This is a genomic window from Thermococcus sp. (genome assembly GCF_027011145.1).
Taxonomy (GTDB): Archaea; Methanobacteriota_B; Thermococci; order Thermococcales; family Thermococcaceae; genus Thermococcus.
Genome location: NZ_JALVAO010000032.1, coordinates 1 through 57,671 on the forward strand (window position 1 = coordinate 1; position 57,671 = coordinate 57,671).

A 57,671-nucleotide genomic window follows, 5' to 3' on the forward strand; every position below is an offset into this window, starting at 1 on the left:
TGTTTCAGAGGCGTGCCTGATAATCTTTATTCCGTCGCGGAGCCACTGGACGGCGGCACCAGTTACGAATATGCTCCCTTCCAGCGCGTAGGTGACCTTCCCCTTCAGTCCCCACGCTATCGTTGTGAGCAGGTTGTTTGAGTAGCGGACTGTCTTTCCAGTGTTTGCCAGTATGAAGCTCCCGGTTCCGTAGGTGGCCTTCACCATTCCCGTTTCAAAGCCCGCCTGACCGAATAGAGCGGCCTGCTGGTCACCGGCGTCTCCACTTACCGGAATTTCCGTACCGAGGAGGTCTCTCCTTGTATAGCCGTAGACCTCGCTCGACTCCCTTACCTCGGGCAGAATGTCCCTGGGAATCCCGAATATCTCGAGGAGCTCGTCGTCCCAGTCAAGCCTCTTGATGTTGAAGAGCATCGTTCTTGAGGCGTTCGAGTAGTCCGTCACGTGCTCCCCGGTCAGGCGGTAGATGAGGAAGGTATCCACCGTTCCGAAGAGAACCTCGCCTTTCTCGGCCTTCTCTCTCAGCCCGGGCACGTTGTCGAGGAGCCACTTGAGCTTGCTCGCGGAGAAGTAGGCATCGGGCACGAGACCGGTCTTCTGCCTTATCATATCGCCGTATTCCCTCTTTATTTCCTCGACCATTTCTGCAGTCCTTCTGCACTGCCACACTATCGCGTTGTAAAGCGATTTCCCGTTTCTGTCCCAGACTATTGTCGTCTCGCGCTGGTTGGTAACTCCGATAGCGGCTATCTGGTTCGGTTCTATTTTGGCCCTCTCAAGGGCGGTCTTTATGGCCCTGAACTGCGCCTCCCAGATTTCCTCGGGATTATGCTCCACCCAGCCGGGCTTGGGATAATGCTGGGGGAACTCATACTGGCCGATTCCAAGGATGTTGCTTTCTCTGTCGAATATTATCGCCCTGGCAGATGTCGTCCCCTCGTCGAGTGAGAGTATGAACTTCTCCATCTTTACTCACCACTTTCTTTCTAAATACCAGCTTGGGTATGGTTCTAAATTCTTATTAACGTTGCCAAAATCAAAAAGAAGAAAAGGTTCATCTTAAACCAAGTGAGCTTAAGTATTCAATCATTCTCTCCACATCGTTTGCAATCACAACTTCGAAGAGGCCCTTCAGCTTTGCAAGGCTGTCGTTGAGGTAGAAGAGTTCGTCGTTTTCCGTCCACAGGACGACTTTTAGTCCGAGGGAGCGGGCCCACTTTATGGCCTGGAGGGTCTTTTCAAGGCCGAGAAGCGGGATAGCCTCCATTGGAATGTTTATCGACCAGAGGTTCAGCTCCTCCTTAAGCTTTGGAATGAGCGGAACAACGTCTTCCCTGTTAATCAGAAGACCCATTCTGGTTTCCCCATCAAACTTCCGATATTCCCTCAGGGCATCAACGTTGAAGGAAGAAATCAGGACTCTCTCGGGGTTGTTTTTCTTGACGATTCTGGCAACTTCCCCGACGGCATCTTTATCCTTGAGCTCGACGTTGATTAGAGCACTTTCCGGGAGGGCTTCAAAGACTTCCTCAAGAGTCGGAATCCTTTCACCCATACCTATGTTGGCTTTTTTGATTTCTTCAAGGGTCATTTCTTTTTGTTTTCCCTTCATGTTGCTCGTTCTGTCTATGGTCTCGTCGTGCATTACAATTACTTTTTCATCTTTTGTTGACCACACATCGAGCTCTACCCCATCAGCACCTGCTTCGATAGCCTTTTTGAAAGCAAGCAAGCTGTTCTCGGGGAATTTACCCATGTATCCTCTATGCCCCAGAACTATAACTTTTTCTCGTTCCCACATGATGGATCGCCTCATTGGTTGTGGGTTCAAGGGATATAAACCTTTTCAGTCTGGCAGGATCGTCTGAGATTATTGCATATGCATATGGAAGTAGTTTTGGAATCCATTCAATTTCGTTCATTTGGTAATTCCAGAGCCAGATCTTGGTTTTCTTTCCATAGAAGCGGAGAAGTGTTCGAAAAACTCTGAACCCTGTGTATTTTATGAGGTCGAGAGGTACATGAAGATAACCCTCTCTAAACTTAAAGCTTCTAAAAAAGGTTCTTGGGGTTGTTATGGAAAGTCCAACTCGGCAGTATGGACACTCTCTGCGAATAATTTTCAACCATCCTAAGCTATCAACGGATATAACTGTTCTATCGAGAAGTCCTGTAGATTCAAGTTTATTCAAAAGGGGATTGAGTGCCTCAATATCTTTAAGATCTGCGTTGATTAGTCTGGGTTTTAAAACTAAAGCGTCCTTTAAAAGGGGAACAAGTTTTCCTTTTGGGTGAAGTCTCGTTAGTTCCCTGTATGTCAGGGCTTTTACTGAATATTCTTGACCATCGCTTTTAAACGTCCCATCATGAAGTAAAACAAGTTTTTTATCGTGAGTTATCCTGACGTCGAACTCTATTCCATCTGCATATTTGAGAGCTCTCTTGAATGCAGGTATCGTGTTTTCAAGTTTACCTCTGAACCCTCTATGGCCCAATATGAAAATTTTATCACTGTCTTTAAATGTCATCTTCATTACCGCCCAAAAATGAACTCAAAATACTTAAAAGTTCCTCGCTATACATCATCGTATCACTATAGTCTATATAGGAACTCGTTAGCGGGAGCTATAAAATGGAGGGGATAGAAATGAAACGGGAATTTAGCTGGGGAACCGTTTTGGGACTGGCCCTCCTGGGTTTTAGCATGAGCACTGGCTGGGCCTTAAACAAAGGACTCTCCTTTAAGTTACTTCAGAATGAGTACACTAATTCTGCCTTTGTAATTGGCGCCGTGCTTTCACTTCAGGGACTAATGGGAATCTTTGTTCCAATTCTGATGGGCTATTACAGTGATAAAAGCCATTTTGGCAGGGGTCGAAGGACACCATTCATTCTTGCTGGAGGTATCTTTGCAGGCTTTGTGACCCTCGGTGTTTACTTCAGCTACATAGCAAAGGTTCCTTTGCTGGCTTTTGCGACGATGCTTGCGCTGTTTTACTTTGCTCTGTACTTCTACGTTGCCCAGTACCGCTCACTGATGCCGGACGTTATTCCAAGTGGCGAGCGCGGAAGGGCAAGCGGTATAATAACACTCTTCGAGTGGGCGGGCAACCTCTTCCTGTTCGGAAGCTTGGCATTTTTAATAATTGAGGCAACTAAGAAAACGGGCATCAAGAACGAAATAAACGCCCTGATACAGGCGGGATATATGTGGATTCCCTTTGCCGTTGTCTCTGGGTTCCTGATGCTCTCGGCACTCATTGTCTATATGAAGGTTAGAGAACCCCCCTTACCTGAAGAAATGCCGGAAGAGAGTCTTACAACGTATCTCCGCTCAATAGTTTCCGACAAAGACTTCTTGAAGTTCTATTCTGCCCAGATACTCTGGTGGATGAGCTTCGAGTTCGTGGCTGTCTTCCTCTTTGGAATCCTTGAGTCGGTCCTTGGAACAAAGGATGTCACCGCCCTCGGAAACGCAATAATGGCTCTCTTTAATGTCCTCGTGCTGGTGGGTGCCGTTATTGGGGGAGTACTCTACGACAGGACGGGCAGGAGGAAGTCCATCGTCCTTGGTGGAATAATATTCCTCATACCCTTCCTCGCGGGCTGGTTTGTTTACACCAAAGTCCAGATAACGGCTTTAATTGGAATAGCAGGAATAGGCTGGGGAATGCTAATGGCCACATCATGGCCCGTCATTGGCGACCTCCTAACCAAGTACGAGCGTGAAGCATTTAACGGCCGTTATTACGGCTTCTTTGAGGCAACAAAATCCTTCCCGATACTGATAGCAGGTCTGGTCGGTGGTGCAATAGTCCAGCTTGCAGGAGGTAATTATAGAGTCCTTTTCCCCGTTGGTGCAATATTTGTCATAATTGCCCTGCCCCTTATCTGGGGAATGAAGAACCTTGACGTTGTCTCTGAAGACAAGCCGGGCATAGAAGACATTGAAGAAACGGAAGTGGGGGTATGACCCGGTGTTGGCTGAAGTTTTGATTTTTCTATTTCTGCTCTTCATAGCTTTTTCTGCCTTCGTCGCCTACAAAATGGTCAAACCACCGCGCTTTATCGGAGATTGGACGCCGAGGGACTTTGGCTATGAATACGAAGACGTTACCATCGAGACAAGGGACGGGCTGAAGCTCAGCGCCTGGTGGATTCCCAATGAGAAGGACTCGACGGTTATTCCTTTGCACGGCTACACGAGGAGCAGGTGGGATGAAGTCTACATGAAACAGACCACTGAGTTCCTCCTTAAGGAAGGCTACAGCGTTCTCGTCTTTGATTTCCGCGCCCACGGGAAGAGCGAGGGCAACTACACCACAGTTGGAGAGAGAGAACTCATTGACGTTGTCTCTGCAGTGGACTGGCTGGAAAAGAACCACCCCGAGAAGGCCAAGAAAATAGGTTTGGTTGGCTTTTCAATGGGTGCTGTGGTCACGATAAGGGCCCTCGCGGAGGACGAGCGAGTTACCTGCGGTGTCGCGGATTCACCTCCGATTTACCTTGACAAAACAGGGGCGCGTGGTTTGAAGTACTTTGCCAACCTCCCGGAGTGGCTCTACGCCTTTGTCAAGCCCTTTACAAAACTCTTCAGCGGTGCGAAGGAACTCAACATGCTCGACTACGCCGAAAAAATCAGAAAACCTCTCCTCCTCATAGCGGGCAAAAAGGATCCCCTCGTGAAGGTTGATGAGGTTAAGGAGTTCTACGAGAGGAACAGGAAGGTGAACCCGAACGTGGAGCTCTGGGTCACAGATTCACCCCACGTCAGAACGCTGAAGTTCCACCCCGAGGAGTGGAAGACAAAGGTCGGTGACTTCCTGAGGAGGCACCTCTAGAAAGGTTTTTACGCCCTTTTCCCATCTTTCCCCGATGAAGAGACTGCTCGTGTTCGCTATATTTCTCCTGGTTTTCCTGTCCTCAAGTTCCCTGTCGAGTCCTGCCTATATTCAACCCTTTGGGCGCTTTGCCATACTCGTCCATGACGTCAGTCCCGCCTATCTTCCTCAGCTATGGAACATAACGGCGGTTATAGACGAGTACGGCCTCCAGAACAGGACTTATCTCTTCGTTATCCCAGACCACGGCGGAATGATGCCGATGTGGAAGTATAAATCTTTTATGGACTTTCTCAAGGAGTTAAAGCGCGAGGGTTACCATATTGAGCTACACGGATACACCCATATCGGGGACGAGTTCAACAGCAACGCAAGTGTCGCCGAGAGGAAGCTCGAACTGGGCTTAAGGGCCCTTTCCTATCTCAACGTCACGCCAAAGTACTTCATAGCCCCGAGATATTCCCTTTCAAGGCCCGCTCTGGAGGTTCTCCTCGAGCACAACATCACCGTCATCGGGGAGGATTTCATCTACTTCTCAAACGGAACTGCCGAGCCCATCTACAACCGCGAATACACCTGGTATATCCCCACATTGCTTCTCCCCTACGAGCTAGAAAGTGCCGAAAGCTCCTATGAGAACATGAACGGGACGTTTTTCCTCTCAATCCACCCCAAGGCCGTTAACAACAAAGCCGGAATGGAGTTTTTGAAGAGGTTTCTGGGATTCGTTTCAAAAAGTGGCCTCGGCTAACCCTCTTTTCATCATCATCAGCGTGGCTAACGCTCGTCATCGGCCGTCTCTTCTTCGTCGGTGGGTTTAAAAAGGCATGGGAAAACTTGAAGGGGGATGACGAGCGTTTACCGGTCTGACTTGTGATGAGACTGGCACTGGCCGACCCGACCGAAAGACGTAAATACTTTCTTTTGCAAGAGTTAAACCGGTGGTGAAAGTGGACTTCGCGCTGTTCATGGAGCGCTATGGATATAAGATTCTTCTAGTTGGTCTCGTTGGTGGGACTTTTGTGTTCATTTTTGGGTATCTTGGATACGCCCTTCACTTTCTGGGGAGATACAGCTGGGGAGAAGTTGGGTTTATTCTTGGTCTCCTCATAGTTGCATCGTTTATAGGGGCTTTTGCTGGGAAGTTTATGAACACAGCTACCTCTCTCTTTTCAAGAATAAGCTACCATTACAAGGCAAAGTTCATGGAAGATGAGAAGAAACTCGAGAAGGAGAGAGAAAAACTAAGGGAGGAAGGAGGGAGGCTCTATTGAGCCTTAATAGGTGCCCCAAAGGCCCTGTCGCCGGCGTCACCTAAGCCGGGGAGTATGTAACCTTTGTCGTTCAGCTCCCTGTCAACCTTTACCACGAATATTTCAACTTCAGGGTGTTTCGTCTTTATCCTCTCTATTCCCTCCGGGGCCGCGAGAACGCCGAGGACAACGAGTCTCTTTGGCTTCCCGTAGCGTTTGACCTCATCGAGAACCTTAATCAGAGTTGAACCGGTCGCTATCATGGGGTCGGCGACGATGACTGTGTCTTCCGGTTTTATCTCTGGGATTTTGACGTAGTTCATCTCAATCTCAAACTTTGGTGCTTTTCCGCGAGATGCGGAGACGATGCCAACGCGCGCGTGCTCGAGGACCTTGATGAGACCCTCCATCAGCGGTATGGCCGCGCGGAGAACCGTTATTATGACGACGTTCCTCCTGTCCTTTACGAGAACTCCCTCCGTTTCTTCAAGGGGCGTCTTCACGGGAACCCTCTCGACTTCCATAGTCTTCGTCAGCTCGTAGGCCATGTAACGGCCGAGCTTTACAAGGCCCTTTCTGAATGCTATCGGCCCCGTTCTCTCGTCCCTCAGCTCGGTCAGTATTTCCATCAAAAAGGGGCTGTCCTCAAAGGAGTAAACTCCCTCCCATCTTTCGGCCTTCATGTTCTCACCGTTGGCCCTTGGACGGGGGGTTTATTAGCCTTCCGAATGTTTAACTCCACCCGGCTTTCCCGGTTCTTTGGACTTCTTCTCGATTATCGCACTCATCCAGCTCCCGCGGAGGAACCAGGCGAGCGCTATCAACGCCCCGAGGAAGTTACTAAGACCCATTCCGAAGAAGACGCCCCTGCTCGTGAAGTCGAAGAGGCTCGCGAGGGGTATCGTCAGCCCGAGAATCGTTACGGCCCCAATGTAGCCGAAGGCGTAGCTCAGCGGGATTCTCAGGCCCCAGAGACGGATTATGCCGAGGGCCATGCTCTTTTTGGTATGCCCTGCCGAGAGAAAGGTCCTGTTGACGACGATGAAGATTCCGTTGAAGAATGGAACCGAGATGAGGAAGTACTCAAGGACAATTTTGCTCTCGGCTATGACCTTGGGGTCGTCGAGGAAGACCTTGAAGATTGGAACGCGGAAGATTCCAATGATTAGAACCGCAAGACTAGCTATGGTGAAGTTGATGAGCATCGTCCTCTCGGCTATTCTTTTGGCTCTCTCGAACTTGCCGGCGCCGACGTTCTGGGCTATCATGGTTCCCATGGCCATGCTTATGCCCCTAGAAATGCTCGTCAGGAAGTTCACCAGCCTCGTGGTTATGACGTAGGCCGCGTATGTGACGTCACCGAAGCCCATTATAATCCTCGTAAGGACTACGAAACCGAAGCTGTTTGCAGATTGGCCGATGCCTGAGGGAAGCCCAACGCGGAAGAGCCTTCTGTAGAACTCGAAGTCCGGTCTGAGGCTTGAGGGAGTGAGTTTTAACGCCACCCTTCCCGAGAACATGAGGTAGAGCCCGATTGCTGAGCCGGTTGCGTTCGCTATAACCGTAGCTACCGCCGCTCCGGCAACGCCGAGCTTTGGGAAGGGGCCGAGGCCGAAGATGAAGAGCGGGTCGAGGACTATGTTGAGGAAAACGGTAATCAGGGTTATCCTCATCGGGGTCTTCGTGTCGCCGGAAGCCCTCATCAGGGCTGAGAAGGCCATGTATGTGAAGGCGAAGGGAACGCCGAGGAAGACTATCGTCGCGTAGGTCTTCGCGTAGGGGTAAAGCGCTGGCGTTACCTTCATGAAGCGGAGCGCGTAGGGGAGGATTAGGACGCTTATGATTGCCGTCACCACTGAGAAGAAGACCATGAGGGAGTAGAGGGCTCCCGCGGAGCGACCGGCCTTTTTAAACTCTCCGGCCCCTATGTACTGCCCCACGAAGGCGAAGCCGGCCGTGGCAAACCCCATTCCCAGCGCCATCAGAGTCCCGATAATCGGCCACGTTACTCCCGGGGCTGAAAGTGCTTCCCTCCCGAGTTTACCGAGCCAGAAAGTGTCGGTTATGTTGTAGACGACCTGGACGAGGTTGTTGACTATCAGCGGGCCCGCTAGCTTGAGGAGTGTTCTCTCTATCGGCCCGTTGATGATTTCTTCACGCATCTCGCTGAGCTTCATGGGCTATCAGATCGCCATCGAAATGTTCCTATTTAAAGCTAATGCCCACACCAAGTAGTTGTTTAAAGAAGAAATCAAGATCACGGAATAAACCATTAAGAAAGGGAAGAAAATCAGAACTCGAGCTCGTCCTTATCCTCGAAGAGTCTCTTTCTGGCAGCTTCAAGCATGAGCTTCTGCTCCTCTTGGGCGACGGTCTTCCTGATGAGCTCGACGGCATCTGGGTTCGCTGAGATACTGTCAATTCCGAGCCTGACGAGGATTCTAGCCATCTTCGGGTCACTACCAGCCTGTCCGCATATGCTGGTTTCTACTCCATACTTCTTACAGACCTTTATGACGTGCTTGATGAGCTTAAGTACTGCCGGGTGCTTCTCATCGTAGAGCTTGAAGACGCGCTCGTTGTCCCTGTCGATGGCAAGGGTATACTGGGTGAGGTCGTTGGTTCCGAAGCTGACGAAGTCAAGGCCTTCTTTGATGAGGTCTTCAATGATGAGAGCTGAAGCTGGAGTCTCGATCATGACACCCCACTCGACGTCTTTGTGGGGTTCGAGGCCAACTGAGCGAGCTATCTCTTTAGCTTTCCTTATCTGCTCAGGGTGGCTGACGAGCGGGAGCATTACTCCAATGTTGTCGTATCCCTCATCAACGAGCCTCTTTATTGCTTTGAACTCGGCCCTGAGAAGCTCTGGCTGGTCGAGACCGCGCCTGATTCCACGCCAGCCAAGCATCGGGTTCCTTTCGATAGGTTCGTCTTCACCGCCTGGAAGCTCACGGAACTCGTTGGTTGGAGCGTCGAGGGTCCTATACCAGACGCGCCTTGGATAGAACGCTTCAACGACTTTTCTTATTCCCTCTACGAGCTTCTCAACAAGCTCTTCTTCTTTACCCTCCTTGATAAACTTGACCGGGTGCTGGCCGATGCTGAGTATCATGTGCTCAGCCCTGAGGAGACCAACGCCATCTGCACCGGTTGCAGCTGCGCGCTCAGCAACTTCAGGCATAGAGACATTGACTTTGATCTCTGTTGCTGTAATGAGGGGAGCTCCAGCTACGACAACTTTGCTCTCGGCTTTTTCCGCTTCTTTCTTCTTTACAAGGCTCTTGACTATGCCCTTGTAAACGACACCTCTGGTTCCGTCGACGGTAACTAGCATGCCGTCCTTGAGCTTCTTGGTTGCTTCTTTGGTTCCAACAACAGTTGGGATTCCGAGTTCTCTACCAACTATTGCGGCATGGCACGTTCTTCCACCTTCATCTGTAACGATGGCGCTAGCTCTCTTCATGGCTGGAACCATGTCGGGGTTAGTCATTGTGGTTACGAGAACGTCTCCCTCTTTGACTTTGTCTATTTCGCTGGCGTCAAAGATTATCACGACCCTACCGGCACCAATTCCAGGTGATGCTCCAAGGCCCTTAAGAATTACTTCCATCTCTTCAGTTTCTTCTACCTCTTCGCTCTCACTCGGTGCCTCCTTGAGGGTGGTTATAGGCCTGGACTGAACTATGTAGAGTTTTCCATCGTCCTTGTCATAGGCCCACTCGATGTCCTGGGGATACTGGTAGTGTTCCTCAATCTTGGCTCCCATCTTGGCAACTTCGATTATCTGCTCGTCTGTAAGAACTTGCTTTTCAACGTATTCTGGCCCGAGGTAGTCGGCAACTTTAACGAGAACGGTACCCTTACCTGTTTCGGGATTGCGGATGTACATGACTTCTTTCTTGGCAATATACTTCTCCTTTATCTTCCAGGTGCCCTTCTCGACGATGTATTCATCTGGAGTAACGGCACCGCTTACGACAGCCTCGCCTAGTCCCCAAGCGGCGTTAATCATTATCTCGTTCCTGTTGTTGGTAACAGGGTTGGCGGTAAACATAACACCGCTGGTCTCGCTGTTGACCATCTTCTGTACAACCGCTGAGAGGTAAACCTTCCTGTGGTCAAATCCCTGCTTGGCCCTGTAGAAGGTAGCTCTGGCAGTCCAAAGTGAGGCCCAACACTTCTTGACCTTGTCTATAACGTCGTCATCACCGTAAACATCTAAGTAGGTTTCCTGTTGGCCGGCAAAACTCGCTTCCGGAAGGTCTTCAGCGGTAGCAGAAGAGCGAACGGCGACGTAAACAGCATCCTTTCCGAATCTCTGGCTAAGTTTGTGGTATGCATCTAGAACTTCGGTTTTTATCTCTTCGGGCATTGGAATGCTTTCTATTAGCTCCCTAATAACGGCAGTGTTGTCAAGGAGTTCTCTGCTGTCGTCAACGTTAGTTCTGCTGACTATGTCCATAATCCAATCCTGAAGTGGTCTCGGTTCATCAGGCGCTTCCGCGAGAACTTCCGCGAGAACACCGCTTTTAGCTTTTTCTCCCATTATCTTTTCGATATCACTTTTGCTGAGCTTAACGTTCTCCACAAAGTACTTGTATGCCTCAGCGGTGACACAGAATCCGGGCGGAACAGGTATTCCTGCCCTTGTGAGCTCACCGAGGTTTGCACCCTTTCCTCCAACAAGGGGGACATCTTCCTTGCTGAGCTCCTCGAACCACCTTATAAACTTGTATTCGCTCATGACGTTTCCCTCCGTTTAATTACTGCGAGTGATATATCGAAAGGTCGCTTTTAAAATTAACTATCCAGACCTGTTCCTCAGTGTATAGGGTTGAAAAAGAAAGGAGATGTGTTCATTTGGAGATAGGGCGCCCTAATTAGTCCCAAGGCTATTCCTTATAAATATTTTGAGCTTTCCATTGCAGAACTCTTTAACAAGTTTGTAATTTTCACTTTCAAGAATATTTGAATATGTAATTGGCTCTTTGCAAATGATTATATCGTAGTATTTCTCCCGGAGTTTCCTTTCAACATTTTTATTTGCCAACATTATCTCGACCCTTGCTCCGGGATAATAGAACCCTGCCATAGTGTAGATGGGTGGTGAAACTAGCAATTTTCTTGCCGAATAGTGCTTACTCGCATACCTCAGCGCATGGGATTCACATTTTCCAGTCATATTCCACCTCTCCTTTAGAACAAACGCGCTTCCACCCACAGGAATGAGGAGGAGAAGAGCGAGACCTATTGTGATGGCCTTTTTCCACGGCTTTATCTGCCTTCCTGCGAGCTCAAGGGCTTTCTCAATCCCGTCCGCGATTAGCGAAACCCCCTCAACGGCCAGTATTCCCATGACCGGCGCCAAGAACGTTATGAAGCGCGTCTCCTTGTGGGTCACCGTCATTATCATGGCGAACCCTATGAGGGCCCAGCTTATCAAAAGCCAGCCCTTTTCGTCCTGCCTCTGCCTTATGAGTCCCAGAACCACCAGCGCGGGGAGGACGTGCCCTATGTCCTTGAAGAGCCACTTCATGAATGTTGAGACCGAGACCGGCCTGTCGGCTGTAACGGCCCTGCTCGCTATCTCAAAGGGTTTCAGGGCTCCGCCGTAGTGTAGATGGCCCAAATAGAGCCATGGACTCAGGGTCAGGAGGAGCAGGGCGAAGCCAATCCAGTATTCCTTCCTTTTGGCCCAGTCCCAGTACTCCGTGAACCAGAGGTAGGCGATGAAAACCGCTATTATAGAGAGCCCGGTGTAGCGCGTTAGTATTGCGAGGCCGGCCGAGACGAAGGCCAGATAAACCCTCGTGGGATTTTTTCTCTTCCTTCCGGTGTGGAGGAGATAGATGGCCAGGGCGTAGAAGAAGGTAAATTCGCTGTGAACAAGTTCCCTCGTCCCCATGGTGAATGCTAGAGCGTTGAAGATGAAGAAGGCCGAGCTGAGGATTCCCTTGACGGGTCTCTCAAAGAGCTCCATAGTCAGGAGATAAACCAAAACCGCCGTCATGGCAAAAAAGACGGCAGAAACAAGTCTCGCAACAGTAAGCTGGCTCAGGGGTTCATGGATGAAGTGGTAAAACATCGAGAGAGTGTACGGGTAGAGGGGTGGGCGGTACATCATGTAGACTCCCTGGTAGGTGAAATTCGCGGGACTAACGGCCAGATTCCTGGCGATGTCAATGTAAAGCGCCCCGTCGTAGCTCAGCGTGTCCCAGGGCGGAAAAGTTATGAGCTCAATTCCCAGAGCGAAGAGGAAGATTATTCCCGGCAGGACTTTCCGGGCTAGTTTTTTCCTGTCCATGTCTTCACCTCCGATAGGTAGGCCATCAGGAGGATTGCAACGAGGAACTGTCCCTCGATTCCAATGTCGAGGGCAAGGACTGCAACGGTTAGCGCGAAGGTCCCCGTGAATGGGTTTGTGGAGGCCTTTCCAAGGGCCAAACCTAGGATTAGTGCCTCAAGGAGTCCAAAAATTCCAAAATCATAGGCCGGCTGTCCGAAGATTGTGTATGTGTATCCGATGTGTTTTCCAAAGAGTCCGCCAACGTAGCCCGTTGGGTCCGGATTGAAGAGAAGTTCCCCCCTTCCAAAGGGCATTCCCAGACTAAAAAGTTTCTCGTATACAGTGTAGGAGGAGGCAGGCCTGTAGAGGATGCTTCCCAAAAAGCCCAGCTTCCACACTGGATATTCCCTCACCGTTACATAGTATCTGGCTAAGAAAACTCCAAGGAGCAGGATTATACCAATCAAAACGACTTTTTTATGGCTTTTTATTTCTTCAAACGTTAGCCTGTTTTCGTAAGCTATCCTGAGGGCGTACGCAACGGCCACGCCAAGGCCAACAGTCCTTGACGCACTTATGATTGCAATCATCTCGCCTATTACGAGGAGTCGAACGTCAGGAAGAACGGCTATTGCCCCTATGACTATGTCCCCTGCAACCAGAAAGGGGACGCTTGCCTCCGTGTATCTGAGTTCCGGCTTTAGAACCGGAAGGCCCCACCTCAGGCAGGCAAACGCCGTTAGGCCTGTGGCCACCAGGAGGGCCGGCAAAACGGCCCTTCTCAGAAGGTTTTTCCTCATTAGGAGATAGAGAATGGAAAAGCTCAACGCTCCACCCACCAGATAGCCCGGTCCAAGGGGAACAAGTAGGAGAAACGCAGAAAGGAATAAACGTCCATTCAAATTTGCCCCCTTCTGTAATCCAACTAGAAGGATGGCCAGAAAAAGAACAGCGTAGATGGCCGGCCCCGTCTCGGGCCCGTTGAAATAGATGGCCTTTCCCAGCCACGCCATCAGTAGGTATGCAACGGCAGTTAACCCGAAGAGTTCATCGGGCTTCACGCTTCCTCATCACCTTCCATCCGCTGTAAACTGTATAGGCCCCAAGGAGGAACAGGGCGTAAACGGGCAGGTCAAGTATTCCGGTTTCTACACCAACTATCCCGTAGGCCAGCGTGGAGTAGTAGAGGGCCCGGGTTAGTGGATGGGTCGCCTTTGAGATTGAACCGTAATAGAACCCGAGGAGAAAGCCCTCCACTATGGCGAATACCCCGAAGTCGAGGTACATTCCGCCTAAGAGGGTCGCGGTTATGGTTGCCCCTGTGTGGACGTAGAGGAACTTCGCTATGAGCCCCCTCGGGGAGTAGCCTCCCCATATGTACGAGGTCACTCCGGTCCACTGGAGGTAGCCTTTGTACGTTCCGCTCCAGTCTCCCCGCCATATTATGGCATCAAGAGCAGAGACCGTGCTCTGAAAGCGAACCCAGAGGCTTGAGAGGCCGTTTCCGCGGAGAAACGTTACCAGAAGGAACAGGATAGCGCCTCCTCCAAGGATTCCGGCGAGTTTTTTGACGTTAAACTTTCCTTCTTTTCTTGAAGTCTCGTAATAGGCCGAGCCTATTGCTATGACCGAAACGAGAACCGGGGTTCTGTATGCATAGAGGGAAACCGCGATTGGGTATAGGAGTGAATATTTCTTTCCCCTGAGGAATAGATAGACACTCGAAGGGACGCCGAGGAAGTAGGTCAACGCCGTCAGCCTTGGGCTGAGGCTCGTTCTTATTGCCGGATGAAGGAGGGGTATTCCTCCAAGTCTTATGATTTGGAGTGCTATTATTCCGATGGCCAACCAGAACGCGTAGACGATATACTCCTCCCTGATTTTAAGGCCGTTATCGTGCCATTCCAACTCCTCTCCCCGTTTAATCCCCAGGACTATTGCCAGTGCAAAGGCCAGACTAACGGCGATGGTCTTTGGCTCGGCAAGTCCTATGGCGACGTAGGCCATGAAGAGAATCGGCACGAGGGCCGGGAACTTCATGGATTTCTCACCTCAAGGAGCTTCAGGGGGAGATTTCTTTCGTTGGAGTTAACGTAGAGAAGGCCGTAGGTATACACAGTGTAGTTGCCAAGGTATTCGATTAGATACTGAACCGGAACCATGTTGGCAGTTATTATGGCCCCATTCGGGCCCAAATGGTTTATGGTTATTGAGCCGTAGGTTCTGTAATCTGCTTGGTACTTCAACTTGCCTATCTCTATAGGAGTTATTCCTCCCTCGATGTAGATTTTTCCGGAGTAGCGAACCGAGTAGTATTGGTTGGGAAGCAATTTTGAGAAGACCTCCGAGCCTTTTCCTTCCATTGGGGCAACTTCGTAGAGGTATACTTTGCCGTAGTATATAACCTTGATTAGTTTTGCCTTTATATCCTCCCTTGTTGCTTCCGGTCCTCCAACGGTGTATGTAGTCCCGTTCACAACTATTGAGATTGTAGACCCCCTGACGCTCAGGAGGGTTCCCTTGATGGTTTCTCCATTAACGGTCTTAATGATAACTGTAACGTTGAAACCTTTAACAAGAAGACCATAAGCTTGATTTGCTGCCTCGTATATCTCTCCTCCTTGATAATGTTGAACGGTGGAATTAAGGACAAGGCCGATAATTGCAATTATAACCATTACAACCACAGTCCTTTTGACGTCCATGTTATCACCACTTGGTTTGATTCTTTACTGGTGATAATAAAAATCTTTGTCTTAATTCCATCTTGGACAAAAGTGTCCATTTTAGCTTCTAATGGGGCCTTGGAATTTCACAAGGTTCCCTGTAGTCGAAATGTTTATATCTGGGGGCTCATTATCTACTAATGCCATATCAAAATCCAAACAAGGAGGTGTCTTAATGAACCGAAAGGCTTTAAGCTTAATAATTGCCGTGGTTATGGTGCTATCCCTGATACCAGTAGTACTTCCGCCGGTGGCAGCAGCGGAGCCAGTAACACAAAACAATCAACCCCACGCCTCGATTTCAATAGAAAAAGTGGGCTCTCAGGGGTCTTCAGAATCCTTTGGAGTCGTTAGCGAGGATCTTAAGGAACTCCTTAAACTGATATTCGAGAAGTATCCAAACCAGGAGATATGGATTCCTGCTAAGGTCGTATCTAGTATTCCAATCGAACTTCATTATCCCGGACTTAAAGTCGTTGGCCGTTCTGAGATAGCAGGAAATTACGTTTACCTTGTAATGATTAAATCCTCGCCACACGCTGTAGGACTAGTGGAAAAAATAGCTCAGATTAATGGAGTCCTTGAAGTTTCCCCTCTTAGCGATGTTAAACCCCTCATTGCAACACTCAGCAAGGAAGGTACCCCAACCCTTGAGGACTACCTTAAGGTTCTGTCGACCTCATTCAAGGGTAAAAAGCTTCCGGGAATGAACTTTGTATACAGGACTGAACTGAAGAAGCCAGAGTTTATTGATGGATTTAAAGTGCTATCCTTTAGGGACCTGGCTCCGGCTCTCACAAAAACAAATCCGGAGGTACTGGCCAGTTATCTTCAGGCAAAGGAGAAGGCTAGAAAGCTAATTGGGGACAACTATCCAATTCTAGAGCCAAAGGATATATTCTCGACGATAAACATTGGAGCACTTGGCGCTTGGAAGACCTATGGAATAACGGGTCAGGGGATAAACGTTGCCGTCATAGACAGCGGAATTGACTTCGGAAACCCTGACCTGAGTGACACCTATGCTGTTGAGAAGAACCCGAATTCTCCGTACTATGGATGGCCTATAGCCTTCGACAGCGCTTCAATGCTCGAGTACCTTCTCTTCGGTGAGGCGTTTCCCAACCTGTTCATGTATCCATTCTTCTGGCCATGGTACTCAAACACCAGCCTGTTCACTGGCGTGCCCTTTCTCTTCAAGTTCCCGTACGTCGTCGGGTATCGCGGAACCAACTTTACGGTAGCCTTTTCGGGAATGAGCCTTGCGAACATACCCAACACAACCGCCAGAGCCGAGCTTATAAACGAGGTTCTCCAGTACCTTTTTAACGGGACACCGACTGGTCAGATACTCCTCGTAGATGACGATAACGGTCCTGACAACAACGGTACGATGTGGTATGATTTCGACTCGTATTACACCTCCGCACTTGACCTACTCGGTTACAACTACACCATCTACCGCGTGGTTGACAACGAGAGGCCCAACTACACTGTTCTCAAGAACTACTCCGCGGTTATATGGTTCACGGGGATGAACAACGAGACCTTTACCACTGAACAGCTTGGGAACATAAGCGAGTATCTCGACAACGGCGGAAAACTATTCTTGATAAGTACCGGCTTCCTTGACACAAACGGTTTCTACGTTCCCGCAAACTACACCTGGCTCCTCAACCAGACCAACGTAACAGCTCCCGCAACGAACAACTTCACCGTCTATCCAGTAACTATAAACACAACCGTTGACAAGTTTGTTGTTAACACGACTGCCTCCAACGGGTCTCTGGACATAGATCTCCTGGTCCTCTACAACGGAAGCATAGTTGGTACTTCGGAGAACTGGGGACCCAACGAAAGTGTCGTTATCAATAACCCGGCCCCGGGTAACTATCTCGTGGTTGTTTACAGCTACGATAACCCAGCCCCAGGAAACCTGACCTACAACATAGTCGCATACACGATAAAGTACGGTGCTCCCCAGCAGAGTGATTTCAACAAGAACTACCTCCACATCTCAAACTCCTCCTATTACCTGCTCAACCTTGGCATACCAAGTGTCGGCATTGACAACGCTGGAACCTTTAGGGTCGAGGCCGTCAACAGGGGAGCTGTTAACGTAACCGAAGGCTACATAGGAATCCCGTATTACTACCTTGACCCATCCACAACTGATTTTGAGGCAGACCCAACGATACCGGGAGCGAACGCCACGATAATAAGTCTCGGTTATATGGCCCTGCCGGTTAACTTCACCTACGGCGTTCTTCCGTTCAGGCTTCCACTCAACCTCAACCTTACGTTACCCTTCAAAGGACAGGTCCACATAGGAATGCACCCAGACCTTGCTCTGGCAATCATAAACACGCCGCCTGACTCATACTACATCAATCCGGCAATGGTTCTTGTTGTGGATTCAAACGGTGATGGAAAATACGACAAGGTCTACGTTGACCTGACAACCGACTGGGGTCAGTTCGTTGACTTCAATGAAGACACTGGTCACACGAAAGACAACCCCGTTGTTGCTTGGGATCTGTTCAAGACCGAGTTCGTCCCAGGAAGGGGTGCTGTAGACGTTCCAGGAAAGGACGGCTACGCCGACATCTCCGGTGGACTGGTATATTTCATAGCCGACGGCAAGACGCCAATACCGTACTCAGATGTCGTCGCCAAGCGCTGGGGACTGCCCCTTAGAATACCAAGCAACGGTGGACTGGTTGCGTTCATGATAGGAAGCGTCTTTGCCGGAGGACTTGAGCACGGAACGCTCTGTGCAGCGGCTATAGCTGCCCAGGGTAGGACAATAGGGCCAGAAGGTCTCGCAGAGCTTACCAACACGACCCCACAGTTCTTCTATCCTGTCGTTGGAGACGCAATCAACGCCAAGATAATAGCCGAGGGCGACCTCTACACGCTTATGTCCAACTGGATTGACCTTATGTACTTCGCAACAGAGGGTTACGATGGTGTTCCCGGAACGGGTGATGAAGCCCAGATAACCAGCAACAGCTACGGGATGAGCTTATTCTACCTCTACGACAGGGGTTACACCTTTGAGGACAGATTCCTCAAGTTCCTAAGCCTTGCAAGACCATTCACGGTGCACTTCTTCGCAGCAGGAAACGAGGGACCGGGCTATGGAACGGACTCAAGCAACGGTGCATCACCGGGAGTCATAACTGTTGGTGCGGCTACCGAATTTGGCTACCGCGTTGCCCTTGGCTGGAATGCTCTGGACGAATACGGTGATGTTGCAGATTTCTCAAGCAGGGGTCCGAACGCCCTCGGACAGGTCAAGCCGGACATCCTGGCAACGGGCGAGTTTGCCCTGGGTAGCACTACGCTCAACATGCAGGCCTGGAGGAGCACCCCAATACTGGGAGGGATCTTCGCCAACGAGATATGGGCAGGAACGAGCCTTGCAACTCCAACGGCAGCCGGAGTCGGAGCGCTGGTTGCAGAGGCATTCTACATTGCCCACGGGAGGTATCCCACCCTCGATGAGATGAGAGACATACTCATGTCGGCCGCAGAGAACACTTACAACGACGTCTTCGAGCAGGGTGCAGGTTATATCAACGCCACCAAGGCAGTTGAGATAGCCCTTGGTATCGGTGGAATAAAAGCTTCTCCAAGCAAGTGGCAGGCCGGTGCGGAGTACGACACGTTTCCGGGCGTCCTTGAGCCGGGTCAAAGCGCTGAGGGTGTCTTCACGCTCACCAACTACTACAACACTACAGTGACAGTGAACATAACTCCGGGCGTAGTTGAGAGCATAGGCAAGGTGGAGATTCCGATATACAACGTAAACTCCAGCGCCACCACCTGGCCATTCATAAACATAACGGGCCTCATACCTGCTGGAACCCAGCTCATGAAGGTAACGGTCTATCCGACGGCTTCCAATGGTAGTGTCGCATTCCTCGCAAGAGTGTACGGTGACTACGGTCTCATACAGCAGGCTGGAGTGGGTGAGACAGTCTGGGCCACGGTAAAAGAGCCCTTGGAGAGGTCACCGGATGTGTATCTGCAGGTAAGACAATACGGCTCTGGAACCGTTAACGGAACCATCGTTCTCCAGTTCTACAGGATAGCCCCATGGAAGTGGGTCAACATTACACCTGAAGTCATTCAGATACCTGCCAAGTCATCCGTTCAGTTCAGGGCTATTGTCAGCGTTCCCGAAAACGCTTCCTATGGAATATACGAGGGGGCAATATACGCGAACTACCCGAACGGCACATTAACAATACCGGTAAGCGTTGTGGTCGGCTCCCCGAAGGCCGAGTTCACATTCGGCGGAGCAAGCAACGCCAGCGGTCTCTATGACAACGCCAACTTCTACAGTGGACAGGGCTCTGGGGACTGGAGGGTGTTCTACTTCAACGTCTCCAGTGAAAACGCCACCAACGGATTCATAGTCAGCAGGGTAACTTGGAACGGAGGGGTTCCAGTATACCAGACAATACTACAGCCCTACGTTGAAGGATTCAGCATGAATCTACCGAGCATATTCGGACCATACACCCTCAGGGCAACTAAGGAGAAAGGAGACATAACGTTCTCAGGAACGGGCCTTGAGAACATACTCGTAGCGAAGGCCATTCCTGGACTGAATGCCCTCTGGGTCTTTACACCCTACGGTGGAGCAAACCCAACGATAAACTTCACAGGTCACGTTGGAATATTGAAGCTCTCTCCACAGCAATGGACCGAAGTAAGGAGCGCCGAGTCCAGCAAGGACTTCACCCTCTACCTGCCTGAATGGCTTGGAGCCCCTGTGGTTCATGCGTACGGGTTCACAGCCCCAATAGAGTACAGTGACCAGTTTGCTCCAAAAACGGGAGACTCGAAATTCTACACTGTGAACGTTCCAAACAACACCTATGCTTTGGAAGTCTCAACCGAGAGCATCTGGGACACCATAGCCGGTCTGGACATTGACCTCTACGTCTACTACAACAACAGTGGAACACTAGAGCTTGTAGGTTCATCAACAAGTCCAACGGCCGATGAAAAAGTTACCCTGTACGATCCACAGCCGGGTCAGTACGTGATTAAAGTTTACTCATGGAGTAACCCCGCCCCAGGAGAGGCAACTTACAACTTGAAAGTACTCACCATAGGTGGGGAAGAGCTTAAAGCTACAGTCGTTTCCCAAGGAGATGGTCACTACAAGATAGTCGCCAGCTATGAACTTAGCGAGAGCCAGCTCAAGGGTACTAAGCCGCTCTACGGTGTTATAACGGTTGGAATTCCAGAGGCACAGGAACTCCTGACGATTCCTGTGAAACTTCTTCCGGCTTCGCCAATACCGATGAAGGCCGATGTAAAAGTCGTTAAGACAACCATAAACGGAACCTTTGACTTGGGCGGTGCTCTGACATTCACCTCCTACGTTGTTGACGATGGACCTTACAATGCCTCGAACGTGAACATAACTCTCTACATCAACGGAATGCCCACGGACGTTAGCGCTCTAATCCCAGTGATGAAGCCCTTCGAAGTCTACAAGATAACAGTTACAGTACCCCTGCTTACCCCGGGACCCAAGAACTTTACTCTGGAAGCCAAGACTCTAGATGACATCAACGTTGAAAACAATAAAGTCACTGTGTTCGCCAAGCCTATAGTACCAGAAAAATTCAACGCCACCTACGATTTGATATCAGGTATTGCCGGTGTTAACATTGAAAAATTCATTGGTCTGAAGGAAAGATACATTGTGACCATTAACGGACCGCACGGTGCGGAGGCAGTTGCAGTATTCAAGCTACCGTCCTCGACCACTCACTACTGGGTGATTCCAGTAACTGATGTGGACATACTCAACGTCTGGTCCAAGAACACCACGGATGGAATACTTGTTTACGTCAAGGTCAGGCTTCACTCTCCAGGAGTGTTCAGGGTAGATTACGTTACTCCCTCGACGCTCTCGACCACGATGATTCTACTTAGCTACATGTACTACCACAACTACATCAGGTACAACCAGACCTTCAACGAGCTCTATGCCAACGCATCAGCAATGGGTATCAGCAACGAGACGCTTGCCCTTGCAAAGGCACTCTATGAGAACGCGACGCTGGAGTTCCGGAAAGTTATGGAAATTACTGGAGGGAACATCTGGGGAAGGCTCGGAGACTTCAGAGTGTTCATATACCTCAGGAAGTCCTACGCAGACCTCAAGAAAGCCATAGCAATTCTCCAGCAGGCCCTTGAGGAACAGGGTAGCTAAACCCTTTTAACTTCTTTTCTTCCTTTTCTCCAGGTGGTGAAATGATATACGTCAAGGTTTATCGCGTTCAGGGAGAGGTTCTTCTCGCGGCATGTGATGAAGAACTGCTCGGAAAGACCTTCCGCGAGGGCGAGCTGAAGCTTGAGGTGAAGGAGCGCTTTTACAAGGGCGAACTCGTTGAGGAGGAAAAGCTCGAAGAACTTCTGGAGGAAGCGACGATAGCCAACCTAACGGGCGAAAGGTGCGTTTCAAAGGCCATCGAGCTTGGCTACGTGAATCCTGAGAGGGTTCTTAGAATTGAGGGCGTCCCCCACGCCCAGATGGCGAAGATGTTCTTCTGAAGATTTTTAAGCTCTCTTCGGGTTCTTTCTCTGGTGAGAGCATGAGCGAGAGGTTCTGTTACAGGTGTGGAATAAGCGAGAGTGAAGGAGGTCCTCTTATCGAGGGGCTCTGTCAGGTCTGCTACCGCAAGGAAAATCCCGTTCTGCTGATTGGTGACGAAATTAACACCGAGCTCTGTCAGAACTGTGGGAGCTACAGGAAGAGAGGCATCTGGGTTGATCCCAAAAGCTACGAACTCGAGGAGCTCATCTTTGAGGTAGCGGAAAACGCCCTGCTGGAAGAGCTTGAGGATTCCTTCAGCGACAAAATACGGGAGTACGAGGTTCTAACTCCAGATGAGCTTGAGGAAATAGACGACCTTCCTGTTGGCAGGGCAGTTGTTTCCTTTGAGCCGGTTGACTTTCACATCGAGCACTTCCCTGCGATAATCGTCTACGAAGTCCGGGTCAAGGCAAGGACCCACGAGCTCCAGAGGGAACTCCACGACGAGAGCAAGCGCGTTACCGTCTACGTCCGTCAGACAGTTTGTCCTCGCTGTCAAAAGTTCCTCGGTGGCTACTTTGAGGCAATTCTCCAGGTCCGCGCTGAGGGCAGGCCCCTGAGCGATGAGGAGAGAAAGGCAATAGGAAAACTCGTGGAGGAGAAGGTTGACGAGATAATGAGGAAGGACAGGATGGGATTCATACAGGACACGATAGAGAAGGAGGAGGGCCTTGACTTCTACATGGGCTCGACCTCAAGTGCCAGGAAGATAGCCCAGGCCATAAAGGAGCGCTTTGGCGGGACGATAAGCGAGGCCTACGAGCTCGTTGGTATGGACAGGCAGACGAGCAGGGAAGTTTACAGGACGAGCGTGAGCGTGAGGATTCCAAAGTTCAGGAAGGGCGACATAGTCTCCGACAGGAAGGGGAACGTCTACGAGGTGGAGAAGGTTGATGGAAAGGGGTTAACGCTTAGGAACCTTGAGAACTGGGAGAACGAGCACCTCGACTGGAAGACAGCTAGGAGGGAGCAGGTTGATACCGTGGAGCACGAGGAGAGCGAGGCGATGGTAACTAGCGTAACCCCCGGCGAGGTTCAGCTCATGGATATGGGTAACTACGAGACATACGAGCTCAACAGACCTCCCTTCGAGGTTAGCGAGGGAGAAGTTTACAGGATGGTCCGCGTCGGAAAGAGGAGGTACTTCAGGAGCAGGAAGTGACGCCTTTGCCCACCAACCTTTTTAACCGAAGGTTTTGAACCCTTCTCGGTGATGGGAATGAAGAGGGTCGTTATCATCGGTGGCGGAGCCGCGGGAATGAGCACTGCCTCGCGCGTCAAGAGGCTCAGGCCCGAGTGGGATGTCAAGGTTTTTGAGGCAACAGAATGGGTCAGCCACGCGCCCTGTGGTATTCCATACGTGGTCGAGGGAATTTCACCGACCGAGAAGCTGATGCACTATCCACCTGAGGTCTTCATAAAGAAGCGCGGTATAGACCTGCACCTAAAGGCCGAGGTCATTGAAGTTGAGCAGGGCCACGTTCGCGTTAGGGAGGAAGATGGCGAGCACACCTACGAGTGGGACTACCTGGTTTTCGCAAACGGAGCTTCTCCAAGGGTTCCAGCGGTTGAGGGAATTGACCTCCCGGGTGTCTTTAAGGCGGACCTTCCTCCAGATGCAGTCGCCATAAAGGAATACATGGAGAAAAACCGCGTTGAGAACGTCGTCATCATAGGCGGTGGCTACATAGGCGTCGAGATGGCCGAAGCTTTCTCAGCTCAGGGAAAGAACGTCACGCTCATCGAGCGCGGTGAGAGAGTGATGAAGAAGGCCTTCGACAAGGAAATCACCGATATTCTAGAGGAGGGGATGAGGAAGAGGATAAACCTCCGCACCGAGGAAATCCTGATGCGCATCGAGGGCAAGGAGAGAGTTGAGAAGGTAATCACAGATGCAGGTGAATACCAAGCCGACCTTGTAATTCTCGCCACTGGAATCAAGCCCAACATCGAGCTGGCCAAGCAGATTGGAGTCAGGATAGGCGAGACTGGAGCGATATGGACGAACGAAAGGATGGAAACGAGCGTGGAGAACGTTTATGCCGCTGGAGACGTTGCCGAAACAAAGCACCTCATAACCGGGAGGCGCGTTTGGATTCCGCTGGCTCCGGCAGGAAACAAGATGGGTTACGTAGCTGGGAGCAACATAGCTGGCAAAGAGCTCCACTTCCCCGGTGTCCTCGGAACGAGCGTGACGAAGTTCTTCGAGGTGGAGATAGGAAAGACTGGCCTTACCGAGGCCGAGGCCATAAAGGAGGGCTACGACGTCAGGACTGCTTTCATAAAGGCAAGCACCAGGCCCCACTATTATCCGGGGGCAAAACCGATATGGCTGAAGGGCGTTGTTGACAACGAGACCAACAGGCTCCTCGGCGTTCAGGCAGTTGGCGCTGAAATCCTTCCGAGGATAGACACCGCCGCGGCAATGCTTACCGCTGGTTTCACAACGAAGGACGCCTTCTTTACGGACTTAGCTTACGCACCGCCCTTCGCTCCCGTCTGGGACCCGCTCATAGTCCTCGCCAGGGTCCTCAAGTTCTGACCTTTCTTTTTTGGGCAAACTTTATACGCTTTTAGGGTAACCTAACTGCGGTGATGTTATGTTAGCCTTTGGGCCTGTTCCATCGAGGAGGCTCGGCAGGAGCCTTGGGGTCAACAACATCCCCGACAAGGTCTGCAGTTACGCCTGCGTTTACTGCCAGATTGGCAGAACCCTGAAAATGGAAATCGAGAGGAGGCCCTTCTATGAGCCCGAGTTTCTCTTTGAAGAGGTCTCCAGGAAAGTCGAGGAAGCGAAAGCGAGGGGCGAGGGAATTGACTACATAACATTCGTTCCGGACGGTGAGCCCACTTTGGATGTAAACCTCGGCCGTGAAGTTGAACTGTTGAGGGAACTGGGAATTCCGCTCGCAATACTGACGAACTCCTCTCTAATCTGGAGGGATGAGGTAAGGGAAGACCTTTTGGCGTTCGATTACGTTTCGCTGAAGCTCGATGCCGTCAGCGAGTCCCTGTGGAAGAGGATTGACCGGCCCCACAAGAGCCTGAGCCTTGAGAAAATCCTCGACGGAATGCTCGCCTTTAGGGATGACTTCGATGGGACGCTCGTTACTGAAACGATGCTTATCAACGTTGACTACGGGAACGAGCTTGAGAGGATAGCCGACTTTCTGGGGGAACTGAAGCCAGATAGGGCATACATAGCGATTCCGACAAGGCCTCCGGCCGAAAAGTGGGTGGAACCAGCCGATGAAGAGACCATAAACCTTGCCTATCAGCTCTTCAACGAGCGCCTCGGTGAAAGGGTCGAATACCTAATCGGCTACGAGGGCAACGCCTTCTCCTCAACTGGGAACGTTGTGGAGGACATACTGTCGATTACTGCAGTTCACCCGATGCGCGAGGACGCTCTGCGGGAGCTCCTGAGGAAGAACAACGCGGACTGGAGTGTTGTCGAGGGGCTTTTGAGGGAAGGCAAACTCATACGCCTCAACTACCGCGGGAAGACGTTTTACATGAGGGCATTGAAGAGCAGAAAACCTTAATAGACTCCCTCTCAAGTGAAAAACGATGTGCGAGTACACCTATGAAAACGGCAAAAAGTGCCGGCTTAAGCCTGTTGAGGGCTCCAAGTACTGTCCCCTCCATATTCCCTACGATGAGGGTGAGGCCTTACTCGGGGATAAAATCAGGGAACTCAAGGCGGAGACATTCCAGCGCCGTTTAAAGATTGGTCAAAGTTACTTTGAGGGTGTTTACCTCTATGACGTGACGATTAAAGATTACCGAAGTGAGAGGATTCTCGTCCTCAAGAATTCCCAGATTAAAAGCCTCGTGATAGAGGATTCCAACTTCAAGGGGCTTATACTCCTCAACTCGAGTGTAGATAGGCTCATCCTGTTTCAGTCCAGGGTTGAGGTTATCCTCGTCAAGGGCTCCACGGTCTTTGGCCTCAACATTCTGCGCGTTGATTTCTCAAGCAACGTCTCGATTAGGGACTCGAGCGTGAAGTACCTCATGATAAACTCAACCCAGTACGTTGGTGAGAGGGAGGAGGAGACCTACGGCGGAAAGAGCGCTAAGGGTCTAATCGAGCTCTCCAACCTCAGAGATATAAGGAGGATTGGAATCAACGCCCGCTATCCCCTGTTGAGGAAGATACTCGAGGAGCATGGGGTTAATGTTTCAGAGGCGGGTAAAAGAGCTGTAAAGGTCCGTTCGCTCGTAATTCGCGACGTATCCTTTGACACCGCCCCGAGGTTCAAGAGACAGGTGAGGCTGTCAATAGCGGGTTTTTCTGGGAACTTAATCCTCGAAAACCTTGACGTCTTCGGCCACGTTGAGGTCAAATGGAGCCACCTGAAGAACCCCGAGTTCGTCCACGTTCTGATTCACAGCAACCTGATTATGAGGAAGTCTCAGATAGTCGTTGACTCCACGTGGACGATGACGGTTCTTCCAAGCCTCCCCTTGGAGATGATACTCAGCGGTTTCATGATAATCGAGGACTGTCGCTTCAATAACCCCTACGCTGAGGAAGTCTTCTACCGCCTTGCCAGAACGAGCTGGGAGCGTAGCGGAGATTTTGAAAGGGCCGACAGCTATTACTACCTTGAGATGGTTGCAAGGCGGAAAGCTAGACTTAAAGCCAGGTATGGAGGAATTAAGAAGCTTTTGAACAGATTTGAGGTCGCCTTTGAGTGGTTGTTTGCTGACCTGACCTGCAAATATGGAACGGACTGGAAAAGGCCCATTCTAATTTGGCTCTTTGCAGTTAACGTGATTTTCCCAGTCATGTTTTTCTTGACTCAAAGCGTTCAGGGCCTCTCCAACCATCTAACGTTCCTCGACTACGAGTACTTCAGCATAGTTACCGCAACAACCCTCGGTTACGGCGACTACCACCCGATAGGCGTCGGAAGGGTCATAGCTTCAATCGAAGCCCTCTTCGGAATGTTCATGTGGGCGGTCTTCCTTACGGTCTTCGCGCGGAAGTACATGAGGTGAGGTTATGATTGGCCTTATAGTCAACCCTATAGCAGGTATGGGCGGTAGAGTGGCCCTCAAGGGCACAGACGGTGTCGTCGATGAGGCAATCAGGCGGGGGGCCAGACCTGTTTCGCCCGAGCTGGTCAGGCTGTTCCTAAGGGAACTTTCCCACTACGGGGAGGCAAAATCGATAACATTCCTCACAGGGCCGGGCCCACTCGGGGAGGACTATCTGAGGGAGTTCGGTTTTAACTTTGAGGTAATTCCCCTGGAGATTCGCTATCGCGATGTTGAGGGCGTTAAAATTCCCGACACAACGGCCGAGCACACGAAAAAACTTGCCCGCGAGATGCTTGGGAGGGTGGAACTCATAGTCTTCGCCGGTGGGGACGGAACGGCTAGGGATTTGTTGGAAATCGTTGATAGGAAGGTTCCAATACTTGGAATCCCGACGGGGGTTAAGATGTACTCAGGGGTTTTTGCAGTATCTCCTGAAAAGGCCGCGGAGGTTCTCGTTAAGTTCCTCCACGGTGAGGCCAAGATTGAGGAGCGGGAGGTAAGGGACATAGACGAGGAATCCTTCAGGCGGGACGAGGTAAGGGCCAGAACCTATGGGCGAGCACTTGTTCCTGTCGTTGAGGGGCTCGTTCAGGGTAATAAGGAGGCCGTTAGAATCGACGAAGCCGAGGAACTTGAGGCTTTGGCTGAAGCAGTTGCTGAAGAAATCCTTGAGAGCGATGGAATTTATTTCCTTGGTTCCGGTTCAACACTCAAGAGGATTAAAGAGAGGCTCGGCATAGAGGGAACGCTCCTTGGAGTTGATATCGTGGAAGTTCAGGATGGAGAGGCAAGGCTCCTCGTGAAGGATGCAACCGAGAGGGATTTGCTGAAGTTCGTAGATAAGAACCCCAGAGTTGTTGTGACGGTTGTTGGAGGTTTGAACTTCCTCTTCGGTAGGGGCAACCAGCAGTTCTCGGCCGAGGTTCTCAGGAGGATTCCCAAGGAGAACATCCTCGTCGTAGCGACCCCCGACAAGATTAAGGGACCTGTTAGAGTCTACACCGGCGATAGGGAAGTTGATGGAAGGTTAAGGGGATACATAAGGGTTCGTGTAAGTCCGTGGATGGAGAAACTTGTGAAGGTAATCTGAGCGGAAGCCGTTTATACCACTCCGCCCTATTCTCTACCGGTGATTTCTATGAGACACAGCAGGATAGCTGTTAAAGTTCTTGAGGGAGAGGAGCCTATATTCTACGACCCAGTTTATCATGGCAGAACTCTGAAGGTTTTTGGAATGGACGACTATCCGGTGCGCTTTCTTTCGTATCTCATGCGCCAGTACAGGGAGATAGGTTACTCCACTGTGGTTTTCGACACAACAGGGGATTTCGAGGGCGAGTTTGATACCGTAATCGAGGTTCGCGATGGCTTCAGCCTTGGTCTCGACCCGATAAAGCTCTACAAAGCAGGTTATTTCGACCCCTACACGGCAGTCACGATTGTTCAGACCCTCTACGGCCTCGACAGGTCGCTAACCGACAGGCTGTACGTTGACGTTCTTCTGGGCAAAGTTTCAAGCGTTCCGGAGGCTGTTAAGAGAAACGAAAAATACTCCGAGGTTATCTTGGAGAGCTACACTCCCCTTGATGAGGCTTTTTACACCGGTGAACCTCCGAAGCTTGAAGGCAGTATCCTGGTGGACATGGGGGAAACGCACAGCATAACCCTGGTTGGTATGGCATTCCTCATCCTTGCGGCGGTATTTGAGAAAAGACGAAACACCGCTATAGGCCTCGTTGACGGTGCCGTCCTTGGCTATACAACCGCAGGAGGTGCTTCCATACCCCTCCTCACGAGGCCCCTGAAACACAGGGTTACTGCCATTGCCAGCCAGTACGCTTTGGATTCCCTCCTGAACATAGCCGGTCCGACGCTTCTCCTATATCATGACCCCGACGTTCAGTCCCTTGTTTATGAGGCGAACGGTGTTCCACCGGGGCCGACAAGGAAGTTCGTCGGCAAAAGGGCTGGAACCCTGATAGTAAGAAGTCCCGAGAGCGTTGACGTCCATCACGGGGAGTTACCAGAGGGGGTTCTTTGATAGCAACCCTTCTTCAAAACATTTTTAATTTCTATGAGTACTTTTACTGGTGAGTAAAAATGGTGTACTACGAGCATACGACAACACCAGTCATTTTTGGATTCTTCTTCGTACTCTACTACCTTGCCATACCCTCCGCGCTTGTTCTGTGGTACGCCAGGAGTTACAACTACATCCGTAAGCGCAACTTTATGCTAAAGAGACTCTCCACATACCTCTTGGTTGCCTTCTTCATCACCTCTCTCTCAGCTTACAAACTCACCTCTATCTACCTCTACCTTCATTCTCCTTCTCCGGGAGCTCTCTGCTTGACCTCCTCATGTGTGGTCTCTTCTGACCCCGTTGTGAGATATAACCTAAGCATTAATGACCTTGAGCGGGCTGGGGTTCCCTCTATTGGCCCTATGACGGTCTACAGAATTTACGACACTGCGAGTAGCAAGGAACTTGGTTTGCCAACTAGGATGAACTATTTAGTGGTAGTAAGAGCCCTTCTGGTTGTTCCTGCCGTCGAAGTCATCTCGTATAACGTCTCTGGTACCAGAGTTGTTGGGAAGAAGAGCTTTTACGTTGTATGGCCCTTTTCTCCGGGCAAGGTTCTTGAAGACAACTTTGGAGTTAGATTTACTGTTCTGGTGTTCTCTGGAAGGGGAGGAGTTGGGGCTTAGCCCCTGAGTTCCTTTACCAAATTCTCAAGAACCCCGAGGAAAGTCTCGACCTCCTCAACGCTGTTGTAGACGTGGAAGGAAGCCCTGACGGTGCCGTTTATTCCGAGCTTCTTCATCACCGGTAGAGCGCAGTGGTGACCGGAGCGAACCATTATGTTGTTCTCGTCGAGTATCGCCGCAACGTCGTGGGGATGGAGGGGCGGAACGTTGAAGCTCACAACTCCCGCGTGCTTCTTCAGGTTCTTCGGCCCGTACCACGGGATTTCAAGTTCATCGAGACCCTCAACGGTTCTTTTCACAAGCTTCTTCTCCTGCCTCTCAATCTTATCGAGGCCTATCCTCTCGATGTATTTTATACCTGCGGCAAGGCCTATTGCCCCGCCTATGTTCGGCGTTCCCGCCTCGAAGCGCTCAGGGGGCTCGGCAAGCCTGTAACCGTCGAGGTCAACGTCTTCAATAGTCCCGCCCCCGATGAGCGGCGGCTCAAAGACGTCGAAGAACTCCTCGTTTATGTAAAGGACCCCTATTCCCGTCGGCCCCATCGGTCCCTTGTGCCCTGAAAAAGCCAAGAAGTCTGCGTGGAGCTTCTTAACGTCAACTTCCATGTGGCCGGCGCTTTGGGCCGCGTCAACGACGAAGATTGCCCCCTCTTCCTTTGCGAGTTTTCCGAGCTCTTCGACCTCGTGAATAACACCAAGGGCGTTGGAGACGTGCTGAACCGCCACCAATTTTGCCCCTCTTATCTTCCTCTCAGCGTCGCTTAAATCGAGGTTGCCCTCGTTGTCCCCTTCAATAAACTCCAGTCTCAGGCCCTTTTTCTTTGCCAGCCTCTGCCATGGGAGCAAATCCGAGTGGTGCTCGTAGGGGGTGGTGACTATCTTGTCCCCGGGCCTGAAGATGTTCTCCAGCCCGAGGGCCACGAGGTTTAAGCTCTCACTGGTGTTCTTGGTGAAAACTATCTCCTCAAACTTCGCGTTGATGAAGTCAGCAACAACCTTCCTGCTCTCCTCGTATTTGTGCGTCGCCATCTGTGAGAGCCTGTGAACTCCCCTGTGGACGTTTGCGCGGTATCTGAGGTAATACTCGTCCATGGCCTCGACGACAGGTTTCGGCGTTAGAGAAGTCGCGGTGTTGTCAAAATAGATAACCTCATTCGTCAGGGGTATGTCCTTCCTTATATCATCGGGCACTTTCATGATACCACCTCCAGAACTCCGGCGCAGTCGTAAACGACCCTCGCCATCTCCTCGCCCCTTTTTGCGTCAGTTAGGAGCTTTATAATTATCTTTCCGCTCGGATAAACGCTAACCTCATAGCCCTCCATATCAACGATTAGCATCATTCCCGGGATAAGCTTTTTTACGGTGTAACCCCTCTCCTCCAGACACTCGGCCGTTTTCCTCAGGTCGAGCTTTACCGGCTTTTCCCATGAATAAGCCCCTATAACGATGCCCTTCATCGTAACACAGGGCTTTGAGATAATCACGCTTCACCACCGTTTTTATCTCCGCAAGGGCGTTTATACGGCTTTTTTGAACCGATGGTTGAAAACGATGGATGAACCAAATTCCTTATAAATCGTGTTACTTTTCTGCAAGTCGGTGATACAGATGAAGGTCCTCGTGAGCGGTAAGGGTGGCTGTGGAAAGAGCACAATAAGCGCGATGCTCGGAAAGTATCTGGCGGGAAAGGGCTACCGCGTTTTAATCATCGATGCGGACGAGTCAAACCCCGGTCTTTACAGGATGCTTGGCCTGCCGAGGGTTAAGACGCTGGCGGAGCATCTGGGAGGAAAGAAGAGGGCAAAGATACTCATGGCGGCAGAAGGCCAGGGGGAGCTCGATGAGGAGCTCTTCGACTGGACACTCGACGATATTCCAGAGGAGATTCTCGCGAAGAAGGGCAACCTCGCGGTTCTCACAATCGGAAAGATTGAGGAGGCCGAGGAAGGCTGTGCCTGTCCCTATGGCTTCCTAGCCAGAAAGCTCCTCGAAGGAATAAAGCTCCGGGACAACGAGGTCATCATCGTTGACACCGAGGCAGGAATAGAGCACTTTGGCAGGGGCGTTGACAAGTACGTTGACGTTGTAATTGACGTTGCGGAGCCTTCTGCTGAATCAATCGAGCTGTCAAGGAAGATAGCCTCGCTGAGCGAGAGCCTTGGCCTGAAGCACGTCCTCGTTCTCAACAAGGCCCTGCCCGGTGTCGAGGATAAACTCCCTGTGAAGCCCGACGTTGTGATTCCTTTCGACAAGAACTTTATCCTGGACAGTTTGAATGGAAGGGAAGTTGAGCCTATAGAACAGATTGAAGAGCTCTGGAAGATAATCAACAGGTGAATTCATTTGGAGGGGCCTGACAATCTGACATCGGCTCCCTTGGATTTCCACATATTTTTGTAAATTTTGTTCAAATCTTTTCGGGTTTTATACCTGTTTTTGTGCTCCCCCGGGTTCTCCTTCCGGTATTTCGACGAACGGCTATTCTGCTTTCGTCTTTTAGCTAATTAGCCCTCCCTAACCTTTTTTCGACTTTTGCCGATTATCACTTTGACAATAAGCGAAAGAATTTTAAGGGAACCTAACCCTTATCCAGAAAAACGGGTGGTTGCCATGCAGATTGGCGAAGGATTCCTGAAGGAAAGATACGTCCCCATGCAGGCCTTCCGGGAGGAACACAGGAAGTCCATTGAAAACATTGAGGAGTTCTGGACCGAGCAGGCCAAGGTTCTCGACTGGTTCAAGACGTGGGAGAAAGTTCTCGACGATTCAAATGCTCCCTTCTTCCGCTGGTTCGTTGGAGGCGAGCTGAACGCCAGCTATAACGCGCTGGACAGGCACATAAAAGAGGGAAAGAGGAACAGGGCCGCGATAATCTGGGAGAGCGAGAGGGGTGAAACGAGGACCCTAACTTATTACGAGCTTTACCGCGAGGTGAACCGCTTTGCCTCCGCGCTAAAGAACCTGGGCGTCGAGAAGGGCGACAGGGTTGTAATCTATATGCCCCTTGTCCCTGAGGTTGTTATAGCGATGCTGGCCAGTGCAAGAATCGGTGCAATCCACAGCGTCGTCTTCTCCGGTTTCTCCGCTGAGGCTTTGGCAACGAGGATAAACGACGCGAAGGCGAAGGTCGTCATTACGGCGGACTACCTCTACAGGCGCGGAAAGAAGCTGAACCTAAAGGAGATAGTTGACAAGGCCCTGCTCGAGACGCCCAGCGTTGAGAGCGTCGTCATTCTGAAGAGGGAGGAGAATGGCATCAACATGGTTGAGGGCAGGGACTACGACTGGGACGAGCTTCTCGAAGGGGCTGAAAAGTACGTCGAGCCTGTTCCGGTGGAGAGCAACCACCCGCTGTTCATACTCTACACGAGCGGAACCACAGGGAAGCCCAAGGGTATAATTCACTCCACCGGCGGTTACCTCGTGTACGTTGCCAAAACTATGGAGTGGGCCTGGGGGATAACCGAGAGCGACCTCTTCTGGAACACCGCCGATGTCGGCTGGATTACTGGACACAGCTATCTCGTTTACGGGCCTTTAACGCTCGGCTTAACGGTGATGATGTATGAAGGAGCGCTCAACTATCCAAGGCCAGACAGGCCCTGGGAGCTAATCGAGAAGCACGGCGTTACGATATTCTACACGGCTCCAACAGCGATAAGGATGCTCATGCGCTATGGAGATGAGTGGGTGAAGAAGCACGACCTCTCGAGTCTTCGCCTTCTCGGTTCGGTTGGAGAGCCCATTAACCCGAGGGCGTGGAAGTGGTATTACGAGGTTGTTGGCGGTGGAAGGTGCCCGATAATAGACACCTGGTGGCAGACGGAAACCGGGGGCTACATGATTTATCCCTCGGCTGGAATACAGTTGCCCCCGCTCAAGCCCGGCTCGGCCACCTTCCCGGGTCTCGGCGTTGATGCCGACGTTTTCAAAGCCGATGGAACACCGGCGGAGCCTAACGAGCGTGGCTACCTCGTGATAAAGAAGCCCTGGCCCGGAATGCTCCTTGGCATCTGGGGCAACGACGAGCGCTACATCAGAACCTACTGGCAGAGGTTCAGCAAACCTGATGAAGGGGTCTGGATTTACTATCCTGCCGACTACGCTATGAAGGACGACGAAGGCTACTTCTGGATATTCGGCAGGGCAGATGAGGTTCTCAACGTCTCCGGCCACAGGATTGGGACAGCTGAGATAGAACACGCTTTAGTCCTCCACCCTGCCGTGGCAGAGGCGGCAGTGATAGGCAGGCCCGACGAGATAAAGGGTGAAGTGCCTGTTGCCTTCGTAATCCTCAAGGAGGGCTATGCTCCAACAGAGAGATTAAAGAAAGAACTCATTGACTACGTTCGGGAAACCCTTGGACCGATATCAACTCCGGCTGAGGTGTTCTTCGTTAACAAACTGCCCAAAACGAGGAGCGGGAAGATAATGCGTCGCGTTTTAAAGGCCCTCGCCAGCGGAAAGGGGCTCGGTGACCTCTCAACGCTGGAAGACGAGGCGAGTGTGGAAGAAGTGAAAAAGGCACTGGAAGGCTTCGAGATGCGCTGAAGGGCTTTTTTATCTCTCCCAATTTGTCAAGAGAAAAAAAGAAATCAGCATATCCTCGGAACCGGGTCGCCGGTGGGGGGCTCCATGAAGCGCTTTCCGCCGATTCCGGTTTCGAGAAGAACCTTTCCCCTGTATTCTTCTATTACCTCACCGATTATTGCGGCGTTTTTTCCCTTCTCGGTTTTCTTCATGGCCTTCAGGGCGTCTTCCGCGTAGTCCCTCGCTACCACCATGACGACTTTCCCCTCGTTGGCCACGTCGTAGGGACTTATGCCGAGCATCTCGCTCGCGGCCCTTACCTCGGGCTTTACGGGTATGTTCTCTTCTCTCACAAGGATTCCAACGTTGCTCTTACGGGCAATCTCGTTGAGGGCGTTGCTTAGACCTGCCCTTGTCGGGTCCTTCATGGCATGGATGTTCTCCCAGCCTATCTCGTCGGCAACTGCTTTAACGACCTCCCATACAGGCGCGACATCGCTCTTCAGCTCGGTCTCAAAGGCTATGCCCTCGCGGTGGCTCATCAGCGCTATCCCGTGGTCGCCTATCGTCCCGCTGACAAGGACGATGTCCCCAACCTTGGCTCCTGCATCGCTTATCGGCTTTTCTGCTATGCCTATTCCCGCTGTAATCACAAACATCTCTATGGGCTCTTCAACGACCTTTGTGTCCCCCGTCACTATCGGAACTGGGACTTCTTTCGATGTCTCGTCCATCGAGCGGAGAACCCTCTCAAGGACTTCCATATCGAGGCCTTCTCCAATTATCATCGAGTTCGCCAGAGCCACTGGCTCCGCTCCCATAACGGCAAGGTCGTTCACTGTTCCGCTGACGGCCAAACGGCCGATGTCACCGCCCGGGAAGAAGAGCGGTTTAACGGTGTGGCCGTCTATGGTGAGGACTATGTGCTTGTCGCCAAATGGTATCGTCGCACCGTCGTCCAAAGCGTCAAGTCCAATTCCACCGGCGCTCTTGAGGGTCAGGGTTTTGAGAATCACGTCCCTCAAGAGTTCTTCCATTATTTCTCCACCGGCTCCGTGTTCGAGCTTTATCTTTTCTCCCATCTTTACCCCTCCAGAAGGCCTTTTTTGCGAAGGTAATCCACGGTAAACCTGAGGAACTCCTCAGCACGTCTAATCTGCTCAACGACTGTCTCAGGAGGAATATCATCCTGAACGGAGTAGTCACCAATCTGTCTAATCTCAAAGGCAACAGTTAGATAGGTGAAAAACTTGTAGGGCACCTCTCCAGTCTTAACGAACTCCCTGCCGAGGAGTGCTATCGTGGCGGAGTGCTTTGAAGTTCTTATTCCCCTCGTTAGGAGAAGTGCCTCGGCGCAGTAGAACATGGCGTAGTAAGCCCTAGAAGCCGCGAACCCGTACATCCCGGCATCGTGGAGCACCATCGCAGCCTCTATGCTCCTCTTGGCCTTTTCAATGAGGCGCGGAATTTCCCTCATATCTCCACACCTTCAGCCTCCACGTTCCATATCAGGGGGTCGCTTTCCATAGATGGCGTTTCGACGTATGGCAGGAGTGAGAACAACACGCCATATTTCAGGGTCAGCTCTGCCGAGAGGTCGCCGATTCTGTCGAGTTCCTCCATTGACGGCCATCTCTTGACCACGACGAGCACGTCAACGTCGCTCCCCTCCCTGGCCTCGCCCCGCGCATAGGAACCGAAGAGGATGACCTCAACTAAGTCGTCACCAAGTATCTCCTTCAGCTTTCTCTTCACTTCCCTCAGGATTTTGAGGAGTTCTTCCCTGGGAATGACGCGCATCTTTCTTCCTCCGGTATCACTTAGATGTGTCTCCCAACTTAAACCTTACAGCATCAAATCCTCCCTACTGAGGTAACCCTCAAGGTAAAGCCCTCCAAGGAAGGCCTGGCCGACGTTTATCCCGTTGTCCCCGCGCGGGACTTCCGTCGTCGCGTGGAACCTGAGCCCTGAACCTTCCACGGCCTTTCTAATCGTCTTCACGATGAGCTCGTTGTAGGACACTCCACCGCTTATGGCGACGTCTTTAACGCCGAACTCCCTCGCTTTCTCTATGGCAACTCCTGCGAAGGCCCTCGCCAGTGCCAGGTGGGCTGAATACGCTATGTCCGCCGGAGAAGCCCTGTCCAGAATATCAAGAACCTGGACGAAGAGTTCCTCCGCCTTTATAAGCCCGTCCTCGACGGGTATTTCAAACTTGAGGTCGTTCTTGCCCTTCATGGCAAAGCTCTCCAGCTTCATAGCAGGCTCGCCCTCGTAGTGCCTCCTGTATGCGATGTTCAAAAGGACGGCCAGCGAGTCGAGAACCCTTCCGGTGGAGGAAGCGTAGGAGAGGTTTATCCCCTTGGCGAGCTGGTTGAGGATAACTCCGAACTCGACTTCCCCGTATTTGAGGCTTTCAACGGCCTTTGGACAGCACTTCCTTATCACTCCCTCAAGTTCCTCGACGGGGTAGACCCTGCTGAGAATTCCCATAAGTGCCCTCAGCGGGTAATAGCTCGCCAAATCACCACCCGGGAGCGGGTAGTAGTCTATATGGGCTAACCTCTCAACGTCCTCGTAGCTTAGGTAGAGCACCTCACCGCCCCATACGTTCCCATCGGTTCCGTAGCCGACTCCGTCGAGTGCTATTCCAACTGCGGATTCGAGGTTTTTCTCCGCCAAAACGCTCGCTATGTGGGCGTAGTGGTGCTGGACCTGGAGAAGCTCAACGCTCATCTCGTTGGCGAGCTCCATCGCCAATTTCGTCGTGTTGTAAGCTGGATGAAGGTCGGCCACGATTAAATCGAACTCATTAACCCGGAGAATTCTCTTGAAGTGCTCTATGGCCTTCCTCATGAACTCCAGAACCTCGACCTTTCCGGTGTTGCCGATGTACTGGCTCGGGTAAACCTTGCCGTTCTTAGCTATACTGAAGGCGTTCATCAGCTCGGCTCCAACCGCCAAACCCCTGTACTCAAAGGGAATCTCTATTGGCAAGGGCACGAAACCCCTGCTTCTTCTTATCACGGCCCTCTTCCCGTCCACGAAACGAATTACACTGTCGTCCGCCCGGTTGAGTATCTTCCTGTTGTGCAGGAGGAGGTAGTCCGCTATGTCCTTCAGCTCCTCAAACGCTTTCTCGTTGTCCTTAACCATCGGCATTCCCGGATAATTGGCCGAGGTCATGACATAGACTTTCGTCTTGCTCCAGTGGAAGAGGATGTAGTGAGTCCCGGCGTAGGGGAGCATGACACCGATGGTGTGAAGCCCCGGCGCGAGGTTTTCCGGCAGGGGGAACGGTTCCTTTTTGCGGAGCGTTATTATGGGCCTCCTGTAGCTGGTTAGTTCCTCTTCCTCCTCCTTACTCACGTAGGCGAAGCTTTTAACCGTCTCAAGGGAGTCAGCCATTATGGCGAAGGGCTTCTGTGGCCTGAATGTCCGTTTCCTCAGCTCGGCAACGACTTCCTCGTTGGTCGCGTCGCACGCTAAATGAATTCCACCGATGCCCTTGATGGCCACTATGTAACCCTTGTCTATCAGCTCCGCCGCCTTCCGGAGGGGGTCTCCGGTTATCTCCTTTCCATCGCTGGTGTATAGCCTGTAACTCGGCCCGCAGACGGGACAGCAGACGGGTTCAGCGTGGTAACGTCTGTTAAGGGGGTCTTTGTACTCGCTCTCGCAGAAGTCGCACATGGGAAATTCACGCATCGTGGTGTTTTCGCGGTCGTAGGGCAGGTCCTCGATTATGGTAAACCTCGGGCCACAGTTGGTGCAGACAATGAAAGGATACATGTAGCGCTTGTTGGTCGGGTCGAAGAGCTCCCTCAGGCAGTCCTCACAGATGGCTATGTCCGGCGGGATTATCGAGTCACCACCGCTTCCCCCCTTTGAGCTCTTCTCAATGTAGAATTCCGGAAAGCCTTGAGGAGGGATTTCCTTCTTCTCCAGCCGGTCGACCCTCGCTAGCGGGGGCTTCTTGCGGTAGATGTCCCCTATAAACGCCTCGATGTCCTCTTCCCGGCCTTCAACGACTATCTCAACTCCCGCATCGCCGAGGTTCTTGACGTATCCTCGGAGGTTGTGCTCGTGGGCTATCCTGTATATGAAGGGCCTGAACCCAACGGCCTGAACGATACCCTGAACGTGAATCTTGTACGCTTTCATACCCTCCACCGCTTTTCCTCGGTGTTTGGAGCCTTTATAGGTTTCCAAAACCAAAAGTTGAAAACGAGAGGGGAGTTTTGAACCTTTGGTGTTAGAACAATGCCCCGTACTTGTAGAAGATGTTGCAGGTTCCCTCGTAGGACACCATACACGGTCCTATGGGATGTCTCGGCGTGCATGTCTTTCCGAAGTGCGGGCAGTCGGTTGGCATCGCCAGTCCCCTCAAAACGGCTCCGCAGAGACAGCCCTTTTCGAGGTCCGGAAGGTTCTTCGGCACCTCAACTTTATAGATGTTCTTTATGTCGAGTTCCTTCCACTCGTCCCTCAGTTCAAGGCCAGTTCCAGGGAAGACTCCAAGAGCGCGCCACTTGGCATCGACGACCTCGAAGTACTTATCGATGAGCCTCTGCGCGACGACGTTTCCCTCATACCTAACGGCCCTCTTGTACTCGTTTACCACTCGCGCGTCGCCTTCCTTGTACATTCTGATGAGGAGGAGAATCGCCATGAGGACATCATTTGGCTCGAAGCCCGCTATGACCTGCGGAATCCCATAGCGTTCGCTCAGGAACTCCCAGCCCTTAACGCCTATAATCGTCGAGACGTGGCCGGCATCTATGAGGGCGTCAATCCTGCTCTTCTGCTTTATGAGAACCTCTATTCCCTGTGGGGTTAGCCGATGAACGGAGTAAATCTTGAAGTTCTCAAGGCCCTCGTTGACAACGGCGTTTATCATTCCCGCCGTTGGTGCCGTTGTCGTTTCGAAGCCCGGGCTGAAGTGGACGACGGTTTTGTCGGGGTTTTCCTTCGCAATCCTGTAAGTGTCGAAGATGGAGTAAACGATACGGACGTCAAAACCCTCGCTCTTCAAATCGGCGAAGCTCCCCATTGGAGTTGGAATCTTGTACATGTCCCCGAAGGTAGTCAGGATTATCTCTTCCCCTTCTTCCCTGGCCTTCTTCACAATGAGTTGCATTGCCACGATGTCCTCAACTGGCGTAATGCAGACGGGACAGCCCGGTCCGCTCACGACCTTGACGTTTTCTGGTAAGAGCGAGCGGATTCCGGAGCGGGTTATGGTGTCTTCGTGCGTTCCGCAGACGTGCATTATCCTGATTTCGCCGTCTAAAGTTTTGGCCTCCTCTTTGATTTTCTCAACGAGCTTTTGGGCTATTCTCCTGTCGCGGTAGGGCTGAACGACTTCCTCGATTGTCATATTAATCACCCGGATAGTAGTAGCCCCCTATAGCCTTGTCCTCAAGCTTGAACACTTCATCCCACGCGTTAAGTATCTCCTTCGCAGTTTCTTCATCAACGCGCTCGATTATGAAACCCGTGTGTATGAGGACGTATTCCCCAGGCTTTACGTCTGGCATGAGGTCTATGCGCGCTTCTCGTTTCACGCCTCCGAAGTCCACCCATGCGGTTCCCTTCTTCTTATCCACTTCCAAAACCTTCGCAATAGTTGCAAGACACATGTTTTTCACCCGCTTTTGGTTGTCAGGGGGATTATTTAGTCTTTCTAAAACCTACGGTTTGAAACCGTAAAGGACAGCGTGAGCTTTTTAGAGCGGTGATACGAGCACCTCGCAAGGGTTTCCTCCGCCTCGTCTTTGCTGACCTTCTCAAGAATAATACCGTAGTAAATCGTCACGTAGTCACCGGGCTTGACGTCTTTTACAAAGTCAAGCTTTGCCTCTCTGAGCTCACCGTCAACATCAACAACTGCTTTGTTCCCCCTAACCTCAACGACCCTTCCAGCGAGCATCAGGGCCATGGTTATCAACCAAAGGTGAAAGAAAACGATTTATAGACCTTTTCCTGACCAGTCAGTCAGGTGATGGCCATGGAGGAAATTATGAAGCAGATAGTGAAAGGCGTCAAAAGCAAGTATGGGTTTGAGGAGACTGTTGAGAGACTAAAGAAAAAGACGGAGGAACTCGGTTGGACAGTCATAGGAGAGTATGACTTCAGGGAAAAAGTTGGAATTCCTTTTGCTATTATAGAAGTTTGTAACAAAGAGTTTGCTACAAAGGCCATTAGCAAACCTGAGAATAGGTGGATTTCAGCAATGATGCCTTGTAAGTTCTCTATTATAGAAATGCCTGATGGGATATATGTATTTGGTATGAACATGGGACTATTTGCTAAAATGATTTCCGGCGAGCTGGGAGAACTTCTTTCGGAAGTCTCAGAGATTGATGAGAAAATAATTTCGACTGTTCTCTGATTTTTGTTTAATCCTTTGTTTGATTTTATTTTCACGTATACGGTTTTCTAAATCGAAAGAAAGCTTTAAATTCCAAATTTCTTATAATTGTCCATAATGGTCAATGACTGAGTGGTCAGAAGTGATGGGCATGGCAACAAAGTCGCCCGGTAAAACTAGGGAAAAACTTGTTAGGTCTGCGATGGAACTCTTCGCCAAGAAAGGATTCGATAAGACCACGGTAGATGAGATTGTAGCCCGGGCAGGCGTTGCCAAGGGGACATTTTACCTCTACTTCAAGAGCAAGGACGACCTCATAAAGGAGCTCGCCTTCGAAGTTATGCCCATAATGGCCATGCCCTCCCTTAACGACCCCTATATAACCGTTTCTTTTCCCACCCTGGAGAGCTACCTCCTCCAGCTCGGGAGGGAGTTTTTGGATTTCTACTCCGAGAGCTACCGTGCTGAGATTTTCTTTCACATGCTGTCAGTCAGGGAGAGGATGAAAAGTGTAAATGAAATCTACAGGCAGGCGTGCTCCGAGCTATTGAGAGAAGGGGCAAGAAGGGTTACGGCCTACGTTAAGGTGGGCTTTGAGGACGCCCTGATAGCATTTCAGGTCTTCATAGCGTCTCTCATGCACTACCTCCATGCTAGGGAGTGTATAGGTCTTTCCGGTGAGCAATACCTGAGGAGGGCCGTTAGGGTTGTTCTGAACCATCTTCGCCTTTCAGTTAGTGTATAGTTTTGTTTAACATTTCCTATTTTGTAAAACTCTTTTGCTCTGTCTTTTCAGAAAACTATTTAAGGTTTTTTACGGAGGAACCAAAATGACTAGTCAGTCATTAAAAGGGTGATAGCCATGGCCGAGAAACTTGTGCCGGTAGTATGCCCCTGGTGTTCCGTCGGCTGTCGCTTTTACGCGGTCAGCGTGAACGGCTACATAAGGAGGATAGAATTCGACTACGACCACCCAACGATTGCAAACAGAGGAAAGCTCTGTCCCAAGGGAGTTGCCTCCTACCAGTTCATTAACAGCCCTAAGAGGCTCAAGAAGCCACTCAAGCGCGTCGGTGAGAAAGGCGAGGGGAAGTTCGAAGAAATAAGCTGGGAAGAGGCCTACAGGATAATCGCGGAGAAGATAAAGGAGATAAAGGAAACCTACGGACCGGAGGCAATAGCTTTTCTGGGAAGTGAGAAGATAACCCTCGAGGAGAACTACCTCGTCCACAAGCTCTCCAAGGCCATAGGAACCAACCACCTCGACTTCCCGGGAAGGTACTGTCAGTACTCCAACAGCCCTGCAAGAACTGCCGTCTTCGGAAGTGCCGCGGCAACGAACCCCTTTGAGGACGTCGCCAAGGCCGAGCTGATTGTCATCTGGGGCCACAATCCTGCTGAAACCGCCCCGGTTTTCTTCGGTCAGTACGTTGAGAAGGCCATCCTTGACAACGGTGCCGAGATGGTTGTGATTGACCCGCGCTCAACGAGGGGACACAAGTATGCCTCGCTCCACCTGAGACCATACCCGGGAACAGACCTTGCGATAGCCCTGGCGATGCTCAACGTCGTAATCAGCGAGGAGCTCTACGACAAGGAGTTCGTTCAGGAGAGAACCGTTGGCTTCGAAGAGCTGAAGGAGGCCGTCAAGGACTACACCCCCGAGTGGGCCGAGAAGATAAGCGGCGTCCCGGCTGAGGACATAAAGAAGGTCGCCAGACTAATAGCGAGCAAGAGGACGGCCTTCCTCGTAAACGAGGGTATCAATCAGCACGTTAACGGATTTGAGCTTGCCTTGGCTATAGCCAACCTCATAGCGATAACAGGCAACATCGGCAAGGAGGGCGTCTGGAGCGGTGTCTTCCCGGGAGCACAGTGTGGCTTCTGTGCCGCTATGAGTGGAATAGCTCCTAACAAGCTCCCGACAGGAAAGCTCGTTACCGACGAAGCCGCTAGGACCGAGCTTGAGAGACTCTGGGGCTTCAAGATACCCGACTGGGTCGGTCTCGATCTGACCAACATGGTTAGGGAAATCGGGAAGAAGATTAGGATGATGTACATTGTCGGTGGCAACATAGCAAAGTCAATGCCCAACAGCTCGTGGGTAAGGGAACAGCTCAAGAAGCTCGACTTCCTTGTTGTGCAGGACATATTCCTCACCGAGACGGCCAAGTATGCTGACATCGTCCTCCCGGCCGCGGCATGGTTTGAAAAGACCGGGACGGCAATAAGCGCCGAGAGGCGCGTCCAGAGGAGCTACAAGGCCGCCGAAGCCCCCGGTGAGGCAAAGCCCGACTGGCTGATTATAGTTGAGCTCGCCAAGGAGCTCGGTCTCGGTGAGTACTTCAAGTACGAGCACCCGGACGAGATTCTGAGAGAGATAAACAGCGTTATTCCTGTGTTCAAGGGTGCAACGCCGGAGTACCTCGCAGAACACCCCGAGGGATGCTTCTTCCCGTGCAGTGAGCCGGGTGAGGGAACGAAAGTTCTCTTCAAGAAGGGCTTCAAGACACCTGACGGAAAGGCCCACCTCCAGCCAGTCAAATGGCGTGAGCCACCGGAGATGCCTGACGAGGAATACCCGCTCTGGCTTACCAACTTCAGGCTCGTCGGCCACTGGCACACCCTGACTATGAGCGGTGAGAGCCCGAGCCTTGAGAAACGCTGGCCAGAGGAGTACGTCATGATTAACCCGAAGGACGCCGAGAAGTACGGCATAAAGAACGGTGACCTCGTCAAGGTCGAGACGAGGCGCGGAAGCGTTCTCGTTCGGGCAGAGGTTACCGAGCACGTCAGGGAGGGCGTTATAGCGATGCCCTGGCACTGGCAAGCCAACTTCCTGACTCTTGATGAGATACACGAGAAGACCAAGATGGCCGAGCTGAAGGCTGTTGCGGCCAGGATTAGGAAGGTGGAGGAGTGAGGTGGTTGGAATGAGCAAGAAGATTTTCCTTGACTATAAGCGCTGTATCGGATGTAAGGCCTGTGAAGTGGCCTGTGAAATGACCCACGGTGAGGCAAGAATAAAGGTCTTCGAGTTCCCCGACCTCTTCACTGTCCCCTTCAACTGCCGCCACTGTGAGAAGGCACCGTGTATGAACGTCTGTCCGACCGGAGCTCTCTTCAGGGACGAGGATGGAGCCGTTGCCTTCGACCCGCTCAAGTGTATCGGCTGTCTCATGTGTGCCGTTGCTTGTCCCTTTGGAATTCCGAAGCTCGACGAGGAGAACAAGATTATGGACAAGTGTGATCTCTGTGCCGACAGGAGAGCTGAGGGCCTTCTCCCGGCGTGTGTATCAGCATGCCCAACCGAGGCCCTTAAGTTCGGCGAGATAAACGAAATCCTCTGGAACAGAGAAGGGAAGATAGTCGCCAACCTGAAGAGCTCTGCCGAGAAGGGAGAGGGCGAGAAGGCCTACATCGTCCTCTGACCTTATTTTTTGCGAAGGAAACCGAGGGTTAAAAACCAAGGGGTGATGGTGATGATTGAACTGGTGTTGATTTCAGCGCTCCTCCCGTTCCTGCTCCTGGCACTCTGGAAGCTCGAGGGAAAGACTGCTGACATCATATCGGGCTCAATACTCGGTATCTCACTTATCCTCAATGGAATCGCTGTCTACGATTTCTTCTCAAACGGTTCTGAAAAGGTCTATCACACGACCTACGTTGTAACGACCAACCTTGGGGAGGTCTTTGGGGTAACCTTTGATACGGCCTCGGCACTTATGGGAATAGTTTCAATACTCATAGCGTTTCTCATGGTGATTTACGCAAGCAGGTTCCTTGAGTCAAACAGGGGGAAGTTCTACGCACTCTTTGGCCTCCTGACTGGTGCGAGCATGGTCTTTATCTATTCAATCAACCTCGTCCAGTTTGCCATAGCCCTCGAGCTGATGGCCATTGCGATGCTCTGCCTCGTCGAGCTGGGCGGTGCAAAGATGGATGCCCTCAAGGCCTTTCTCGTTCTTAACGTTGGTGTTTTCCTCATACTCGGTGCAGTTCTTGTTCTCGGGAACGGTCAGGACCTCACGAAGACCACTTATGACAGCACAGCATTTCTCCTGCTGATTTTCGCGGCATTCATGATGAGCTCCCAGTTCCCGTTCTATTCATGGCTTCCCGACTCAACCGCTTCCCCGATTCCAGCGAGTGCCTACGTCCATTCGGCTTCGGTAGTTCCGCTCGGTGCTTATATGCTCTTTAGGGTTATCCAGTACATGAAACCGAACGACCAGTACTTCTGGCTCCTTGGGAGTCTGACCGTTGCCCTGATAATCCTAATGATGATTTACTACCCGCTCCAGCGCGATGCCAAGAGATTGATAGCTTATTCAACCATAGCACAGACGGGCGTTGCCTACATAACCCTTGCTTACGCCCTACTCGGCCACGTTGCTGGGATACAGATAGCCCTCTACCAGGTCGTCAACCACGCCGTTGTTAAAGCGCTCGCCTTCGCCTCCGTTGGAGGTCTTGCGATTGCATACGGTACAACTGACCTCAAGCTCATCAAAGGAATGAGAAAAAGCGTCCCGTGGACGAGCATAGCCTGGTTCATGAGCTTCCTCGGTTTGGCTGGCGTTCTTCCGCTCGGTCTGTTCTTCAGCAAGGCCTTCACCATAATGAGCACCAGACATGCAAAGGGCATAGCTTCGTGGCTCTTCCCGGGCGTTGTCCTCATTGACGCGGCCATATTCCTCATAGTGGTTCTCCTGTGGTTCAAGGAGACTTTCTTCGGAGAGGGAGAGGCCAAGAGTGAACCAAAGGTCCTCGTTGCAGTCTTCATAGCTCTCATAATCGTCGGCATAATAATGCCATGGGTGAGCCTCGACGTTGTGATGAAGATAAGCTTCGCGGGGTGATGGGAAATGATACTTGAATACGCGATTGGAGCTTTCATCCTCGGTGGCCTCGTCGGTCTGATTAGGGACTACAAGGCTACCGTTAAGGCCTCAAGCTTCATGGCTTTCCTCGGTTCGCTGGCACTCCTCTGGCAGGTTTACTACGTCTACACAAACGGTCCAGTTACTGGAAGCCTCTTTGGAATCCCCGTCAGGATTGACAATCTCTCGATAGTCTTCCTGCTCATAATAGGCCTTGTCGGTGTTGCATCATCCCTCTTTGCAATCAACTACATGGAGATGTTTGAAAACGTCGGCAAGGGCTGGGTCTATGCCGTCGCATACAACACCTTCTTGGCGAGTATGGCCCTTGTTGTTACCGTTGACAGCATGGAGTACTTCGTGATGAGCTGGGAACTCATGACACTCAGCTCCTTCATACTCGTCTTCTTCAGCGAAAAGCTCAGGGACGTTGATGCGAGCGTTAAGTACTACATCACCATGCACTTCCTCGACACAATACCGCTCTTCCTCGCCCTTGGAACAGCCTATTCGCTCGTCGGAAGCTTCGATAAGCTGACCTTTGAGAACATAGCGAACGCGATGGCAAACGCTCCCTTCCACACCAAGGCGGTTTTCGGTGGCCTGCTCATGATAGCCTTCATGACGAAGTCAGGCATGATACCCTTCCAGTTCTGGGTTGCCGAGACCTACCGCGCGGCACCAACCAGCGTTTCCGCGGTCATGGCCGGAGCAATGGAGAAGGTTGCCCTCTACGGCCTCATAGCCCTAATCTGGAGAATCGTTGGAACGAGCTACTCACTCGGGCTCTTCGTTGCCGTGATAGGTGCTATAACCCTCACCGTTGGAACCCTCTATGCCCTCCGCGAGACGAACGCCAAGAGGCTACTCGCCTACCACTCGATAGGTCAGATGGGCTATATCTGGCTCGGCATCGGAATAGGCATGGCCCTCATTCCAAAGGGAGGATTCCTCGCTGCGGTTGGAGCCCTCGGTGCCTTTGCGGGACTCTTCCACGCCCTCAACCACGCGATTTTCAAGGCCTCACTCTTCCTCTCGGCTGGAGCCGTCGAGTACAGGACGGGAACGGTGGACCTTGACGAACTCGGTGGCCTTGGTAAGACCATGAAGGTAACGGCCCTCGCGGCGCTCTTCGCTTCCCTCGCGATAAGCGGTGTCCCGCCTTTCAACGGATTCCTGAGCAAGTGGCTTATCTACGTTTCCGGTTACTACTCCCACAGCTACGTCCTTGCCCTTGGAGCCGTCTTGGCCGCTTTCATAAGCGCGGCGACGCTCGCTTCCTTCGTCAAGTTCTATGGAACTCAGTTCGGCGGTAAGATGAAGCGCTACGATGTTGAGGAGGCCCCAGCCGGAATGCTCGCCGGCCAGTGGATTCTCGCCGGTTTAACGCTCCTCATAGGTGTCTTCCCGGGAACCGTGACCGGAATACTCAACGTCTTCAACGCCCCGATAGATACGAACCTCTACAAGATTGGCTTTAAGTCGGTGTTCTTCTCCCCGGTGCTCTTCGTGATAGTGCTCGGAATCCTGACCTTTGGGCTCTACCTCGTCTTCAAGCCGGAGTACAAGGAAGCCAAGCCATGGGACTGCGGTTCGACCCAGATAGACGAGGACGAGTACAGGATAAACGCCGAGGGTTACTACATCAAGTACGAGGAGAAGATTGGCTCGTTCTACCGCCTCGGTGACTGGTTCTACAGCGTTGGCGCTGGAATAATACACTACATTGTCAGGGCATACCTCTGGATGGCCAGCTACTTCACGAAGATAGTGGACACACCGTACACAAAGGTTGAGAGCCTCGACGACCTCCGCGAAAGGGAAATCATGCACATCGACGAGGAGGTCTTCAAGCCACTCATAAGGTTCCTCAACATAGCCAGGGACGTTCTGCCGGGGATAAGGCTCGGAACCTTCATAGTCATAGCCCTGATTGTTGTCGGGGCCATCGTGGGACTGCTGATAGCCATGTGAGGTGATGAAAATGGAGACGACGGCCAAGCTTGCCTTCAGCTTTATCGGAGTGCTCCTGACTTTCCTCCTGCCCCCTTACCTTGATGGAATAGCCAGAAGGGTAAAGGCGAGGCTCCAGTACAGGCGCGGGCCACCGCTTATGCAGACGTGGTACGACCTCAACAAGCTCTTCAACCTTCCATCGGTCAAGCCGACAAAGAGCGCCCTCTTCACATGGGCGCCTTTCCTGGCCCTGGCCTCTGCAGTAATCGGAGCCCTACTCCTTCCCTACGGTAACGTCGTGCCGATAAACGTGGGATTCAACCTAGTCGTGTTCTTCTACGTAATCCTGATGGTCAGCGTATTCCTGATGCTCGCGGGACTGAGCGTCCAGAACGCATTCAGCCACCTCGGTTCGGCAAGAGAGATGCAGATAATCCTCACTGTTGAGCCACTCATTGCGATACTCTACGGAGTCTTGGCCTACAACGCCGGTTCCCTCAACATAGCGGACATCATAGCCAACCTCCACCTGACGCCTTCACTCGTGATGACCTACGTCCTCCTGGCTTACGCCCTCTACGTCGAGAGCGGCTTCGTGCCCTTCGACATAGCCGAGGCGGAGCAGGAGGTTATCGGCGGTCCCCTCAGCGAGTACAGCGGAAGGCTCCTCGGAGTCTTCTACTACGCCATCTACATCAAGCGCTTCGCACTGCTGTGGTTCTTCGTCAGCCTGCTCGTCCTCCCGTGGGTGGGCCCGATAAACACAACTCTCAAAGCGGCCGAGGTGCTCGCGGTACAGTTCCTGCTGACGATAGCTTTATACCCTGTTATAGCCTCACTTGAAGCCACGAACGCAAGGCTCAGAATTGACCACGTGGTTAAGATGAACACGAGGGCGTTCTTCGCCGGTGTGATTATACTCGCAATGGCATTCATGGGGTGGTGAATATGGTAACGACAAAGGATTTGGAGGCTCACTTCGAGTTTGAGTGCAGGGCCTGTGAAAAGGGCCAGTGCAGGAAGGCGGACGTTAACGTCATACTCTCTGAGAGAAAGGGTCTGAAGGAGTTTTATGAGGCCTTTAAGGAACACATAAGGGAATGCAAGAGAATGACCTATGGTCAGTACCAGTTCGTCATAGACAGGGAGGTTCTTCCGGAGGCAGTACTCTGGTGGCACAACCACCCAGAGTTCAAGGAGACTCACCTCTCCACTGCTGTGGGAACCGATGAGAGGCCACTCAACGGACAGTTCGTCTACATGCCGTTCCTTAACGTTCAGGTCGAGTTTGCCAACGAGCCCGAGAACTACTATGTGTTCCTCAGGGCATACCTCCCGGCGGACGACCCGAGCTTCCCGAGTGTGGCTCAGAAACTCCCGGCGGCGCTCTGGATAGAGAGGGAGGTCAAGGACTTACTCGGCTTCAACCCTGTTGGTCACCCTGACCCGAGGAGACTGATTCTCCCCGAGGACTGGCCCGAGGGCCTTTACCCCCTCAGAAAGGACATGGACTACAGGCACTCACCGATGGCCGAGCCGAAGGTTGAGTTCAAGGAGAAACCCGAGGGAACAACCCTCGTCCCTATGGGACCGGCTCATATGGGTATCGAGGAGCCGGCCCACTTCAGGCTATTCGTGAAGGGTGAGACCATAGTTGACGTTGACTACCGCGGTTTCTACTCCCACCGTGGAATAGAAAAGACGGGAGAGGGCAGGCTAACCTACAACCAGGTGCTCTTCCTGGCTGAGAGAATATGTGGAATCTGTGGCTACCAGCACTCCGTCAGCTACGCCATGGCCGTTGAGAGGTTAGCCGATGTGGAAATCCCCGACAGGGCGCGCTACATAAGAACACTGCTCCTCGAGCTTGAGAGGATTCACAACCACCTCCTCTGGGTGGGAATAGCCGCGCACCTCGTCGGCTACGATACCGGTTTCATGCACGCGTGGCGTATCAGGGAGCCGGTCATGTGGCTTGTCGAAAGGCTGACCGGAAACAGGAAGCAGTACGGTATGAACATCGTTGGTGGAGTTAGGAGGGACATCCTCGACTACAGAAAAGAGGAGATACTGAAGGTCGTCAAGCAGATACGTGAAGAGACCAAGAAGTTCCTCGACATAGCGCTCAACACCAACACATTCATCAAGCGTGCAGAGGGAGTCGGTATACTGCCCTACAAGGTTGCGAAGGCCTACTCCGTCCTTGGACCGACTGCTCGCGCCAGCGGAAGAAGAATTGACACGAGAAAGGACCAGGCAGTCAAAACCGCCACAGCCTACAACGAGGTCGACTTCAAGGTTCCTGTTTACAAGGAGGGTGACGTTTTAGCTAGAGTCCTCGTAAGAATGGACGAGCTCTTTGAGAGCCTCTGGATAGTGGAGCAACTAATAGACCAGATGCCCGGCGGAGACATAATGGTTCCAATAGGTGATTTACCCGAGTATGAAGAAGCTTTAGGCTTCACAGAGGCCCACCGCGGTGAGGTTGTTCACTACGTCATGACGGGCGAGAAGAACAAGGTCTACCGCTGGAAGGTTCGTGCTCCGACCTACAACAACTTACCGGCAGTTCCAGAGATGCTCAAGGGCTACCACGTTGCCGATGCACCGCTCATCATAGCGAGCATAGACCCGTGCTACTCTTGTACCGAGAGGGTTCAGTTCGTTGACATCGAAACAGGTAAGGTGAAGGTTCTTACCGAGGCGGAGTTCAACGAGCTGTCAATCAAGTATAAGGGGGTGTTCTGATGGCCGAGAGCCTCTCATACACCGAAAAGCTCAAGAAGTGGAACCGCTTCGAGGCCGAAAAGTTCAGCAAGAAGGCCCCTGTTACCACCCCCTATCCCTTTATTGATATCGAGAAGCCACCCGAGTACAGGGGAATACCCCACATCAACCCCGAGAAGTGCATAGGCTGTGGGGCCTGCGTCAATGCCTGCCCGCCCGATGCACTCATAATGGAGTGGGACAAGGAGCACGGCGTGAAAAGGCTCACCTACAACGCCGCAAGATGTATCAGGTGTGCCCGCTGTATAGAGGTCTGCCCGACGGGAGCAATGGAGCCCACAACAAGGTTCGAGATAGCAACTGACAACAAAGAGGATTTGGTCGAGGTCGTCGAGCACAAGTTAGCTTACTGCGAGGAGTGTGGTGAATACCTTGACTTCACCGAGAGGCAGATAGAGTACGTAAGGAACATCCTCCCGAAGGAAATATTCGACATGTACGCCCTTGAGGATAGAATAAAGCTCACGCAGGAGGAGAAGATGCGCAGAACGGTCGTTAAGCTCAGGGAAACTGAGGGCAACGTGTATCCGGCCTTTGTTCTCGTGGAGAAGCCCAGGAAATCCCCCAAGAAGAAAGGGGGTGAGGAGTGATGGGGAAGCAGAGGCTTAAGTCCGTCTGGGTCTATCACGTTGATGCCGGTTCATGTAACGGCTGTGACATCGAGGTTCTCGACGTGCTCAGTCCCTACTATGACCTCGAGAGGTTGGGTATTAAAGTCGTTCCAAATCCAAGGCACGCAGATGTCCTCTTCATAACTGGGCCCCTAACGAGACAGACGAGGATAATGATTAGAAAGGCCTATGAGGCCATGCCTCCAAAGCCGAGGATAGTGGTTGCCATAGGAACCTGCGCCTCAAGCGGTGGAATCTTTTACAACAGCTACGCCCTTTACAATACCTCACCCCAGCGCGGAAGGGACAGGCTCAGGAGCGGTGGGCCGGAGATGATAGTCCCGATAGACATGTACATCCCCGGCTGTCCTCCCAGCCCGGAGGAGATACTCTACGGTGTAGCTCAGCTTTTGGGAATAAAGGAGAAGAAAATGAAGGGTGAGTATTGGATAGCCCTTCCGCCCGGAGAGAAACCAGCTAAGGAGAACGAGGTGGAGTTCAAGATTCCGGACAGGCCGATACCTCTCCGCTACTGGCTCACACTCCGTGAAGAACTTAGAAGGGTTGTGGGCTACTACGACAGGGATGCTGTCCTTGAGGACTTCATTGAGCTCGTTGGAAAGGCCTTTGAAAGCGAGAACCCAAGGGAGAAGCTCCACGATCTCGTCACAGGATACTTCCTCAAGGAAAAGGACTCCCGGATAAAGGTGGCCATGCGCTTCCTCGAAAACGAGTTCTGGCGCTTATACAACGAATACCGCTCCCTAGGAGAGAACATCAGGAAGAAATATCCGGTTACCGCGGGTGTCTGAAGTGCCCTGGAAGCTGTATCGCTTTAAATACGAGGATTACCCGGAGTACTCCGCGAGGATTACCGGACACTACGCCGGCGACCTGCTAATCATTGAGGAGGAAGGGGAGCTCAGCGAGGAGGCAGTGAAGCTTATAAAGAAAGCCTTGGGTATCGACGAAAAGGCTAGGGCCTTTGACATAGATGTCAGGGACGTGCTGAAGCTTCCAATCAAAGAACTGCCCGAGGAGGACAAAAAAGTCCTGCTGTCTGCCTCGGAAAAGCTGGACTCCGAAAGCAAACTCCACGTGGAGTACCGCTACCAGCCGACCTTCGATTGATTTTTATTTTCCTCAAAAACTTTTCTGGGGGGGTGAAGGAATGGACGCCGAGACCTTGAGAAGGGCCAAGGAGGAGCTGGTTCAAAGGATAAAGGACTTCTACGGTGACAACCTGCTCTCGATAATCTTCTACGGGAGGCACCTTAAGGACCCGGGCTTTCCTGAGATAGACGTGGTCGTTGTAATCGACAAACCCTACGACCCGGTTAAGATGAACCGCGTGGCTGACTTCGTTGAGAACATAAGGGACCCGATAGAGGAGAAGTACGGCTACCACGTCTCCTTTGAGCTCTACACAAGGGAAGAGGCAGAAAACTTCCACTCCGGCTACCTTGATGTTGTTGTTAACTACGAGGTGGCCTACGACAAGGATAACTACTTCCAGAACCTCCTCAGGGACATGCTGAATCCGGAAAAGGCAATGGACTACGTTAAATACATCAGCACGATTGAATACATCCCCGTCGAGGAAGAGGAGAGGGACGAGGAATGATAGGGGCCGTTTTGGCCGGCGGAAGGGGAAGGCGCTTCGGAGGAGATAAGCTACTCTTCAAAATTTCTGGGAAACCGCTGATTCTTTACACCATCGAGAGGCTGGAGAAAGCAAAAGAAATAGACGAAATAGTTCTGGTTGCTTCCAGAGAAAACGCGGAAAAGCTTGAAAGGCTCGGTTACAGGGTAGTTATTGATGAACTCCTCGTGGGCCCGATGGGAGGTATTTACACCGCCCTCTCCCTTGGCGACGCCTTCGTGGTTGCTGGCGACATGCCCCTTCTCGTTCCACAGTTTATCGACTTCATAATAGGGCGCTTTTATATAGAAAAAAAGCCGGTCTGCGTTCCGCGGTGGAGCAACGGCTACCTTGAACCCCTCCATGCCGCTTATTCAAGAGAGTTCAGGCCCTTTCTGGAAGAAAAAATCAAGAGTAAGAAGTACGCCATAAACCAGGCGATAAGGGAAAGCGAAGCTTGCTACATCGAAATCGAAAGCCTCCCCGAGGAGTGGAGGGAGAGCTTCTTCAACGTGAACACGCGGGAGGATTTGGGGAGGATTAATAAAAAATCCAGGACTTAATCATTTTTCTGAATTTCTGGAACTAAGAATCCCTGCTAGCAGTTCCGCCAGCCTTTCTGCACGTTTCTTTATCAGCTCGCTCGGCTCCTGGAATAACCCCGTCGAGCCGGGCTGACAGCCTATAAGCACGAACTCCGCCTTGACCATCGTCTTCATGAACTGGGTCACAAACTTTAGCGGAAGTCCGTGGGTCGAGACCCCCTCGCCTATCGTCCCCTCCGGGTCGGCTATTATGTACTCTCCCACTTCACCGCCAAAGTCAACGGCATCAACGAAAACCACTAGGTCCGGCTTGAAATCCTTTATCTTCCCCGTGTAGTTCTCTGGAACCTCACCGCAGTTTATCACGAGGACGTTTGGATTGTCAAGGAGTCCCTTCAGCCTCTCCGCAACGAGCACGCCAAAGGCATCGTCTCCCCTCATGTCGTTTCCTATACCGCAGATTACGATTCGCTCTTTCCCTTCAAAGATTTCTTCGAGGACGTTCATTTTAGGGCTCTCCTCCCGGTCTTACGTTAATTGTGCCATAATTTTAGAAAAGAACAAAATCAAAAATCAAATCTTCTCGGCTATCTCCCTTATCTTCCCTGCGAACTCGGTCTTCATGAGCTCCTCAACGTTCCCAATCTTGGCGTCTAGCTCCGGATAAAACGGTATTCCCCCCAGGTAGGGAATTCCGAACTCCTTCGCCAAAGCCTCGACGTCTTTCTCATCGTCGAGTTTCATGTTCTCCACGATTCCGAGAACTTTGTGCTTCTCCTCGAGGAGGAGCTGAACGAGCTTTCTAACAACGTTGAGTGCTAACTTTGATGGTGTCGCCACAACCAAAAACTCACCTCTCTTAAGGAAGCGGAGCACGTCGAGAAGCTGGTCTCCCAGACCCGGTGGCATGTCTATGATAAGGTAGTCAAGCTCGTCCCACCTCGTTATGGTGAGGAGTTCTATCAAAGCATCGCTTATCTCCTTCCCGCGGAGTGGCGTCGGTCTGTCCTCGGTGTAGTAAGCTATGGTCATGAACTTGATTCCGTGGACCGTGTGGGGAACGACTCCTTTGTCCTCCTCGGGGAACTCCTTCGGTTCGAAGCCGAGAATTACGTGGTCGCTTGCCCCGTGAAAGTCAAGGTCCAGCAATCCGACCTTGTAGCCCTTCTCAGCGAGAGCCAAAGCCAGGGTTGTGGAGATGAGGGATTTTCCAACTCCCCCTTTACCGCTGACGACGGGGATTATTCTCTTAACCTTCTCAAGCCTCGCGTTAATGGCTATCTCACGCGGGTCTATCATGCCTCTCCCTCCTTCTCAATCATTATCCCGGCGACGTAAACACCCCTACCCTGAATGACTTCAAAGTCGTGGCTTCCACACTTCGGACACGCTAAAAACGCGTGCACAACCTCGGGAATGAAGTGTATATCCTCCTTAATGCGCTCGTCGAATTTGTCCTTCACTTCCTTGAGCTTCCAGGTGTGTCCACAGTTACGGCACTTGAATATGGCCTCTTCCTCCTCGAAGATTATCTCCGCTCCCTCTGCAATGGTTCCCGCGAACATCTGCTCCATAGCGAACTTGACGATGTCCTCTGCAACGTCCTGCAGTTCTCCGAGAACGACCTTAACTGCTTTAACGCGCTTCGCTCCCTCTTTCCGGGCGTAATCGAGAACAGTTCTAACGATTGCATCAGCCAGCGCCCACTCGTGCATGGTATCACCGACGGAAATTGGAGTGCTACTTTAAAAAGGGTTGGGTTCAAGAGTGAGCAAAGATTATTAGATTGTTGGCCGATTGTTTCCCGGTGGTAAAGTGAAACATAAGGGCGAGTTAAGGCGGAAGCTTGTGTTCTCCGTTGTGCTGAACATTACCATAACAATTGCCGAGATCATCGGAGGAATACTCTCTGGGAGTTTAGCACTCTTGAGTGACTCATTCCATAACTTCAGCGATTCGATGAGTTTGCTTGGAAGCTACATCGCTTTAAAAATCTCCGAGAGAAAGCCTAACGAGAAGTACACCTTCGGCTACAAGAGGGCTGAAATCCTCGTTGCGTTTGTAAATTCAGCAGTTCTGGTCGGTATTTCGTTTTTCCTACTCGTTGAGGCATACAGACGCTTTAAGAACCCCCAGCCGATTGATACGGCCATAATGCTTCCCATTGCTGTTGTTGGTCTGGTTGCGAACCTTCTCTCGGTCCTGCTTCTTCATGATCATGCTCACGGGCTAAACATCCGCTCGGCTTATCTCCACTTGCTGAGCGATACTCTCTCCTCTGTGGCCGTTATCATAGGGGGTTTGTTAATCAGGTTCTACGGTGTTGGCTGGGTTGACCCGCTCGTCACAGTCTTTATATCCCTCTATATTCTCCGTGAAGCATATGTGGTTCTCAGGGAGAGCGTCGAGGTTCTAATGGAAGCCTCTCCTGAACTGGACTTTGAGGCAATAAAAGCCGAGCTTGAGTCCATTCCCGGCGTTAAGAACGCCCACCACTTCCACGCCTGGCGCGTTGGAGAGAACGAAATCCATTTTGAATGCCACCTTTCGGTTGAGGACATGCTCCTTAGCGAGGCTCAGAGAATTATAGACGAAGCTGAAAAAAGACTCAAAAAGTTTGGGATAACCCACGTTACGGTTCAACTCGAGGTTGATAGGTGTGCTGGTAAGGGCGTAGTCTGCGAAAAAGAATGAAAAAGAATCATGCCTTTACAGTTTCAGGAACGCTTACCTTTTCAAGCAACTTCTTCGTTGTTACTTCCACGGCGCTGTAGTAACTCGGCACGTAGAGGGTTGGTCCGCGCAGGATAACGCTTTCATCTACCCAGTTGACCTCCGTTATTCCTTTTGGTTTTCCGTGCTTCACTATGCTCTCCCAGAGGCGTTTGTTGATTATGCACCCGGGGTCATCACCGAGAACGTCCAGCGTGTAGTGGTAGGCCCTCGCGCGACAGCCACCACAGATGTTCCTGTATGGGCAGTTCCTGCACTGTCCTGTGAAGTTGTCCCTGTCGCGGAGGAGGTTGAATATCCTACTGTTTTCCCATATCTCCTTGAACGGCCTAACCCTGACGTTACCAACGGGTAACGGGAGGAATACACAGGGAACAACTGTCCCATCGGGCTCTATGCCTGCATAAATCCTTCCGGCTCCACAACCTCCGATGAACTCGGCGAGAGTTTTTACCGCGTTGTTCTCTCCGATGTAGAAGTGCGCAGGCGTTACGTTCTTGCCCTGGCTTTCTAAGAGGGTAACCCTCGCGTACTGTGGGGCCGTTGTGAGTATCTCAAGTTTCCGTTTCTTCATCTGTCTGTAAACTTCTTTCATGAACTCCTCGCGTTCCTCAGGTGATAAGTCCACCTTTACCATGTCCTCTGCCCTTCCCGTTGGAACCAAATTGAAGAATATGACGCGCTTAACCCCTATGTTTTCGGCCAAATCAAGTATGTCGTCTATTTCATGGTAGGTTTCTTTGTCCATGACCACGGCCATTCCGTGGCTTACTCCAAGTTCTACAGCGTTTTCAAGGGCTTTCACAGCGTGCTCCCATGCACCGGGGATTCCTCTGAACTTATCATGTTTCTCGGGCTTTGCTGAGTCAACGCTTACTTCAACGTACTTTATACCTGCCTCAACAGCTTTCTTGAGGTTTTCCATGTTGGCGAAGGTCCAACCGTTTGTGGCAACCGATGTGTGGATTCCCCTGCTTGACAGTTCTTTTACGATTCTGAGGAAGTGCGGGTGTATCGTCGGTTCGCCACCGCTTATTGCCACGGCCGCCACGCCTGCCTTGTCGAGCTGGTCAACGAGGTTGAGTTTCTCCTCTAAGGAAAGCTCGCTCGGGAGCGGTTTGTCGGCCCTCTGGTAGCAGTGCTTGCAGCGGAAGTTACACATGTTGGTAAAGTTCCAGACTATTAGGAAAGGTCCCGCCAAACGCTGTGGTACCGTAACTCCGTACTTGGCTATTCCCTCCAGAACGACCCATATTCCGCGCCTTATGTGTGGATCCTTCAGCAGGGCCTCTTTGACGGCTTCTTCATCTCCCTTCGCGAGCTTTATGCCCAGTTTGAGGAGAAGCTTGAGCGTCTCGGCCTGAAAGCGTATCATCATAGGAGCGTTCAGGCTTTCTCCAGCATAAACACTGAGGGCCCAGTACAGAGCGGGTAGCTCTCTCCCGTTTATTTCATAGCGTTTCAGCATGGGTCTCAGAAGTGCCCTTGAAAGTGGATTCCCCAAGATGAGCTTGAAGGCAGTTAGGGCGGTTGAAAGCTGATTTCCACCCTTTTTGTCTGGTTTTTCCACTATTCCCGGGCCGTTCATCGCCTTTGGAAAAGGTTCTTCAATAACTCCAGTGATTGTATCAATACTCTCATTTTCTCTCATGTCTGCCACCTCCAATATTAGTTAAGATAATAGATGCGTATAAGCTTTTCGATATATCATTTATGTCATTTTTGTTTGATATATCAAAAATAACCGAAAAGTTTAAATAATATGATGAGAATCTCCAATTGAAAACCCGGAGGTGATGAAAAATGGCCTCGGCCAAAACTGGAATGTGGACTGCTATATGTGGGGCTTGTTTGATATTGCTCGATGGTATCCTCGTTCTGGCCAACAAGAGCTTCTACGGATGGCACTACGGAAGTGCAAGCGTCGTTGGCTGGACTGAGATAATTTTAAGCCTTCTCATAATGGTCCTTGCTCCCTACTACAAGAAGAGCAAAGGCGCTATCGGCTGGACGATTGCCCTGCTGGCGTTAATAACGATGCCCTTTGATGGTGGCTTCTGGACTCTCGGTGCTTGGATTGCACTGATAGGTGGGGCCATAATAGCGACTGGGTCCTGATG

53 protein-coding genes are annotated in these 57,671 nt (G+C 51.5%); 30 read left to right on the plus strand and 23 right to left on the minus strand.

The features are described 5' to 3' along the window. The 3 genes from glpK to MVG27_RS02960 all read right to left on the minus strand — a co-directional run. Window positions 1-966, minus strand: a 966-nt coding sequence (gene glpK, locus MVG27_RS02950; protein ID WP_297556148.1) for a glycerol kinase GlpK, incomplete at its 3' end; no start/stop codon positions are given. An 88-nt stretch (window positions 967-1,054) separates the two neighbouring features. Beyond that, on the minus strand, window positions 1,055-1,801 hold the full coding sequence (locus MVG27_RS02955; RefSeq protein ID WP_297550199.1) for a glycerophosphodiester phosphodiesterase family protein: 747 nt from the start codon (window positions 1,799-1,801) through the stop codon (window positions 1,055-1,057). Then, window positions 1,764-2,534: a glycerophosphodiester phosphodiesterase family protein gene (locus MVG27_RS02960; protein WP_297550197.1), complete on the minus strand. Its 771-nt coding sequence runs from the start codon at window positions 2,532-2,534 to the stop codon at window positions 1,764-1,766. Before MVG27_RS02960 ends, MVG27_RS02955 begins: the two co-directional genes overlap by 38 nt. Before the next feature lie 113 nt (window positions 2,535-2,647). On the opposite strand from MVG27_RS02960, the gene MVG27_RS02965 reads away from it, so the two are divergent. From MVG27_RS02965 to MVG27_RS02980, 4 genes are all read left to right on the plus strand, one after another. Continuing rightward, on the plus strand, window positions 2,648-3,973 hold the full coding sequence (locus MVG27_RS02965; protein ID WP_297551364.1) for an MFS transporter: 1,326 nt from the start codon (window positions 2,648-2,650) through the stop codon (window positions 3,971-3,973). A 4-nt stretch (window positions 3,974-3,977) separates the two neighbouring features. Then, window positions 3,978-4,841, plus strand: a complete 864-nt coding sequence (locus MVG27_RS02970; protein ID WP_297551362.1) for an alpha/beta fold hydrolase — start codon at window positions 3,978-3,980, stop codon at window positions 4,839-4,841. Between the two features lie 34 nt (window positions 4,842-4,875). Beyond that, window positions 4,876-5,592 (plus strand): DUF2334 domain-containing protein, encoded by a 717-nt coding sequence (locus MVG27_RS02975; RefSeq protein WP_297551360.1) that lies wholly within the window; start codon window positions 4,876-4,878, stop codon window positions 5,590-5,592. 193 nt (window positions 5,593-5,785) lie between these two features. Then, window positions 5,786-6,115, plus strand: coding sequence for a hypothetical protein (locus MVG27_RS02980; RefSeq protein WP_297551358.1), 330 nt, complete (start codon window positions 5,786-5,788; stop codon window positions 6,113-6,115). On the opposite strand, the gene upp is transcribed toward MVG27_RS02980, so the two are convergent. From upp to MVG27_RS03015, 7 genes are all read right to left on the minus strand, one after another. Beyond that, complete coding sequence (upp, locus tag MVG27_RS02985; protein WP_297551356.1) at window positions 6,109-6,777, minus strand: uracil phosphoribosyltransferase; 669 nt, start codon at window positions 6,775-6,777, stop codon at window positions 6,109-6,111. The two genes, MVG27_RS02980 and upp, sit on opposite strands and share 7 nt — an antisense overlap. A gap of 33 nt (window positions 6,778-6,810) precedes the next feature. Continuing rightward, window positions 6,811-8,271, minus strand: coding sequence for an MATE family efflux transporter (locus tag MVG27_RS02990; protein WP_297556150.1), 1,461 nt, complete (start codon window positions 8,269-8,271; stop codon window positions 6,811-6,813). A 113-nt stretch (window positions 8,272-8,384) separates the two neighbouring features. Then, window positions 8,385-10,838, minus strand: a complete 2,454-nt coding sequence (ppsA, locus tag MVG27_RS02995; protein ID WP_297551352.1) for a phosphoenolpyruvate synthase — start codon at window positions 10,836-10,838, stop codon at window positions 8,385-8,387. 132 nt (window positions 10,839-10,970) lie between these two features. Continuing rightward, window positions 10,971-12,398 (minus strand): glycosyltransferase family 39 protein, encoded by a 1,428-nt coding sequence (locus tag MVG27_RS03000; protein ID WP_297551350.1) that lies wholly within the window; start codon window positions 12,396-12,398, stop codon window positions 10,971-10,973. After that, window positions 12,380-13,441 carry a hypothetical protein gene (locus tag MVG27_RS03005; RefSeq protein ID WP_297551348.1) on the minus strand — a complete coding sequence of 354 codons (1,062 nt, stop codon included), beginning with the start codon at window positions 13,439-13,441 and terminating at the stop codon, window positions 12,380-12,382. The genes MVG27_RS03000 and MVG27_RS03005 overlap by 19 nt, the downstream gene beginning before the upstream one ends. Further along, window positions 13,428-14,420 carry a hypothetical protein gene (locus MVG27_RS03010; RefSeq protein ID WP_297551347.1) on the minus strand — a complete coding sequence of 331 codons (993 nt, stop codon included), beginning with the start codon at window positions 14,418-14,420 and terminating at the stop codon, window positions 13,428-13,430. Before MVG27_RS03010 ends, MVG27_RS03005 begins: the two co-directional genes overlap by 14 nt. Next, window positions 14,417-15,085 (minus strand): hypothetical protein, encoded by a 669-nt coding sequence (locus MVG27_RS03015; protein ID WP_297551345.1) that lies wholly within the window; start codon window positions 15,083-15,085, stop codon window positions 14,417-14,419. The genes MVG27_RS03010 and MVG27_RS03015 overlap by 4 nt, the downstream gene beginning before the upstream one ends. 196 nt (window positions 15,086-15,281) lie before the next feature. On the opposite strand from MVG27_RS03015, the gene MVG27_RS03020 reads away from it, so the two are divergent. From MVG27_RS03020 to MVG27_RS03060, 9 genes are read left to right on the plus strand one after another with little or no spacing between them, the layout of a single operon-like run. Beyond that, on the plus strand, window positions 15,282-21,347 hold the full coding sequence (locus MVG27_RS03020) for a S8 family serine peptidase (protein WP_297551343.1): 6,066 nt from the start codon (window positions 15,282-15,284) through the stop codon (window positions 21,345-21,347). Between the two features lie 41 nt (window positions 21,348-21,388). Then, window positions 21,389-21,688 carry a DUF424 domain-containing protein gene (locus MVG27_RS03025; RefSeq protein ID WP_297073374.1) on the plus strand — a complete coding sequence of 100 codons (300 nt, stop codon included), beginning with the start codon at window positions 21,389-21,391 and terminating at the stop codon, window positions 21,686-21,688. 41 nt (window positions 21,689-21,729) lie between these two features. Beyond that, on the plus strand, window positions 21,730-22,893 hold the full coding sequence (locus tag MVG27_RS03030; protein ID WP_297551340.1) for a 60S ribosomal export protein NMD3: 1,164 nt from the start codon (window positions 21,730-21,732) through the stop codon (window positions 22,891-22,893). 51 nt (window positions 22,894-22,944) lie between these two features. Further along, a complete protein-coding gene (gene cdr, locus MVG27_RS03035; protein WP_297551377.1) occupies window positions 22,945-24,273 on the plus strand; it encodes a CoA-disulfide reductase in 1,329 nt (442 codons plus the stop codon). 58 nt (window positions 24,274-24,331) lie between these two features. Then, entirely contained in the window at window positions 24,332-25,276 is a 945-nt protein-coding gene (locus MVG27_RS03040; RefSeq protein ID WP_297551338.1) for a radical SAM protein, read from the plus strand. A 25-nt stretch (window positions 25,277-25,301) separates the two neighbouring features. Next, the gene (locus tag MVG27_RS03045) at window positions 25,302-26,738 is read left to right on the plus strand and encodes a potassium channel family protein (RefSeq protein ID WP_297551336.1); all 1,437 of its coding nucleotides are present in this window, start codon (window positions 25,302-25,304) and stop codon (window positions 26,736-26,738) included. A gap of 4 nt (window positions 26,739-26,742) precedes the next feature. Beyond that, window positions 26,743-27,870: an ATP-NAD kinase family protein gene (locus MVG27_RS03050; protein WP_297551334.1), complete on the plus strand. Its 1,128-nt coding sequence runs from the start codon at window positions 26,743-26,745 to the stop codon at window positions 27,868-27,870. A gap of 48 nt (window positions 27,871-27,918) precedes the next feature. Continuing rightward, entirely contained in the window at window positions 27,919-28,821 is a 903-nt protein-coding gene (locus MVG27_RS03055; protein ID WP_297551374.1) for a hypothetical protein, read from the plus strand. Window positions 28,822-28,880: 59 nt separating this feature from the next. After that, a complete protein-coding gene (locus MVG27_RS03060) occupies window positions 28,881-29,489 on the plus strand; it encodes a hypothetical protein (protein WP_297551332.1) in 609 nt (202 codons plus the stop codon). On the opposite strand, the gene MVG27_RS03065 is transcribed toward MVG27_RS03060, so the two are convergent. Together MVG27_RS03065 and MVG27_RS03070 are read right to left on the minus strand one after the other, a co-directional pair. Beyond that, window positions 29,486-30,685 carry a cysteine desulfurase gene (locus tag MVG27_RS03065; protein ID WP_297551330.1) on the minus strand — a complete coding sequence of 400 codons (1,200 nt, stop codon included), beginning with the start codon at window positions 30,683-30,685 and terminating at the stop codon, window positions 29,486-29,488. The two genes, MVG27_RS03060 and MVG27_RS03065, sit on opposite strands and share 4 nt — an antisense overlap. Continuing rightward, entirely contained in the window at window positions 30,682-30,975 is a 294-nt protein-coding gene (locus MVG27_RS03070) for a hypothetical protein (protein WP_297551328.1), read from the minus strand. Before MVG27_RS03070 ends, MVG27_RS03065 begins: the two co-directional genes overlap by 4 nt. 124 nt (window positions 30,976-31,099) lie before the next feature. Between MVG27_RS03070 and MVG27_RS03075 the strand changes: the two genes are divergently transcribed. Beyond that, window positions 31,100-31,828 (plus strand): P-loop NTPase, encoded by a 729-nt coding sequence (locus tag MVG27_RS03075; protein WP_297551372.1) that lies wholly within the window; start codon window positions 31,100-31,102, stop codon window positions 31,826-31,828. A gap of 273 nt (window positions 31,829-32,101) precedes the next feature. Beyond that, window positions 32,102-34,042, plus strand: a complete 1,941-nt coding sequence (gene acs / locus MVG27_RS03080) for an acetate--CoA ligase (protein ID WP_297551325.1) — start codon at window positions 32,102-32,104, stop codon at window positions 34,040-34,042. 44 nt (window positions 34,043-34,086) lie between these two features. Here the strand turns inward: acs and hypE are convergent, their stop codons facing one another. From hypE to MVG27_RS03115, 7 genes are all read right to left on the minus strand, one after another. Continuing rightward, entirely contained in the window at window positions 34,087-35,103 is a 1,017-nt protein-coding gene (gene hypE, locus MVG27_RS03085) for a hydrogenase expression/formation protein HypE (RefSeq protein ID WP_297551323.1), read from the minus strand. 2 nt (window positions 35,104-35,105) lie between these two features. Then, window positions 35,106-35,498: a HEPN domain-containing protein gene (locus MVG27_RS03090; protein ID WP_297551321.1), complete on the minus strand. Its 393-nt coding sequence runs from the start codon at window positions 35,496-35,498 to the stop codon at window positions 35,106-35,108. Further along, a complete protein-coding gene (locus MVG27_RS03095) occupies window positions 35,495-35,821 on the minus strand; it encodes a nucleotidyltransferase domain-containing protein (RefSeq protein WP_297551319.1) in 327 nt (108 codons plus the stop codon). The genes MVG27_RS03090 and MVG27_RS03095 overlap by 4 nt, the downstream gene beginning before the upstream one ends. 45 nt (window positions 35,822-35,866) lie before the next feature. Further along, the gene (gene hypF, locus MVG27_RS03100) at window positions 35,867-38,185 is read right to left on the minus strand and encodes a carbamoyltransferase HypF (RefSeq protein WP_297551317.1); all 2,319 of its coding nucleotides are present in this window, start codon (window positions 38,183-38,185) and stop codon (window positions 35,867-35,869) included. A 91-nt stretch (window positions 38,186-38,276) separates the two neighbouring features. Further along, window positions 38,277-39,401, minus strand: coding sequence for a hydrogenase formation protein HypD (gene hypD / locus MVG27_RS03105; protein ID WP_297551315.1), 1,125 nt, complete (start codon window positions 39,399-39,401; stop codon window positions 38,277-38,279). A 1-nt stretch (window position 39,402) separates the two neighbouring features. Continuing rightward, on the minus strand, window positions 39,403-39,663 hold the full coding sequence (locus MVG27_RS03110; protein ID WP_297551312.1) for a HypC/HybG/HupF family hydrogenase formation chaperone: 261 nt from the start codon (window positions 39,661-39,663) through the stop codon (window positions 39,403-39,405). Between the two features lie 44 nt (window positions 39,664-39,707). Continuing rightward, window positions 39,708-39,962: a HypC/HybG/HupF family hydrogenase formation chaperone gene (locus tag MVG27_RS03115; RefSeq protein WP_297551370.1), complete on the minus strand. Its 255-nt coding sequence runs from the start codon at window positions 39,960-39,962 to the stop codon at window positions 39,708-39,710. Between the two features lie 63 nt (window positions 39,963-40,025). Here MVG27_RS03115 and MVG27_RS03120 point away from each other — a divergent pair, with 63 nt between their 5' ends. The 13 genes from MVG27_RS03120 to mobA all read left to right on the plus strand — a co-directional run bounded on the left by MVG27_RS03120 (window position 40,026) and on the right by mobA (window position 52,836). After that, complete coding sequence (locus MVG27_RS03120) at window positions 40,026-40,415, plus strand: DUF302 domain-containing protein (RefSeq protein ID WP_297551310.1); 390 nt, start codon at window positions 40,026-40,028, stop codon at window positions 40,413-40,415. Between the two features lie 124 nt (window positions 40,416-40,539). Then, a complete protein-coding gene (locus MVG27_RS03125; protein ID WP_297551308.1) occupies window positions 40,540-41,139 on the plus strand; it encodes a TetR/AcrR family transcriptional regulator in 600 nt (199 codons plus the stop codon). Window positions 41,140-41,256: 117 nt separating this feature from the next. Beyond that, the gene (fdhF, locus tag MVG27_RS03130) at window positions 41,257-43,317 is read left to right on the plus strand and encodes a formate dehydrogenase subunit alpha (RefSeq protein WP_297551306.1); all 2,061 of its coding nucleotides are present in this window, start codon (window positions 41,257-41,259) and stop codon (window positions 43,315-43,317) included. 10 nt (window positions 43,318-43,327) lie between these two features. Continuing rightward, window positions 43,328-43,825, plus strand: a complete 498-nt coding sequence (locus MVG27_RS03135) for a 4Fe-4S dicluster domain-containing protein (RefSeq protein ID WP_297551304.1) — start codon at window positions 43,328-43,330, stop codon at window positions 43,823-43,825. 51 nt (window positions 43,826-43,876) lie between these two features. Beyond that, window positions 43,877-45,256 (plus strand): proton-conducting transporter membrane subunit, encoded by a 1,380-nt coding sequence (locus MVG27_RS03140; RefSeq protein ID WP_297551302.1) that lies wholly within the window; start codon window positions 43,877-43,879, stop codon window positions 45,254-45,256. A 6-nt stretch (window positions 45,257-45,262) separates the two neighbouring features. Further along, the gene (locus tag MVG27_RS03145) at window positions 45,263-47,251 is read left to right on the plus strand and encodes a proton-conducting transporter membrane subunit (RefSeq protein ID WP_297556152.1); all 1,989 of its coding nucleotides are present in this window, start codon (window positions 45,263-45,265) and stop codon (window positions 47,249-47,251) included. Window positions 47,252-47,255: 4 nt separating this feature from the next. Next, the gene (locus tag MVG27_RS03150; protein WP_297551298.1) at window positions 47,256-48,179 is read left to right on the plus strand and encodes a respiratory chain complex I subunit 1 family protein; all 924 of its coding nucleotides are present in this window, start codon (window positions 47,256-47,258) and stop codon (window positions 48,177-48,179) included. Window positions 48,180-48,181: 2 nt separating this feature from the next. Further along, window positions 48,182-49,981, plus strand: coding sequence for a hydrogenase large subunit (locus MVG27_RS03155; protein ID WP_297551296.1), 1,800 nt, complete (start codon window positions 48,182-48,184; stop codon window positions 49,979-49,981). Continuing rightward, window positions 49,981-50,610: a 4Fe-4S dicluster domain-containing protein gene (locus tag MVG27_RS03160; RefSeq protein WP_297551294.1), complete on the plus strand. Its 630-nt coding sequence runs from the start codon at window positions 49,981-49,983 to the stop codon at window positions 50,608-50,610. Before MVG27_RS03155 ends, MVG27_RS03160 begins: the two co-directional genes overlap by 1 nt. Beyond that, complete coding sequence (locus MVG27_RS03165; RefSeq protein WP_297551292.1) at window positions 50,610-51,443, plus strand: NADH-quinone oxidoreductase subunit B family protein; 834 nt, start codon at window positions 50,610-50,612, stop codon at window positions 51,441-51,443. Before MVG27_RS03160 ends, MVG27_RS03165 begins: the two co-directional genes overlap by 1 nt. A 1-nt stretch (window position 51,444) precedes the next feature. Then, on the plus strand, window positions 51,445-51,762 hold the full coding sequence (locus tag MVG27_RS03170) for a hypothetical protein (RefSeq protein ID WP_297551290.1): 318 nt from the start codon (window positions 51,445-51,447) through the stop codon (window positions 51,760-51,762). Window positions 51,763-51,802: 40 nt separating this feature from the next. Further along, a complete protein-coding gene (locus MVG27_RS03175; protein WP_297551288.1) occupies window positions 51,803-52,255 on the plus strand; it encodes a nucleotidyltransferase in 453 nt (150 codons plus the stop codon). Further along, the gene (mobA, locus tag MVG27_RS03180) at window positions 52,252-52,836 is read left to right on the plus strand and encodes a molybdenum cofactor guanylyltransferase MobA (protein WP_297551286.1); all 585 of its coding nucleotides are present in this window, start codon (window positions 52,252-52,254) and stop codon (window positions 52,834-52,836) included. The genes MVG27_RS03175 and mobA overlap by 4 nt, the downstream gene beginning before the upstream one ends. On the opposite strand, the gene MVG27_RS03185 is transcribed toward mobA, so the two are convergent. From MVG27_RS03185 to hypA, 3 genes are all read right to left on the minus strand, one after another. Further along, a complete protein-coding gene (locus MVG27_RS03185; RefSeq protein WP_297551284.1) occupies window positions 52,837-53,325 on the minus strand; it encodes a hydrogenase 3 maturation endopeptidase HyCI in 489 nt (162 codons plus the stop codon). A 66-nt stretch (window positions 53,326-53,391) separates the two neighbouring features. Continuing rightward, on the minus strand, window positions 53,392-54,117 hold the full coding sequence (locus MVG27_RS03190; RefSeq protein WP_297551282.1) for an Mrp/NBP35 family ATP-binding protein: 726 nt from the start codon (window positions 54,115-54,117) through the stop codon (window positions 53,392-53,394). Beyond that, window positions 54,114-54,533: a hydrogenase nickel incorporation protein HypA gene (gene hypA / locus MVG27_RS03195; protein WP_297551280.1), complete on the minus strand. Its 420-nt coding sequence runs from the start codon at window positions 54,531-54,533 to the stop codon at window positions 54,114-54,116. Before hypA ends, MVG27_RS03190 begins: the two co-directional genes overlap by 4 nt. A gap of 100 nt (window positions 54,534-54,633) precedes the next feature. Between hypA and MVG27_RS03200 the strand changes: the two genes are divergently transcribed. Then, window positions 54,634-55,512 carry a cation diffusion facilitator family transporter gene (locus tag MVG27_RS03200; protein ID WP_297551278.1) on the plus strand — a complete coding sequence of 293 codons (879 nt, stop codon included), beginning with the start codon at window positions 54,634-54,636 and terminating at the stop codon, window positions 55,510-55,512. Between the two features lie 7 nt (window positions 55,513-55,519). On the opposite strand, the gene MVG27_RS03205 is transcribed toward MVG27_RS03200, so the two are convergent. Continuing rightward, entirely contained in the window at window positions 55,520-57,202 is a 1,683-nt protein-coding gene (locus MVG27_RS03205) for a radical SAM protein (RefSeq protein WP_297556153.1), read from the minus strand. A gap of 152 nt (window positions 57,203-57,354) precedes the next feature. Here MVG27_RS03205 and MVG27_RS03210 point away from each other — a divergent pair, with 152 nt between their 5' ends. Continuing rightward, on the plus strand, window positions 57,355-57,669 hold the full coding sequence (locus MVG27_RS03210; RefSeq protein WP_297551274.1) for a hypothetical protein: 315 nt from the start codon (window positions 57,355-57,357) through the stop codon (window positions 57,667-57,669). The last annotated feature ends 2 nt before the right edge of the window (window positions 57,670-57,671 follow it).

Bases quoted from the DNA above. Each gene is read 5' to 3' on its own strand.
- MVG27_RS02955 (WP_297550199.1), bottom strand. From the start codon at position 1,801: ATGTGGGAACGAGAAAAAGTTATAGTTCTGGGGCATAGAGGATACATG.
- MVG27_RS02960 (WP_297550197.1), bottom strand. From the start codon at position 2,534: ATGAAGATGACATTTAAAGACAGTGATAAAATTTTCATATTGGGCCAT.
- MVG27_RS02965 (WP_297551364.1), top strand. From the start codon at position 2,648: ATGAAACGGGAATTTAGCTGGGGAACCGTTTTGGGACTGGCCCTCCTG.
- MVG27_RS02975 (WP_297551360.1), top strand. From the start codon at position 4,876: ATGAAGAGACTGCTCGTGTTCGCTATATTTCTCCTGGTTTTCCTGTCC.
- upp (WP_297551356.1), bottom strand. From the start codon at position 6,777: ATGAAGGCCGAAAGATGGGAGGGAGTTTACTCCTTTGAGGACAGCCCC.
- MVG27_RS02990 (WP_297556150.1), bottom strand. From the start codon at position 8,271: ATGAAGCTCAGCGAGATGCGTGAAGAAATCATCAACGGGCCGATAGAG.
- ppsA (WP_297551352.1), bottom strand. From the start codon at position 10,838: ATGAGCGAATACAAGTTTATAAGGTGGTTCGAGGAGCTCAGCAAGGAA.
- MVG27_RS03000 (WP_297551350.1), bottom strand. From the start codon at position 12,398: ATGGACAGGAAAAAACTAGCCCGGAAAGTCCTGCCGGGAATAATCTTC.
- MVG27_RS03010 (WP_297551347.1), bottom strand. From the start codon at position 14,420: ATGAAGTTCCCGGCCCTCGTGCCGATTCTCTTCATGGCCTACGTCGCC.
- MVG27_RS03015 (WP_297551345.1), bottom strand. From the start codon at position 15,085: ATGGACGTCAAAAGGACTGTGGTTGTAATGGTTATAATTGCAATTATC.
- MVG27_RS03020 (WP_297551343.1), top strand. From the start codon at position 15,282: ATGAACCGAAAGGCTTTAAGCTTAATAATTGCCGTGGTTATGGTGCTA.
- MVG27_RS03025 (WP_297073374.1), top strand. From the start codon at position 21,389: ATGATATACGTCAAGGTTTATCGCGTTCAGGGAGAGGTTCTTCTCGCG.
- MVG27_RS03030 (WP_297551340.1), top strand. From the start codon at position 21,730: ATGAGCGAGAGGTTCTGTTACAGGTGTGGAATAAGCGAGAGTGAAGGA.
- cdr (WP_297551377.1), top strand. From the start codon at position 22,945: ATGGGAATGAAGAGGGTCGTTATCATCGGTGGCGGAGCCGCGGGAATG.
- MVG27_RS03040 (WP_297551338.1), top strand. From the start codon at position 24,332: ATGTTAGCCTTTGGGCCTGTTCCATCGAGGAGGCTCGGCAGGAGCCTT.
- MVG27_RS03045 (WP_297551336.1), top strand. From the start codon at position 25,302: ATGTGCGAGTACACCTATGAAAACGGCAAAAAGTGCCGGCTTAAGCCT.
- MVG27_RS03050 (WP_297551334.1), top strand. From the start codon at position 26,743: ATGATTGGCCTTATAGTCAACCCTATAGCAGGTATGGGCGGTAGAGTG.
- MVG27_RS03055 (WP_297551374.1), top strand. From the start codon at position 27,919: ATGAGACACAGCAGGATAGCTGTTAAAGTTCTTGAGGGAGAGGAGCCT.
- MVG27_RS03060 (WP_297551332.1), top strand. From the start codon at position 28,881: ATGGTGTACTACGAGCATACGACAACACCAGTCATTTTTGGATTCTTC.
- MVG27_RS03065 (WP_297551330.1), bottom strand. From the start codon at position 30,685: ATGAAAGTGCCCGATGATATAAGGAAGGACATACCCCTGACGAATGAG.
- MVG27_RS03075 (WP_297551372.1), top strand. From the start codon at position 31,100: ATGAAGGTCCTCGTGAGCGGTAAGGGTGGCTGTGGAAAGAGCACAATA.
- acs (WP_297551325.1), top strand. From the start codon at position 32,102: ATGCAGATTGGCGAAGGATTCCTGAAGGAAAGATACGTCCCCATGCAG.
- hypE (WP_297551323.1), bottom strand. From the start codon at position 35,103: ATGGGAGAAAAGATAAAGCTCGAACACGGAGCCGGTGGAGAAATAATG.
- MVG27_RS03090 (WP_297551321.1), bottom strand. From the start codon at position 35,498: ATGAGGGAAATTCCGCGCCTCATTGAAAAGGCCAAGAGGAGCATAGAG.
- MVG27_RS03095 (WP_297551319.1), bottom strand. From the start codon at position 35,821: ATGCGCGTCATTCCCAGGGAAGAACTCCTCAAAATCCTGAGGGAAGTG.
- hypF (WP_297551317.1), bottom strand. From the start codon at position 38,185: ATGAAAGCGTACAAGATTCACGTTCAGGGTATCGTTCAGGCCGTTGGG.
- hypD (WP_297551315.1), bottom strand. From the start codon at position 39,401: ATGACAATCGAGGAAGTCGTTCAGCCCTACCGCGACAGGAGAATAGCC.
- MVG27_RS03110 (WP_297551312.1), bottom strand. From the start codon at position 39,663: ATGTGTCTTGCAACTATTGCGAAGGTTTTGGAAGTGGATAAGAAGAAG.
- MVG27_RS03115 (WP_297551370.1), bottom strand. From the start codon at position 39,962: ATGGCCCTGATGCTCGCTGGAAGGGTCGTTGAGGTTAGGGGGAACAAA.
- MVG27_RS03120 (WP_297551310.1), top strand. From the start codon at position 40,026: ATGGCCATGGAGGAAATTATGAAGCAGATAGTGAAAGGCGTCAAAAGC.
- MVG27_RS03125 (WP_297551308.1), top strand. From the start codon at position 40,540: ATGGGCATGGCAACAAAGTCGCCCGGTAAAACTAGGGAAAAACTTGTT.
- fdhF (WP_297551306.1), top strand. From the start codon at position 41,257: ATGGCCGAGAAACTTGTGCCGGTAGTATGCCCCTGGTGTTCCGTCGGC.
- MVG27_RS03135 (WP_297551304.1), top strand. From the start codon at position 43,328: ATGAGCAAGAAGATTTTCCTTGACTATAAGCGCTGTATCGGATGTAAG.
- MVG27_RS03140 (WP_297551302.1), top strand. From the start codon at position 43,877: ATGATTGAACTGGTGTTGATTTCAGCGCTCCTCCCGTTCCTGCTCCTG.
- MVG27_RS03145 (WP_297556152.1), top strand. From the start codon at position 45,263: ATGATACTTGAATACGCGATTGGAGCTTTCATCCTCGGTGGCCTCGTC.
- MVG27_RS03150 (WP_297551298.1), top strand. From the start codon at position 47,256: ATGAAAATGGAGACGACGGCCAAGCTTGCCTTCAGCTTTATCGGAGTG.
- MVG27_RS03155 (WP_297551296.1), top strand. From the start codon at position 48,182: ATGGTAACGACAAAGGATTTGGAGGCTCACTTCGAGTTTGAGTGCAGG.
- MVG27_RS03160 (WP_297551294.1), top strand. From the start codon at position 49,981: ATGGCCGAGAGCCTCTCATACACCGAAAAGCTCAAGAAGTGGAACCGC.
- MVG27_RS03165 (WP_297551292.1), top strand. From the start codon at position 50,610: ATGGGGAAGCAGAGGCTTAAGTCCGTCTGGGTCTATCACGTTGATGCC.
- MVG27_RS03175 (WP_297551288.1), top strand. From the start codon at position 51,803: ATGGACGCCGAGACCTTGAGAAGGGCCAAGGAGGAGCTGGTTCAAAGG.
- mobA (WP_297551286.1), top strand. From the start codon at position 52,252: ATGATAGGGGCCGTTTTGGCCGGCGGAAGGGGAAGGCGCTTCGGAGGA.
- MVG27_RS03185 (WP_297551284.1), bottom strand. From the start codon at position 53,325: ATGAACGTCCTCGAAGAAATCTTTGAAGGGAAAGAGCGAATCGTAATC.
- MVG27_RS03190 (WP_297551282.1), bottom strand. From the start codon at position 54,117: ATGATAGACCCGCGTGAGATAGCCATTAACGCGAGGCTTGAGAAGGTT.
- hypA (WP_297551280.1), bottom strand. From the start codon at position 54,533: ATGCACGAGTGGGCGCTGGCTGATGCAATCGTTAGAACTGTTCTCGAT.
- MVG27_RS03205 (WP_297556153.1), bottom strand. From the start codon at position 57,202: ATGAGAGAAAATGAGAGTATTGATACAATCACTGGAGTTATTGAAGAA.
- MVG27_RS03210 (WP_297551274.1), top strand. From the start codon at position 57,355: ATGGCCTCGGCCAAAACTGGAATGTGGACTGCTATATGTGGGGCTTGT.